41 protein-coding genes, 2 tRNA genes and 2 pseudogenes (1 of these 45 running past the window's edge) are annotated in these 57671 nt (G+C 61.3%); 27 read left to right on the top strand and 18 right to left on the bottom strand.

Annotated elements, in window-relative coordinates; all coding sequences use genetic code 11:
• The 6 genes in view from Q5H31_RS02860 to Q5H31_RS02835 are tightly spaced (at most 28 nt apart) and all read right to left on the bottom strand, a layout consistent with a single transcriptional unit that may run on beyond the window.
• Window positions 1-513, bottom strand: the 5' portion of a protein-coding gene (locus tag Q5H31_RS02860) for a serine/threonine-protein kinase (RefSeq protein ID WP_302457466.1). 432 nt of this gene lie to the left of the window's left edge; 513 of the gene's 945 nt are visible here — the first part of the coding sequence; the start codon lies at window positions 511-513; its stop codon lies off the left edge, out of view.
• Window positions 510-1976, bottom strand: coding sequence for a penicillin-binding protein 2 (locus tag Q5H31_RS02855; protein WP_011742592.1), 1467 nt, complete (start codon window positions 1974-1976; stop codon window positions 510-512). Before Q5H31_RS02855 ends, Q5H31_RS02860 begins: the two co-directional genes overlap by 4 nt.
• On the bottom strand, window positions 1969-3552 hold the full coding sequence (locus Q5H31_RS02850) for an FtsW/RodA/SpoVE family cell cycle protein (protein WP_042989663.1): 1584 nt from the start codon (window positions 3550-3552) through the stop codon (window positions 1969-1971). Before Q5H31_RS02850 ends, Q5H31_RS02855 begins: the two co-directional genes overlap by 8 nt.
• Window positions 3549-5162, bottom strand: coding sequence for a PP2C family serine/threonine-protein phosphatase (locus Q5H31_RS02845; protein WP_055054930.1), 1614 nt, complete (start codon window positions 5160-5162; stop codon window positions 3549-3551). The genes Q5H31_RS02850 and Q5H31_RS02845 overlap by 4 nt, the downstream gene beginning before the upstream one ends.
• A 5-nt stretch (window positions 5163-5167) precedes the next feature.
• On the bottom strand, window positions 5168-5683 hold the full coding sequence (locus Q5H31_RS02840; protein ID WP_003807267.1) for an FHA domain-containing protein: 516 nt from the start codon (window positions 5681-5683) through the stop codon (window positions 5168-5170).
• A gap of 28 nt (window positions 5684-5711) precedes the next feature.
• Entirely contained in the window at window positions 5712-6419 is a 708-nt protein-coding gene (locus tag Q5H31_RS02835; protein WP_003807269.1) for a DUF3662 and FHA domain-containing protein, read from the bottom strand.
• A 149-nt stretch (window positions 6420-6568) separates the two neighbouring features.
• On the opposite strand from Q5H31_RS02835, the gene Q5H31_RS02830 reads away from it, so the two are divergent.
• Window positions 6569-9085 carry a prolyl oligopeptidase family serine peptidase gene (locus Q5H31_RS02830; protein WP_302457465.1) on the top strand — a complete coding sequence of 839 codons (2517 nt, stop codon included), beginning with the start codon at window positions 6569-6571 and terminating at the stop codon, window positions 9083-9085.
• 211 nt (window positions 9086-9296) lie between these two features.
• Here the strand turns inward: Q5H31_RS02830 and Q5H31_RS02825 are convergent, their stop codons facing one another.
• The 3 genes from Q5H31_RS02825 to Q5H31_RS02815 are packed head-to-tail and all read right to left on the bottom strand — an operon-like array spanning window position 9297 to window position 11315.
• Entirely contained in the window at window positions 9297-10469 is a 1173-nt protein-coding gene (locus Q5H31_RS02825; RefSeq protein ID WP_302457464.1) for a sensor histidine kinase, read from the bottom strand.
• A 34-nt stretch (window positions 10470-10503) separates the two neighbouring features.
• On the bottom strand, window positions 10504-11169 hold the full coding sequence (locus Q5H31_RS02820; protein ID WP_271719604.1) for a response regulator transcription factor: 666 nt from the start codon (window positions 11167-11169) through the stop codon (window positions 10504-10506).
• A complete protein-coding gene (locus tag Q5H31_RS02815) occupies window positions 11169-11315 on the bottom strand; it encodes a hypothetical protein (RefSeq protein ID WP_155266543.1) in 147 nt (48 codons plus the stop codon). Before Q5H31_RS02815 ends, Q5H31_RS02820 begins: the two co-directional genes overlap by 1 nt.
• A 311-nt stretch (window positions 11316-11626) precedes the next feature.
• Here Q5H31_RS02815 and Q5H31_RS02810 point away from each other — a divergent pair, with 311 nt between their 5' ends.
• Both Q5H31_RS02810 and Q5H31_RS02805 read left to right on the top strand, forming a co-directional pair.
• Window positions 11627-12691 carry an alpha/beta fold hydrolase gene (locus Q5H31_RS02810; protein ID WP_302457463.1) on the top strand — a complete coding sequence of 355 codons (1065 nt, stop codon included), beginning with the start codon at window positions 11627-11629 and terminating at the stop codon, window positions 12689-12691.
• Window positions 12692-12808: 117 nt separating this feature from the next.
• The gene (locus Q5H31_RS02805; RefSeq protein ID WP_302457487.1) at window positions 12809-13657 is read left to right on the top strand and encodes a DMT family transporter; all 849 of its coding nucleotides are present in this window, start codon (window positions 12809-12811) and stop codon (window positions 13655-13657) included.
• Window positions 13658-13801: 144 nt separating this feature from the next.
• Here Q5H31_RS02805 and Q5H31_RS02800 read toward each other — a convergent pair whose 3' ends face one another.
• The 3 genes from Q5H31_RS02800 to tgt all read right to left on the bottom strand — a co-directional run bounded on the left by Q5H31_RS02800 (window position 13802) and on the right by tgt (window position 16542).
• A complete protein-coding gene (locus tag Q5H31_RS02800; RefSeq protein ID WP_021913490.1) occupies window positions 13802-14263 on the bottom strand; it encodes an Hsp20/alpha crystallin family protein in 462 nt (153 codons plus the stop codon).
• Between the two features lie 571 nt (window positions 14264-14834).
• Window positions 14835-14917: transfer RNA gene (locus Q5H31_RS02795), tRNA-Leu, on the bottom strand.
• A gap of 209 nt (window positions 14918-15126) precedes the next feature.
• Window positions 15127-16542, bottom strand: coding sequence for a tRNA guanosine(34) transglycosylase Tgt (tgt, locus tag Q5H31_RS02790; protein ID WP_021913488.1), 1416 nt, complete (start codon window positions 16540-16542; stop codon window positions 15127-15129).
• A gap of 213 nt (window positions 16543-16755) precedes the next feature.
• Between tgt and Q5H31_RS02785 the strand changes: the two genes are divergently transcribed.
• On the top strand, window positions 16756-18675 hold the full coding sequence (locus tag Q5H31_RS02785; RefSeq protein WP_302457462.1) for a S1C family serine protease: 1920 nt from the start codon (window positions 16756-16758) through the stop codon (window positions 18673-18675).
• Window positions 18676-19030: 355 nt separating this feature from the next.
• Window positions 19031-21340, top strand: a complete 2310-nt coding sequence (locus Q5H31_RS02780) for a heavy metal translocating P-type ATPase (protein ID WP_302457461.1) — start codon at window positions 19031-19033, stop codon at window positions 21338-21340.
• A 54-nt stretch (window positions 21341-21394) separates the two neighbouring features.
• On the opposite strand, the gene Q5H31_RS02775 is transcribed toward Q5H31_RS02780, so the two are convergent.
• Window positions 21395-22405 carry an asparaginase gene (locus tag Q5H31_RS02775; protein WP_118332031.1) on the bottom strand — a complete coding sequence of 337 codons (1011 nt, stop codon included), beginning with the start codon at window positions 22403-22405 and terminating at the stop codon, window positions 21395-21397.
• Window positions 22406-22588: 183 nt separating this feature from the next.
• Between Q5H31_RS02775 and Q5H31_RS02770 the strand changes: the two genes are divergently transcribed.
• From Q5H31_RS02770 to yddG, 6 genes are all read left to right on the top strand, one after another.
• Complete coding sequence (locus Q5H31_RS02770) at window positions 22589-24040, top strand: FAD-dependent oxidoreductase (RefSeq protein WP_042989677.1); 1452 nt, start codon at window positions 22589-22591, stop codon at window positions 24038-24040.
• Between the two features lie 343 nt (window positions 24041-24383).
• Entirely contained in the window at window positions 24384-25439 is a 1056-nt protein-coding gene (locus Q5H31_RS02765; RefSeq protein WP_302457460.1) for a serine hydrolase, read from the top strand.
• Window positions 25440-25591: 152 nt separating this feature from the next.
• Window positions 25592-26713, top strand: a complete 1122-nt coding sequence (gene htpX / locus Q5H31_RS02760; RefSeq protein WP_195525324.1) for a zinc metalloprotease HtpX — start codon at window positions 25592-25594, stop codon at window positions 26711-26713.
• 333 nt (window positions 26714-27046) lie between these two features.
• Window positions 27047-27120 (top strand) — tRNA-Gly (locus Q5H31_RS02755).
• Window positions 27121-27261: 141 nt separating this feature from the next.
• Window positions 27262-27573, top strand: coding sequence for a hypothetical protein (locus Q5H31_RS02750; protein ID WP_130082095.1), 312 nt, complete (start codon window positions 27262-27264; stop codon window positions 27571-27573).
• Entirely contained in the window at window positions 27552-28538 is a 987-nt protein-coding gene (yddG, locus tag Q5H31_RS02745; RefSeq protein WP_302457459.1) for an aromatic amino acid DMT transporter YddG, read from the top strand. The genes Q5H31_RS02750 and yddG overlap by 22 nt, the downstream gene beginning before the upstream one ends.
• 64 nt (window positions 28539-28602) lie before the next feature.
• On the opposite strand, the gene fbaA is transcribed toward yddG, so the two are convergent.
• The gene (fbaA, locus tag Q5H31_RS02740) at window positions 28603-29691 is read right to left on the bottom strand and encodes a class II fructose-bisphosphate aldolase (protein ID WP_302457458.1); all 1089 of its coding nucleotides are present in this window, start codon (window positions 29689-29691) and stop codon (window positions 28603-28605) included.
• Window positions 29692-29794: 103 nt separating this feature from the next.
• Between fbaA and Q5H31_RS02735 the strand changes: the two genes are divergently transcribed.
• The 6 genes from Q5H31_RS02735 to Q5H31_RS02710 all read left to right on the top strand — a co-directional run bounded on the left by Q5H31_RS02735 (window position 29795) and on the right by Q5H31_RS02710 (window position 36542).
• Window positions 29795-31081 (top strand): adenylosuccinate synthase, encoded by a 1287-nt coding sequence (locus tag Q5H31_RS02735; protein ID WP_021913528.1) that lies wholly within the window; start codon window positions 29795-29797, stop codon window positions 31079-31081.
• A gap of 263 nt (window positions 31082-31344) precedes the next feature.
• Window positions 31345-32856 carry a ClC family H(+)/Cl(-) exchange transporter gene (locus Q5H31_RS02730; RefSeq protein WP_302457486.1) on the top strand — a complete coding sequence of 504 codons (1512 nt, stop codon included), beginning with the start codon at window positions 31345-31347 and terminating at the stop codon, window positions 32854-32856.
• 215 nt (window positions 32857-33071) lie between these two features.
• Entirely contained in the window at window positions 33072-34139 is a 1068-nt protein-coding gene (locus Q5H31_RS02725; protein WP_041777197.1) for a CrcB family protein, read from the top strand.
• Window positions 34139-34525: a CrcB family protein gene (locus tag Q5H31_RS02720; protein ID WP_021913524.1), complete on the top strand. Its 387-nt coding sequence runs from the start codon at window positions 34139-34141 to the stop codon at window positions 34523-34525. Before Q5H31_RS02725 ends, Q5H31_RS02720 begins: the two co-directional genes overlap by 1 nt.
• A gap of 133 nt (window positions 34526-34658) precedes the next feature.
• A complete protein-coding gene (locus Q5H31_RS02715) occupies window positions 34659-35264 on the top strand; it encodes a carboxypeptidase regulatory-like domain-containing protein (RefSeq protein WP_229055281.1) in 606 nt (201 codons plus the stop codon).
• A 192-nt stretch (window positions 35265-35456) separates the two neighbouring features.
• Complete coding sequence (locus Q5H31_RS02710; RefSeq protein WP_003807340.1) at window positions 35457-36542, top strand: LacI family DNA-binding transcriptional regulator; 1086 nt, start codon at window positions 35457-35459, stop codon at window positions 36540-36542.
• Between the two features lie 60 nt (window positions 36543-36602).
• Here Q5H31_RS02710 and Q5H31_RS02705 read toward each other — a convergent pair whose 3' ends face one another.
• Window positions 36603-37556 carry an aminodeoxychorismate lyase gene (locus Q5H31_RS02705; protein WP_085382256.1) on the bottom strand — a complete coding sequence of 318 codons (954 nt, stop codon included), beginning with the start codon at window positions 37554-37556 and terminating at the stop codon, window positions 36603-36605.
• Window positions 37557-37860: 304 nt separating this feature from the next.
• On the opposite strand from Q5H31_RS02705, the pseudogene Q5H31_RS02700 reads away from it, so the two are divergent.
• The 6 genes and pseudogenes from Q5H31_RS02700 (at window position 37861) to ilvC (Q5H31_RS02675) (ending at window position 45735) form a co-directional block, all read left to right on the top strand.
• A pseudogene (locus Q5H31_RS02700) lies at window positions 37861-38490 on the top strand (DUF1445 domain-containing protein).
• Between the two features lie 22 nt (window positions 38491-38512).
• Window positions 38513-38935: pseudogene (locus Q5H31_RS02695) on the top strand (glutamate cyclase domain-containing protein); the annotation flags it as partial.
• A 253-nt stretch (window positions 38936-39188) separates the two neighbouring features.
• Entirely contained in the window at window positions 39189-40703 is a 1515-nt protein-coding gene (gene gtfA / locus Q5H31_RS02690; RefSeq protein ID WP_302457457.1) for a sucrose phosphorylase, read from the top strand.
• A gap of 273 nt (window positions 40704-40976) precedes the next feature.
• Complete coding sequence (locus tag Q5H31_RS02685) at window positions 40977-42569, top strand: MFS transporter (RefSeq protein WP_187781422.1); 1593 nt, start codon at window positions 40977-40979, stop codon at window positions 42567-42569.
• A 478-nt stretch (window positions 42570-43047) separates the two neighbouring features.
• Window positions 43048-44397, top strand: a complete 1350-nt coding sequence (locus Q5H31_RS02680; protein WP_011742628.1) for an MFS transporter — start codon at window positions 43048-43050, stop codon at window positions 44395-44397.
• A gap of 285 nt (window positions 44398-44682) precedes the next feature.
• Entirely contained in the window at window positions 44683-45735 is a 1053-nt protein-coding gene (gene ilvC / locus Q5H31_RS02675; RefSeq protein WP_302457456.1) for a ketol-acid reductoisomerase, read from the top strand.
• Window positions 45736-45931: 196 nt separating this feature from the next.
• Here the strand turns inward: ilvC (Q5H31_RS02675) and ilvC (Q5H31_RS02670) are convergent, their stop codons facing one another.
• The gene (gene ilvC / locus Q5H31_RS02670; protein ID WP_117759970.1) at window positions 45932-46972 is read right to left on the bottom strand and encodes a ketol-acid reductoisomerase; all 1041 of its coding nucleotides are present in this window, start codon (window positions 46970-46972) and stop codon (window positions 45932-45934) included.
• A gap of 426 nt (window positions 46973-47398) precedes the next feature.
• On the opposite strand from ilvC (Q5H31_RS02670), the gene Q5H31_RS02665 reads away from it, so the two are divergent.
• Window positions 47399-49246: a sialate O-acetylesterase gene (locus tag Q5H31_RS02665; RefSeq protein WP_151918822.1), complete on the top strand. Its 1848-nt coding sequence runs from the start codon at window positions 47399-47401 to the stop codon at window positions 49244-49246.
• Window positions 49247-49383: 137 nt separating this feature from the next.
• Here Q5H31_RS02665 and Q5H31_RS02660 read toward each other — a convergent pair whose 3' ends face one another.
• Window positions 49384-50913 (bottom strand): amino acid permease, encoded by a 1530-nt coding sequence (locus Q5H31_RS02660; RefSeq protein WP_302457455.1) that lies wholly within the window; start codon window positions 50911-50913, stop codon window positions 49384-49386.
• Between the two features lie 352 nt (window positions 50914-51265).
• Here Q5H31_RS02660 and Q5H31_RS02655 point away from each other — a divergent pair, with 352 nt between their 5' ends.
• Window positions 51266-54265, top strand: coding sequence for an ABC transporter permease (locus Q5H31_RS02655; RefSeq protein WP_302457454.1), 3000 nt, complete (start codon window positions 51266-51268; stop codon window positions 54263-54265).
• Window positions 54266-54283: 18 nt separating this feature from the next.
• Here Q5H31_RS02655 and Q5H31_RS02650 read toward each other — a convergent pair whose 3' ends face one another.
• Complete coding sequence (locus tag Q5H31_RS02650; RefSeq protein ID WP_117565188.1) at window positions 54284-55750, bottom strand: cation:proton antiporter; 1467 nt, start codon at window positions 55748-55750, stop codon at window positions 54284-54286.
• A gap of 236 nt (window positions 55751-55986) precedes the next feature.
• On the opposite strand from Q5H31_RS02650, the gene Q5H31_RS02645 reads away from it, so the two are divergent.
• Together Q5H31_RS02645 and Q5H31_RS02640 are read left to right on the top strand one after the other, a co-directional pair.
• Entirely contained in the window at window positions 55987-57078 is a 1092-nt protein-coding gene (locus Q5H31_RS02645) for a class C sortase (protein WP_270291266.1), read from the top strand.
• 327 nt (window positions 57079-57405) lie between these two features.
• On the top strand, window positions 57406-57671 hold a 266-nt coding region (locus Q5H31_RS02640; RefSeq protein ID WP_302457453.1), incomplete at its 3' end, for a hypothetical protein.

The following is a 57671-nucleotide window of genomic DNA, read 5'->3' as shown; positions in this document are numbered from 1 at the left end:
GTCCTGCGTGATCTGCTCCTGATTGGTGGAGTAGGAGACGCCGAAGTCGGTGATCTTCACCTCGCCGGAATCGGACACCATGATATTCGCCGGCTTCACGTCACGGTGGATCACGCCATGGGAATGCGCGACGAACAGGCCGCGTGCGGTCTGAATGAGGATCGGCAGCAGCTTGATCGGGTCCATCGGGCCGTTCTGCTCGTGGTACAGGTCTGCAAGCGACTTGCTCGGCACGTATTCCATGATGAGGAATCCGATGCCGTCATGCTCGTAATATTCGAACAGCGCAGCGATGTTCGGATGCGCAAGATTGGCGGAATTATGGGCTTCCGCGCGCAGACGAAGCAGTTTGGCCTCCTGGGTGACGCCCAAATCGCCACGTAGCGCCTTGATGGCCACCGGACGTCCAAGTTGGATGTCATAGCCTTTCCACACTTCACCCATACCACCTTGGGCCAGGCGGGAATCCAACCTGTAGCGTCGGTGGATGAGCTGTCCTTCAACCAGTTTCATTCTGCCAGCGCCTCCTGCATCATTGCTTTCATAATCGGTCCTGCCGCGAACGAGCCGTACAGGTCCACGTTATGCACCACGACCGCCACCGCGATCTTCGGATCGTCCGCCGGTGCGAATCCGATCACCCAGCCGTCGATGGACGTATTGCCGTTTCCAATCTGCGCGGTACCCGTCTTGACGGCCACCTGCACGCCGTTGATGGCCAGATTCGTGTTCTCCTTGGTGACCACGGCCTCCATCATCTGGGTGAGCTTGTTGGCCGTATCCGCACTGAACGCATGGGACATGACCGTGGGCTTGGTCTGCGAAATGACCGACAAGTCGGCGGAACGCACGCGGTCGACCAGCGTGGGCTGCATAAGCTTGCCATCATTGGCTATGGCGGCGGCCACCATAGCATTCTGCAACGGTGTCACCACGGTGTCTCCCTGGCCGATAGACGCCAATGCGAGCTTGTCGTCGTTGATGTCGGTGGGGAACTTCGACGTGACCGACACCCACGGGGTTCCGGTGTAATCGGAACCGTCCACGGTAATCGGGCTGTCAAAACCAAGTTTCTTGGCCATGGACGAGACGGCGTTGTCGCCCAACGACACGCCCAACTGGGCGAACGCGGTGTTCGACGAATATGCCAGCGCGTCCTCCATGGAGATCTTGCCGTCAGCGCCGTCGGCCTGCGGTACGGCGTTGGTCAGTTGCGTGACGGTGCCGGGGAGCGTGTAGCTTGCTCCTGCCGGAATCTGCGTATCCGGCTGGTATTGGCCGGTTTCCAAAGCCGCGGCGGCCACCACCGTTTTGAACGTGGACCCCGGAGGATACAGCTGCGAAGTGGCTCGGTTGAGCATCGGATTGGTGGCGTCCTGGGACAGCACGCCGTAGTTGCTGTTCGCCTGGCTCATGTCATGGCTGGCCAGCTGGTTCGGGTCGTAGCTGGGCGTACTGACCATGGCGAGGATACGGCCGGTTTTCGGCTCGATGGCCACTGCGGCGCCATCCGTGCTGCCGAGGCTGTTGTATGCGGCCTGCTGAATCTTCGGATCGATGGACGTTTCGATATTGGCGCCCTTGTTCTCCTGCCCGGTGAACAGTGACTTGAACCGCTGCCAGAGCAGCTGCTCCGACTGGCCCGACAGCAGCGAGCTGCGGGACGCTTCGACACCGCTCCAGCCACGCTGGCTGATGGAGAAGAATCCGGTGACCGGCGCATACAGTTCGCCGGCGGAATAGGAACGCTGGTACGAGAACGAATCGTTGGAAGGATCGGATTTTGCGATGACCGATCCGTCCGCGGCGAGAATGGACCCGCGCGGTGCGCCGTATTCGTGGTACAGCGCGCGGACGTTACGTGCGTCGTTGGTGAGCTGGTTGGCTCGGATGGCCATGATGATGGTGGTGGACATGCCCAGAATGACGAACAAGGCCACCACGATGGTGAACAGCTGGCGGAGCGACTTATTCATGCGATGCTCCTTGCTGGTCGATCGTCGGCAGGACTCCGGTTATCGGAATCGTCGGATTGGATTGATCGGTCTGGCCGGCTTGGCTGGTTCGATTGGCGGGCACGGCATGACCTGCTTGCCCGGCTGCGCCCGCATGGCTTGCCGGCACGGCCGGGATGGCCGAAGCCTTCGCCGCACCCGAACGCGTATTGCCGGCGATTTCGGTACGACGGTTCCGCTCGCGTTCGCGCAACACCCTGACGGCTTCCTGCTGGAATGTGTCGCTGTCGATCTCGGATTCCGGCCTGTTCGCGGAATTGGAGATGACGATCAGCAGCGCGGCCAGCATGTAGTTTGCGATCAGCGACGAACCGCCGGCCGCCATGTAGGGAAGCGTCAGACCGGTCAGCGGAATGACCAGCGTGATACCGCCGACCACGGTGAACACCTGGAAGGCCATGGTGAACACCAAGCCGGACGCAAGCAGCTTGCCGAAGCCGTCCTTGATTTTCATCGCGGTGATCATGCCGGCTGCGATGATCAGCAGATACAGCATGAGAATGGCCATCAGGCCGGTCAATCCCAGCTCCTCGCCCAATGCCGCGTAAATGTAGTCGGAATTTGCGATCGGGGTGATCGACGGGTGGCCCTGACCGAGGCCGGTGCCCATCAGACCGCCGGAAGCCAAGCCGAAAATGCCGGTGACGAGCTGGTATGAGCCGCCGTATTCCTTGTTGTATTGAGCCGCGGAGAACGGGTGGAGCCAGGCGTCCACACGCGAGCCGACGTGGCTGAAGATGCTTGCCGCCGCCACCGCGCCGGCGGCGAAGGCGATGAATCCGATGACGATCCAGCTTTTACGCCCGGTGGCCACGTACAGCATGGACACGAACATGGCGAAGAACATCAGTGACGTGCCCAGATCATGCTGCAGGACCAGAACGCCCATGGAGACGATCCACACCACGATGATCGGTCCCATATCCTTGATGCGTGGCAGTTGGATGCCGAGAATCTTCTTTCCGCCGACGGCAAGCTGGTCGCGATGGTCGAACAGATACGAAGCGAAGAAGAACGCCAGGAACAGTTTGGCGAATTCGCTCGGCTGGAACGATCCCAAGCCGGGAATCTTCACCCAGATGCGTGCGCCGTACTGTTCGGAACCGACCACCGGCAGCATTGGCGACAGCAACAGCACGATGCCGATCACCATGCTGACGTACGAGAATCGCCGCAATACGCGGTAATCCCTCATGAACACCACCAGCAGGTTGGCAAACACCAGTGCGATCGCCAACCAAAGCAACTGTCGGAACGCCACTGTGGTTTTGGTGTCTTGGTCGAGGCGTGCGATCATCGTGACGCCGATGCCCGTCAATACCAGCACGCAGCACATGACCGATTGGTCGGCGTGCGGCTGGAATCGCAGCAGCAGACCCCAGGCGGTCAGGAACAGCGCGCTTACGAACGCGAGCATCCACACATAGTTTTGCGGGAAGCCGTTCGTGGTGCGTTCAAACATCTGGAAGAACGCCACCGCGCACAGCAGCATGCTGAACAGCAGCATGCCAAGCTGTCTCAAGCGTGTTGCGATCATGACTTGTCACCGCCCGACTTGTTGGTCTGCGCGGCCTGATCGGCGGTCTTTTTCGCCGCTTCCTCCTGCTGCTTCTGCTTGGCGGCTGCTTCGTCCTTCGCCTTCTGCTCGGCTTCGGCCTTCTCCTGCTGCTTCGCCTCTTGCTTGCGCTTCGCATCGTTCAGCTGCTTTTTGATCAGACGGGTATGGCTTTTCGCTTCGCCGTATGTGTCGAAGGAGATGCCCTGGTCAAGCTGTTCGCGCCAGCTTGGCGGCAGATCGCTGGTCTTCATATTGGTGTCGGTGACGGCATGTGACAGTTTGACACCGAAGATGCTCGTCGGCACGCCTTGGAAAATCGCCACTTTGCCGTTGTTGTCGCCGATGTAGTACTTGGTTTGGCTCCAACGGTAGGTGCCCACGCCCACGCCGGCAACGCCAAGCAGCACCAGAATGATGATGAGTATGGTGATGATGCGGTTGCGGAATTTGCGCGACCGTTTCGTCTTACGTTCCTCGATATGTTCGTTGCGAATCGCCTTGGCGACTTCCGGATCGTTCGGATCGGCGGAAATACGCCCGTTGCGCTTCTGCACAATCGGAATTTCCCCGGTATCGGTATTGACACGGTCGCCATTGTCTTCGCGGACCGACGACGGCTGCGCGACGCGCTGTTCCGGCTGTTTCGGCTCCTCGTTGGGATCCTTGCCGCTGCGCAGGGCCGCGGCGCGCGCCGCCGGCGACTGTTTGCCTTCGCGCAGAGGCGGGGCGGAAGCGACCGGTTCGTTGACGATGTCCGCGATGGTTTCCAAGCTTGCGCTGGCCGCGCCGCCGATCAGCGGCGTCTGATGCGGCAGGTCGAACGCGTCCGCGTCGAGCGCGAGCGTCGCGTCGGCGATCACCGCGGTGACGTTGTCGGTGCTGCCCGCACGCAACGCCATCGATACGAGCCGCTGCGCGCACTCCTCTTGATCGGCGCAGGTGGACAGCACTTCTTCAAGCGTGGAATCCTCCAGCACGCCGCACAGGCCGTCGGAGCACAGCAGCCAACGGTCGCTCGGATGCGCTTTGCGGATGGCGATGTCAGGGCGCGAATCGATGTCGAAATCGCCCAGCACGCGCATCACCACATTGCGTTGCGGATGGTTGCGCGCCTCGGCCTCGCTGATACGGCCGGTGTCGATGAGATGCTGCACGTAGCTGTGGTCGCTGGTCATGCGGACCAGATGGCCGTCGTGCAGCAGATACGCGCGGGAATCGCCGATATGCGCCAATACCCAGCAGCCGGCGACCAGCGCCACGGACGTGACGGTGGTGCCCATGCCGGCAAGACGACGCTCACGCTTGGCTTTGCCGACGATCGCGTCGTGCGCGGCCATGACGGAAGTCGCCATCATATGGGAGACGACCTGCACGTCGCCGTCAACATTGTCCTGTTCGATATGCGCCAGCGACCGGATGGCGATGGTGGAGGCGGTGTCGCCGCCGGCATGCCCGCCCATGCCGTCGCAGATGGCGATGAGATGCTCGCCGGCGAACGCGGAATCCTGGTTGTTGGAACGCACGGTGCCCACGTCGGAGACGACGGTGGAATACATGAACAATTGTTGCGAAGCGGTGGAAGTCGGCAAAAACGTCACCTCAATTCGAAGGTGGTCGCACCGATGCGCACAGGCACGCGCGCGCCAAGAATCATCGGCGCGTTCAGACGCTGATGATTGACGACGGTGCCGTTGGTGGATCCCAGATCCTCGATGGCCCAACGGCCGGTGGCGGGATCGGTGTAGACGCGCGCATGGTGGGAGGAAACGAATTCATCATCCAGCACCACGGTGTTCGAAGCGGAACGGCCAAGTGTGATGGTGTTGCCGGCCAGAGGGACGGAACTGCCGGCAAGGGGGCCATCGATAATGACCAGCAGAGTTGGTTTGGCATTGGTTGCGGCGCTTGCCGAAGGGGCTGCGGCGGCTACGGGCGCAGGCGATTCGACGGCCTTGCGCGCGGCACGCTCCTTACGACGATGAGCCCGCGACTTGCGCGGGCTGAGCGTTTCGATATCCCTGTACAGCGAACGTACCGTACAGGCCACGAAGATCCAGAGCAGTACGAGAAACCCGTACTTGAGGATCGCAAACGTTAATTCAGTGAGCATAAAAGGCGGCTCTCCAGGTTGGGGCTGATTACTCCTGCTCCTGCGAGGAGGCCCAGTACAGGATGCGGGTTCGGCCGATGGTGATCGTGTTGCCGTCGAGCAGCGTTGCCGCCTCAACATGATGGCCTTCGACGTACATGCCGTTGGTGGAGTTCAGGTCGCGGGCGATGACGGTGTTGCCGTTGTCGGTGACGTCGATCTCCATGTGACGACGGGAGATGCCGGGGTCGTCGATGACGATGTCGCAATCAGAACCACGGCCGATGATGGTCTTTTCCTCGGTGAGCAGATACTGGTGCTCGCCGATCTCCAGCATCGGGCAATCCTCGGTCTGCGCGTCGGTCGTGACCGGCACGGTGTTGCCCTGCACGGATTCGCTGGAAAGCCGGTAATCGCCCTTGGAAAGTTCAAGATCCTCTTCGAAGATCACCACGACCGGGCCGACGAACGCGTAGTTCTGGCTCTTCGCATACTGGGTGAGGTTGTCGGCAAGTTCATTGGCGAGCGTTTCGGCGCCCCACTCGACGATGTTGTTGAAATCCGGAGTGCTGAGCTTGAAACGGTACTCGTTCGGGGCTACGGTGCGATCGCGCGTGACGGGCATGGCTTCTTTGTCGATCTCGCGTTCCAGAGCGCTGGAAAGGTCGACGGGCTTCAGGTCTTTAGACCCGAACTTCGCGAAAACCCCGTTGACGGCGCCTTCCACGCTCTTCTCAAATCGGTCGAGAACACTCATACTTGTCCCTTTCTGTCCTTGACTATCCTACGCTGTAGCCTGCCGAGCGCCAATTCGAAGGCTACTTGCTTGCAAAAATTTCATGTGAAGGGGGTTGCGTCCGGGGTATTGGCGGCGAGTGGTGCGTGATGGTCGGTAGATTGGAAGGTATGAATGATGCGATTGATGAGTTTCCTGGGCTGAAGGCCCGTACCTTGCGATTCACCTGCGGCGCGCCACGTTCCGCCCGCGCGATCGGCGACGGTTCGCGTGCGCTGTTCCTGCGTTCGGACGGTCCGGAGGACACCGTCACCTCCCTGTGGATGAGCGTGATCGGCAGCGATGGCGATACCGACGAGATTCTGCTTGCCGATCCGCGTACGCTGCTGGCTGACGCCGACGCCGAGGATGTGCCGGCTGAGGAAAAGGCGCGCCGCGAACGTGCGCGTGAAGGTGGTTCCGGTATCGTCGGCTATTCGGTCGATGCGGCCGGCAACCGCGTGGCGTTCGCCATCAACGGCCAGCTGTTCCTGACGGATATCGCGGCCGGCGTGACGCGCGGCATCGCCATCGACGAACCGGAATTCAAGCCGGTGCTGAACCCGCGCATCAGCCCCGACGGACGACATATCATGTATACGACCGGCACGTATTTGGTGGACGTCGATCTTGCGGACGTGTCGGACACGACGGACGCAGCCGAAGACGCGGGCGATGCGGTGTCCATCGTCGCGTCCGTTCCGCAAGACGACGCTGACGACGTTGCCGATACGCAGGACGGCACGCAAGATGACGCGCAAAGCGACGCGGCCGAATCGCAAGCAGGCGAATGGAAAATCGGTCTCGCCGAATTCGCCGCAGGTGAGGAAATGGACCGTTACGACGGCTTCTGGTGGTCGCCTGATTCCAAGTATGTGCTCTTCGAAACCTTCGACGCATCCCACGAGCAGACCTGGTACATCGCCGACCCGGCCGATCCGACGAAACCCGCGCAGGCCCGCCGCTATCCGCAGGCGATGACGGCCAACGCCGACGTGCATCTGACGCTGCTGGAACTCGGCTACGATACGGACGGCTGCTACTACGGCGGCATCGCACACAACGTGGAATGGGACCGCGAATCGTACGAATACCTGGCCGCCGTCAGCTGGACCGAAGGCCACGAGCCGCTGCTACTTGTGCAGGACCGGCTTCAGCAGCACGACCAGGTGCTCGCCGTCCACGTGGGCGAGCCTATCGTGACCATGAGCGCGCCGGAAAACGGCTTCACCGACGAGGACGGCAGCGAAGTGGAGACCTTCTCCATCGCCATCCCCGAATACGCGCCCGGCGAAGAACCCGGCACCACGCGCGTGCTTGAGGAACATAGCAACGACTGCTGGCTCGACCTGATCGCCGGCACCCCCGCATACACGCCTGACGGCCGTCTCGTGTGCGCGATGAACGACATGGACGCCGACACGAACCGTCTGACCGTGGACGGCACGCCATTCACACCCAAGGGCCTGCAGGTGCGCGAAGTGCTCGACGTGACCGACAACGACGTGCTGTGCGTGGTGCAGCGCACGCCGGAACTGCTGCCGGCCGCCGATCTGCCGTTCCTGTGGCAGTCCAACGCGGACGATCACGACGCCCGCAGCTTCGACGTGGTCTCGATCCGTTACGACGGCGACTGGGAGCCGCTCACCTGCACGCCCGGCCAATGGACGATGTCCCGTTCCGGCGACGGTTGCGTGGTGACCGGGCGCGGCATGGACGACGCGCGGTCGCAGATGCAGCATTGCATGAACGTGCGCACGACGGAAGGCGACGTTGCGGACGGTGTTGCGGACGGCGCGGAAATGATGTCGATGGTGGTCTCGCCAATCGAAAACCACTCTGAAATCCCCGGTTTCACACCGAACGTGCGATTCACCCGACTCGGCGAACGTGGCCTGTACGCGGCTGTCATCCTGCCGTCGGCCGACAGCGCATACGCGCATGCCGACCAGTTGCCGGTCCTTATGAAGCCTTACGGCGGCCCCGGTTTCCAGCAGGTCGTGGAAAGCCAGTCGTTCTACTGGGACGCGCAGTGGTGGGCCGACCAAGGCTACATCGTGGTCACCGCCGACGGTCGCGGCACCACCGGCCGCGGACCGAAGTGGGATCGCGCGATCTACGAAAACATGAAAGCCGTGACGCTTGAGGACCAAGTCGACGCCGTGCATGCGCTGCCGGACGCGATCGCCTCGCTCGCCGCCGAAACCGGTGTCTCCATGCCGAAACCCGACCTGGACAAGGTGGCGATGATCGGCTGGTCGTACGGCGGCTTCCTATCCGCGCTCGCCGTGCTGGACGCGCCCGACGCATTCGCCGCGGCCTGCGCCGGCGCCCCGCCGACCGACTGGACGCTGTACGACACGCATTACACCGAGCGCTACCTGGGACTCGACCCGGCCACGTACGAACGTAACAGCATCGTCGCGGACGCGCCGAAACTCAGTCGCCCGCTTATGCTCATCCACGGTTTCGCCGACGACAATGTGACGATCGCCAATAGCCTGCGATTGAGCCAGGCGCTGATGGCGGCCGGCAGGAAGCACACGTTCCTGCCGCTCAACGGCATCACGCACATGACCAACGACGAGACGGTGGCGCGCAACCTGTTGCTGCTGCAACGCGATTTCCTTGCCGACGCGTTGCGTTGAGCGAGCATGCGGTGCTGGCGGCCGCGTCGATTGCGGTCGCCAGCCTTTACAAAATAAAAACGCGTTTCCCTGCGAGACCGTGGATTGCCAAGTATCCGCGGGACCACAAGGAAACGCATGCCCTTCTCAGTAGGGAAGATAAAACGGTGCCAGACACCCTTGCAAGTCAGGGGGTACCACATTTGTGTAGTCCCCCCTATACGGGATGTCATCACGCTTGGAACCGTTCGGTGACTGCGGGAGCGGTGTCGGGCATCGGCATCGGCAGATAGGCGAATAGCGTCCAATCGCCATCATGAAGCGTTGTGGTGAGCGTGCCGCCATATGATTCAAGCTGCTTGCCGAAGTATGCGAGGCCATGGCCTCCCGAGAGCGAGCCGCCGTTCTGCTTGGTTTGCGTGAGATTGATTTGCGTGATTTCAATGGCGTTCGGCTTGAGCATCACCGACAGGTCGACTTTGCTGCCAGGTTGGGCATGCCGTGCGATGTTGGCGTAAATCTCCCGGAGCAGATCGTTGGCGAGTTTGGCCATGGTTGGTGAAGCGCTTGGTTTGCCGCCTGCCACATGGTTGACGGAGGTGATGTCGAATCCAAGCGTGCGCAGACGCCGATCGCCGTTATTCATGGTGGTGTCGAGCAGGTCGGCGAGGGCTCTGCCATCATCGTCCTCGTCGAGCGATGTGACATCCATATCCAATTCATCGATGACGCGGTGCACATTGGTCAAAGCGGAACGGACATAGTCATTGATTTGGTTCCAATCCTTGGCGTCCGATTCGTTTGTGTTGATATCCGCGCCGGCGTGCCGTTGCGCCACGAACACCGCCGCGGACAGGTCTCCGGTCACGGCGTCATGGATGGCTTTGGCAATGCGGTTGCGGCTTTCCATCTCCCGCAGTCTTGCCTTGGTCTGCTCGGCCTCCATACGGCTGTTCGTGGTTGTTTCATTCCAACGCAATGCGCAGCCGAACAGGGCCACCATGCCCAGCATGGCGATGATGGACACGGGGTTGGTGTTGGTCTGATTGCGCACAAGAGCATTGAACAGCTCATCCAGCGTGAAGAACGCGAACAGCAGCAACGCGACGAGATTGCTGGTTTCGAACGACAGCAGACCCAGCGCGTACAGGATGCCCGGCAACGAGTTGGCGTTGGTTCCGGGTATGCAGTATGAGCCGAATTCGGCAATCATCAGGAACAATGCCGACGCGGACTTCGGGAACAACGTGGAAAGCAGTAGCAGCACTATCGCCACGATGTCCCAAGCCAGCATGAGTGGGGTGCGCGGTGGAGTGTACGCCATGCACGCCAATATCCAGCATGTGGTGATGATCATAAGACCCGTGCGAATCGGATGCCACAGATTCGGGTGGTCAGTGCGCATGCGTATGCGCCAGGAACGGAATCTCGCGCCGAGTTCAGACAGCATGGGACCTCACCCACAATGCCACCGCTTGACGGGCCGTCTTGCAGTTGAGCTTTTTGAGGATGCTTTGCATATGCTTGCGGACAGTGCTTTCAGAAATGTCCAGTTGCTCGGCAATCTCCCTATCCAACAGACCGTCCGCGCACAGGGAGATGATTTGCTCCTCGCGCACAGTGAGCTGCGGTGAGGTCTCGTCCTCACGGCTGATGCGCAGATTGGCCAAGGCGGGGGATTCGAAGCCTTCCATCACACTGCCGCCGCAGAGTCGTTCGATGGCTTGGGCCAGCTGGTCTGAGTCCTCTTTGCTGATGAGCCCTTGCGCTCCGGCCTCCATCAGCTTGTCGCGGTAGCTTCTGATGGAGAAGCTGGTGACGCCGAGGATTGGCAGATGCCTGTCCACCAGACGGATACGACGGCATGTGGCTGGCCCCTGCAATCCTTCCATGGACATGTCGAGAATAAGCAAACTGAGATTGTTGCCAGTCTCCTGGCACCGTTCGATTGCTTCATTGCCGGATGTGGCCGTCCACACCACGTAGGCGGTGGGTACCTTGGCTTCGATGAGATAGCTCAATGATTCCAACGCGCGCGGATCATTGTCGACCAGCGCGATGCGATGGATTTTGGGCACCAGGCCAGACGTGTACTGAGCGCTCATTACTTCCCGCACAGCCACTGCAACAGTGGAGGGCAGTCGATGACGTACACGTCGGATGGCGTCGTGTCATCGGCGGCGTACGCGGTCGTTGCCGGAGCTCCGGCGATCAGCATGGTAAGTGTCATAAGCAGTGATGCGATTCTCATGCTGCCATTGTACGGGGATATGGTTCCAAGCTGTTCTGCGCGCGAATGTTCCGCGATTCCGGTAACTGAGGAGGTGCCGTGCACGTGGGTCGGATAGCCAGATACCCGGTCTGCAATCCCGATGCGGATGTTGCTGGAATTCTTCCCAATCCGCTATCCGTTCCTACCGTTCCCGCACGCCATTGACGCGATACACGCGGCCATGGCCGGGTTAACGGCAACGATTGTTGGATCGACCTCGACGCTTGCCGTGACATCCGACGCGGTATCCACGAGGGTGTCCGTCATATGGGAATCCTTATGATGGGAATATGACTTTCACGCTTATCGACGAGGCTCATTACGACGCCGAGATGGACGGCACGGTACTACCCGCGCTGCACGCCTGCATGACGGAAGGCTGGATGGATCCAGCCACCGTTGACTGGAACGGCGACGCGCTGCCCAAACTGGACGAACCCGGCCGGTTGCACTATTGCTGTTACGACGCGGCCAAATTCGACGTGCTGCGTGAGGACGGCGCTTCGGGCGTGTTCCGCGGTGCGATCGTCATTTCGCACGGATTCACCGAATTCGCGCGAAAATACAGCGAGATGGCATGGTATTTCCTGCTGGCCGGCTATTCCGTATGCATCCTCGAGCATCGCGGGCATGGTCATTCCGTGCATGACGTGGACAATCCCAGCCTGGTGTGGATCGACGATTGGCGCCGGTATGTGTCCGATTTCGCAGCCTTCGCCGACACTGTGGGCCGCGAATACGCGTGCGGCGAGCCACTGAACCTGTACTGCCATTCGATGGGCGGCGGCATCGGCGCGGCCGTGATGGAACACTATCCGAGCCTGTTCGACAAGGCCGTGTTGTCCGCACCCATGATCGCCCCCGTCGTCGGTATGCCGACATGGATCGCACGCATCGCTACAGGCGCGTTGTGCGGCTTGGGATTCGGCAAAGCGCGCGTATTCGGTCACACCGATTTTTCCCCCGAACTCGATCTCGACGAGCATAAGGGCGCGTCCGAGGCGCGCGTTCGCTGGTTCCACAAGCAGCGCGTCGACGACGTGGCATGCCAGACCAACGCGGCCACCTTCGAATGGGCGCATCAGGCGATGGCATTGTCTCGAGCCGTACTCAAACCGGACATGTGCGGTGCGATCGAAACTCCGACGCTGCTGTTCCAAGCGGGCCGTGACGTCTGGGTCCTGAACGGTCCGCAGGACGATTTCGTGGAACGCGTGCGCGAAGGCGGCGGATCAATCGAAAAAATACGGTACGGCAAGTCGTTGCACGAGATCTTCTCCATGCCGAACACGGTGGTCGGACCGTATGTGAACAAGATTCTCGACTTCCTCAGCGCGCCCGCGGACAGTCTGTGAGCGGCTGCCACTGCAGGCGTGTACGGTGTGCGATGAGCGAACAGTGAAGGGGAAGGAGCCGCAGTGGCGGAAAAAACGTTCGAACGCACGCCGAAAGACCTGATTATCGGCATTGCGATGACCCTGTGCGGCGGCGTGCTGTGGGGCGTCAACGCCACCGTCTCCAAAATCCTCATGGGCACGTATCATGCCTCGCCGCTGTGGATCGCATGCGTGCGCGAACTGGCAGCCGGCGTGCTTTTCCTCACCTGCTCGGCCATCATGACGCCGAAACTGCTTACCGGCGCGCTACGCGATCGCAAATCATATCCGCGGCTGCTGGCCACCGCCATCGTATGCGTGCTGCTGGTGCAGGTCGCCTACCTCGAATCGATCAACTGGACCAACTCCGGCACCGCGACCGTGCTGCAAAGCCTGAACCTGCTGTTCGTCTTGGGGGTCGTATGCCTGCGCGGGCGGCGACTGCCCGGCGTACGGGAAGGCATCGGCGTGGCGCTCGCCTTCGCGGGAACCGTGCTGATTGCGACCGGCGGCGACTTCACCACGCTGAAACTGCCGCCGGTCGGCCTGATTTGGGGCGCTATCAACGCGGCGTCCACGGCGGCCATGGTGTTTCTTCCGGTCAAGCTCATCGAACGTTGGGGCAACTTCACCGTCAACGGCATCGCGTTCCTGATTTCCGGGCTTGTGCTGCTGCCGTTCGTGCGGCCGTGGGCTACGGCGCCGCAGTTGGATTGGCTGGGTGTGGGGCTGATGGCGTTCACCGTGATCGGCGGCACATTCGGCGCGTTCTGGCTGTACATGGCCGGCGTGGTGCGCGTCGGTTCGATGCGTGCCACCATGCTCGGCACCAGCGAACCGGTGATGGCCACGATTTCCGCGGTGGCATGGACGGACGCGGTGTTCGAACCGACCGATTTGGTTGGATTCGTGATGATTCTCATCATGGTGTTTTTGGTGCGTTAAGTGCCGTGACGGGCGTTGCTTTTCGGGCGGCGGCGTGCGGACAAACAAAAAAGCCGGACATCCACTTACGGGCGTCCGGCTTCGCTTTGCTTAGCGATTACCGTGACTTACGACGTGCGAATATGACGTACGGCAGCTGGAAAATCAGCCTTCAATCGCAATCTGATGCTTGGTCTCAACCTGCTGCTGCGCTTCGGGCTTCGGCATTTCCAGGCACAGGGTGCCGTCCTTGTAGCTGGCGTGAATGTCGGAATCCTTCACGTCCTCGCCAACGTAGAAGCTACGAGAGCAAGAGCCGGCGTAGCGTTCGCGACGCAGCCAGCGGCCGTTGTCGTCCTTGTCCTCGTGCGAGCTGTTGCGATGCGCGGAAACGGTCAGATAGCCGTTCTGCAGGTCCAGCGAAATGTCGTCCTTCTTGAAGCCAGGCATGTCGATGTCGACCATGTAGCCCTTGTCGGTCTCACGCACATCGGTGCTCATCATGCCTGCGGACATGTTCGGATCGCATGCGGCTGCGCGGTCCATGTTGCGCCAACCCTCGAAGAACGGATCGTCGAACAGATCGGAGAACATCGTGTCATTCATCAAAGCCGGAAACATTGCCATAATCGGTACTCCTTAAGCAAATGCGCGTTCTGTGCGCGGAGTAATGCGGCTTGGCAGCCGGCCGTGCGATTATCGCTGCGGCGTCACCATCCAGCGAGATCGGCGACCGGGTTCGTTGCCGCATCCGGAACCCTCCCGGGCTCCTGACCTTGACCTTTCACTTCACCCAACTCTTCCGTGTCCTGCTCATTCCGCGGTTATGCTCACAGTGAAATACCGGGAAATGCTTGCGATTGCGTGCGCGGAAAAGTCGTACGGCGAATTTCGTTTTTCTTCAGAATCGGACGCATGGGATTGGTCTGCAATGCGTTACGTATCTGTTTTTCCAACCGGTCACGTGAAGTGTGGTTTTGGGTGGCTATGTGTTCGATTCTGCCGAATTGGTTATTCGGATTGTGTTTTCTGGAATCGGACATTTGTGGTGCTGGTTTTGGGTTTGGATGTCCGTTTGTCTGTTTCTGCTGAGATAGCTGGGCTTTCGGCGCATTTTTAGTACTTTTTTGTCACATTTCATACGTTTTGGATAAAGCAAAAGGGCTGGAATCGTTGGATTCCAGCCCTTTTCGGCCCGTGCGAGCGGGGGGAGTTGAACCCCCACGAGCATACACTCACTGCCACCTGAAGACAGCGCGTCTACCATTCCGCCACGCTCGCAGACAATCGACTAATTTACACCTTTACTATCTGTGGCACAAATCGGCGTGTCGCACCGCCGTATTCGCAAAGCGAATGCACAAAGCGGTGCGACGCGAGGAGGGAGGAGGCCCTGTGGACCTCCAGACGATGGAGCCATCCTTTGTTCAAAAAGCCGCGTTTGCGTAGCAAATGCTCAAGCCCCGCGACTTCCATCCAGCTCCTCTGGCTCAGCCCTTCGAACCGTTCTCGTAGAACTTGGCGAGTGTCTCGTCGCGGAATTCGTTGAAATAGCCGCCGTCGATCGATGCTCGGATATCGTCGAGCAGCTTCACGAAGAAGTGCTCGTTGTGGATCGTCGCCAGCGTGAAACCGTTGAATTCGCGGGCGCGCAGCGCGTGGTCCACGTATGCGCGCGAATAGTGCGTGCAGGTGTAGCAGTCGCAGTCCTCCTCAAGCGGACCGAAATCGTGCTTGAACTGTGCGCGCTTGATGTTGTAGCGGCCGTGGCGCGTGAAGATCGCACCATTGCGGCCGCAACGCGCGGGGGCCACGCAGTCGAAGGTGTCGCCGCCGTTCTCCACGCAGGCGAAGATGTCGTCCACCGCGGCGATGCCGAGCACATGGCGCGGACGGCTTTCCGGCATCGCGTCACAGATCCAGGCGCAGGTGTCGCCGATGATGCGCTTCTCGATCGCGCCGCCGATGCCGACGCCGTCGAAATCAAGCGAAGCGATCTGCTCGGCGGCATGTCTGCGCAGATCCTCATAATTCGCGCCCTGCACCACGCCATACAGCGCCTGGTACGGCTTGCCGAGACGCTCCTCGGTAAGCCTCTTATGCTCGGCAACGCAACGTTGCGCCCAACGGTAGGTGCGTTCCACGGAACGTTCCTGGTAGCCGCGCGTGTTCATCAGTGTGGTCAGCTCGTCGAACGCGAACATGATGTCGGCGCCGATCTTATGCTGGATTCCCATTGAAATTTCGGCGGAAAAACGGTGCAGTGAGCCGTTGAGCGGCGATTTGAACGTTACGCCGTCCTCGTCCACGAACGCGAGGCGCTCCTTGCCTTCGGCGATCACGTCGTCTGATTTCATGCCGGTCACATCCATGGCGAGCGTCTTCTTGAAGCCCGCGCCGAGCGAAAGCACTTGGAAACCGCCGGAATCGGTGAAGGTCGGACCGTTCCAATTCATGAATTTGGCAAGGCCGCCGGCTTCGTCGAGCACTTGTTCACCGGGACGTTCATACAGGTGAAACGCGTTGGACAGCAAGCATTGTGCGCCGAGATCCTTCATGGTTTCAGGCAGCACGGCTTTCATCGCGGCCTGCGTGGCCACCGGCACGAACGCCGGGGTGTGGATGTCGCCGTGGGGGGTGTGGATGATGCCGGTGCGGCCGTATCGTGCGCCGCCGCGTCCCTTACCGTCAGCCGCATCTGGCAGGCGGGTTTTCTGCTCAAAGTAAAATGCGTCGCGGCGGCCGGGCTTGCCGGGTTCCGCGCCGCGGGGATGTTCGATAAGGTTTTCGGTCGATGCCGCGCTGGTCGTGTTGCCTGCTGCGTCGTGCGTTGCGCCGGCTGCCGCGTTGGCCGCTGAGGTCTCGTGCGCCACCGCGCCGGTCTGTGGTTCGTTCAAGCTTGTCATGCTCTCAACTGTATGCGATAGCGCCGATTGCCGCGGTGGCGCCATCGGCGGTCGACGGTGGCATCGTATGGAGCAAACTGCCAAGCGATTCGATTGCTACTTTCAACAAACATTCAGGAAACTTCCAGAGCAGGTATCTTTACTCTTAGATAGCAGTTCGAGCGGCACGATTGCTGACCATGTTGAATGCCGCGAGACGAATAAGGAGCAACAATGGCTGAAGATAATAGCGATCAGAACATCGCCCAGCCGCAGGATGGCACGCAGCAGACCGCGCCGCAGACGCCGAGCGAGAACGTCGCCGACGAAGCACAGACTTCCGTTACCGAACCGATTGCAGCGCCGAACGCGGGCGAGCAGCCCACCACCGCCCTTCCTACCGTGGACGCGGCGGATGGCACGGCAGGCAATACCGCTGACGATACGCCGGATTATGCTTCCGCTGCCGGTGAACGCACGGTGATCAACAACGCGACGCAGGATGCGCCGACCGAACAGTACCGTCCGGCGCCCGAATACGGCGCGTACGGTCCGGTGCCGACGCCGCCGGCTGGCGATGCCAGCGGCCAGACCGCCCAGCAACCGCAGTACGGCGCGCAGCAGCAGGGTCAGCCGCAGGACAACCGTTCGTCGTTCTTCGGCGCTTTCGGCAACCCGTATACGACCGGCAATCAGCGGAACAATGGCAATCCGTTCGGCAATCCGTTTGGCGGCTCGTCCGCGCAGAACGGCGCGCAGCAGAACAATCAGCAGCAGCCGCAGTACGGCGCGAACATGCCCCCTGCGGGACCGGGCAACCGCAATCCGTTCGGCGCTCCGGGGCAGGGCTTCCCGAACCAGCCGAACCAGACGCCGGTCGTCACCAAGCAGAAGTCCGGCATGACCAGCCATGTGGTCACCGCCGTTGTGGCCGCACTGGTGTCCGGCGCGCTGTGCCTCGGCGTCGGCTTCACCGCGATCACCAACGGTTGGGTGCATGTGCCGACCTCCAGCTCGCTGTCCGACGTCAAGTCCAATACGTCCGGTTCCGGTTCCGCCAAGGCGAAGTCCGGTACGGCGGTCGATTGGAGCGCGGTGGCCAAGGAAGTGTCCGATTCCGTGGTGGCCATCGACGTGGCGACCAGCGACGGCGAAGCCAAGGGCTCCGGCGTGGTGATCAGCGACAAGGGCTATATCGCCACCAATAACCACGTGATTTCCGGCGCGCAGCAGATTCAGGTGACGCTCGCCAGCGGCGCCGTCTATTCCGCGAAGGTGGTCGGCACCGACACCACCACCGATTTGGCCGTGATCAAGCTCGACAATCCGCCGAGCGATCTGAAAGTCGCGGAATTCGCCGATTCCGACAATCTCGCCGTCGGCGAGGCCGTCATGGCGATCGGCAATCCGCTCGGCTACGACGACACCGCCACCACTGGCATCGTGTCCGCGCTCAACCGCCCGGTGACCGTGACCGATGACGACAACAACGCCATCGTCACCAACGCCGTGCAGATCGACGCGGCCATCAACCCGGGCAACTCCGGCGGCCCGACCTTTAATGCGGCCGGCCAGGTGATCGGCATCAACTCGTCCATCGCCTCCACCGCAAGCTCGTCCGGCACGGCAGGTTCCATCGGCATCGGCTTCGCCATTCCGTCGAACCTCGTCAAGCGCGTGACCAACGAGATCATCGACAACGGTTCCGTGAAGCATGTGGTGCTTGGCATCACCATCAAGAGCTCCTCGGTGGAAGCGGACGGTGTGACCCGCGGCTGCGCCCAGGTGCAGGCCGTGACCGACGGTGGCCCGGCGTCCAAGGCCGGCGTGAAGGCCGGCGACTCCATCGTGGCGTTCAACGGAAAGGCAGTGAACAACAACTACTCGCTGCTCGGTTACGTGCGCGCCTCCGCCATGGGAGACAAGGTGAAGCTGACCGTTGTGCGCGGCGGCAACACCATGGATCTTGAGGTGACGCTCGATCAGGAGGAAACCAAGACGAACTCCTCCAACAAGCAGGAACAGCGTCAGCAGAACAACGGCAACGACGATAACGGCAACGGCCAGAATGGCGGCAGCCAGAACGGCCAGAATGGCGGTAACGGCAACAACGGCGACGGCGGTGGCCTGTTCGATCCGTTCGGTCTGTGGTAAAGCCGGATGCGCGGCATCGTACGGCAACGTACGGTGTGCGGCGTTCATGCCGACAGCGATACGGGTGGCTGCCACCCGATAGGCTGACGGCGAAGCCGCAACCGCAATCCGCGTAATCGCGGAAAACGCTGAACAAGCCGAAAAACGGCGGAAAACAAGGGCTATGCGAGCAATCGCACGGCCCTTTTCGTATGCGCGGAACGCGCGCGACGAACGGAAGCACACGCAAACGGCCGCGGCAATCGCAATGCTCTGTTATGCTGGAAATATCTTTTTACGCCGTGTATCGATGGTCCGCGCAGGCGGGGCGCCGGTGGGTTAACAAGGCGTCCGAACCGAGCGTAAGGAGATTCTCATGCGTAGAATCATTTCCATTTGCAAAGAAGTTCCGCTGCTGCCGATCGCCATCATTGCCGCGATTCCGTTGGCATTGCTGGGTTCGTGGCGTCCGTGGGAGGCTGCGGGCGTCTCGCTGACTTTCGGACCGTTCAATCCGGGTGTCGGGCAGTGGATCGTGATCGCGCTGGTCGTGTACACGATTGTGGTGACTGTGATCGGCATGATTGACGATTTGCGGCACGGTCACGTCGGTGTGGATTTGCTTGCGGTTATTGCGATCGCGTCGACGGTGGCGGTGCAGGAATACTGGGCTGCGTGGGCCGTGGTGCTGATGATTTCCTCCGGCGAGGCGATTGAGGAATTCGCACAGTCGAAGGCGGAAGGCAACCTGACGGCGCTGGTTGATGCGGCGCCGCGGACCGCGCACGTGGTGACGTTGCCGGGCGTGGGTGCACGTGCGGCGGCTGCCGGGGCCGACGGTACTGCCGGTGATGCTGAGGGCGACATGACGGCGGACGGCTTTCGCAAGGTCGCCAGTGTGGATGTGCCTAACGCTGCGGAAACGAATAAGTCCACCATCCAAACCAAGCCTTACGACGCGGCCGGCGAGCATTTCGAAACCGTTCCGGTCGACCAGGTCAAGCTTGGCGACGTGATCCTCGTGCTGCCGGGCGAAACGGTGCCGGTCGACGGCGAACTGCTGTCGGGCGTCGCCACGTTGGATCTGAGCAATATCAACGGCGAGCCGGTGCCGCGCGAAGTGTATGCGGGCGCGCGCGTGCTGTCGGGTGCGGTCAACGGATCGACCGCGCTGACGATGCGTGCCACGCAATTGGCGCAGGATTCGCAGTATCAGAAGATCCTCGAACTGGTGTCGTCGGCGCAGGAATCGCGCCCGACCGTCGTCAAAACCGCCGATGTGCTGGCGGTGCCGTTCACCATTCTTTCGCTGGCGATCGCCGGCATCGCGTGGGCCGTCGCAGGCACGCCATTGCGATTCGCGCAGGTGCTGGTTTTGGCCACGCCCTGCCCGCTGCTGATCGCCGCTCCCGTCGCGTACGTGGCCGGCACCGGTCGCCTTGCCAAGGCGGGCATTCTTATCAAAGCGCAGGACGTGCTGGAAAACCTGGGCCGCGTATCGCATATCTTCTTCGACAAAACCGGCACGCTTACCGTCAAGCAGCCGCAGGTCGTGCGCGTCGAGAAGCCGTTCGAAAACAGCTCGCCGTACGACGAGAACCACATTCTGATGATGGCCGGCGTGGTGGAAGGCTACTCGGTGCACATTCTGTCGAAGGGCATCGCGGCGGCCGGGCAGAAGGCCATGCAGGAACTGTACGCGCGCTATGAGAACGGGCAGCGGCTGTGCGCCGAACGCGATCTGCCGGGGCATGGACGCGATTACCCCGTGGTGAAGAACATCGAGGAACAGTCGGGCAAGGGTGTGTCCGGCGAGGTGAACGGGCATGCCGTGCGCGTGGGTCGTTTCGCGTACGTGACGGCCGACGAGGCCGGCTTCACGCATGTGCTGGGCGCAGGGGTGGCGGCCGGTACTGCGGCTGGTGCTGTGGCCGATAGCGCGGTTGGCGATTCGGCGACCGGTACCGCTGCCGGCGCTTCCAAGAAGCCGGAGGTGAACTCGCTGTTCGCACCTCTCGAGCCGGACGAAATGGCCGCGTACGTGGCGATCGACGGCAAGCTCGCCGCGCGCATCGTGCTGCGTGACGTGCCTCGCGAAAATGCGAAATCGTCCCTTGAAAAACTGCACCGGCTCGGCGTGAAGAAACTGTCCATGCTCACCGGCGACAAGGAGGCTTCCGCACGCATCATCGCGGGCGAGGTCGGCATCGACGACGTGCAATCCGAACTCTTCCCCGAAGGCAAGGTCGCGGCCGTCAAGAACGCCACGGAAGACGCGCACCAAAACCAGCCGGCGTGGGACAAGGTCGTACAGCGCGTGGTCGGCGAATCCATGACCCGACAGGTGACGATGATGGTTGGCGACGGCGTGAACGACGCCCCCGTGCTGGCGGTTGCGGACATCGGCATGGCCATGACCGACGGCACGTCCACCGCCGCGTCCGAATCGGCGCAGGTGGTCATCATGAACGACGACATCGCCTCCGTGCCGCGCGCCATCGCCATCGCCCGCCGCACGAAGAAAGTGATGCTGCAGGCGGTGCTGGTCGGCCTTGGATTGGCGATTATCGGCATGGTCGCGGCCGCGTTCAACCTCATTCCGGTGGTCGTCGGCGCGTTCATGCAGGAAGCGATCGACGTGGTCAGCATCCTGTGGGCGCTCACCGCCCTGCTCGACCGCGAGTAGCGCCGGTTGCGGCGACGAGCCGTGCGGAACTAGGCTGAACCGCGTTGCGCCGTGCTACATCGAGCTGGGCGAGATTTCGCCGGTGATGTTCCGGCGCATCCACGTGCCGAAATCGGCCGAATCCACGCCCTGCGACAGCAGGAACATGATCTTCGCGTATGTGGCTTCCAGCGTCATGTCGCCCGATCCGATCGCGCCGGCGCGGGCGATCGCGTCGCCCGTCTCGTAATGGCCGAGCAGCACTTCCGCCTGCTGGCATTGCGATGCGATGACGACAGGCACGCCGTCATGCAGCACGTCGGCGATCACGTCGGTCAGTCCTGGCTCGTCGCTCGGCACATTGCCAACGCCGTACGCGCGCAACAGCACCGCTTCCGGACGAGGGTCGAGCATCGCGGCCAATCGCGCGGCGGAAATGCCGGGAGCCATGTCGATCACGGCCACATCGTGACGGGAGTAGGGCAGCGGCGACGCCCAACCGCAACCGGAGCCGGCCGAATCGCCCGCATACCAATGCCACGGCGTGCCGGTACGTGCCAGCGGGCCGGTGGACGGCGCCGAAAACCCTTCGAACGCCCAGCTTGACGATTTGCTCACACGGTTGCCGGCGAACAGATGATGGCCGAAGAACAGGCCGACGCCATGAAAACGTCCGCTCATCGCGGCGTTCAGCGCACCCGTGACGTTCGCGGTGGCGTCCGATTCGATTTTGCCGAGCGGATGCTGCGACCCCGTGAAAATCACAGGCTTGCCGAAACCGGTCAGCGCGTAAGACAGCGCGGCACTCGAATAGCTCATCGTATCGGTGCCGTGCAACACCACAAATGCATCGGCGTCATCGCGGTGCGCGCGCAGGTCGTCCGCCATCGTCTGCCAATTGTCGGGCGTCGCGTTCGACGAATCGATCAGCGGGTCCAGCTCGGTGAACGAGAACAAGCTCGAGTCCAGATGCGCGTCCTCAATCAGCCGGCGCAGCCAGCCGCGCATATCGGCGCCCGGAACCAGACCGTTCGGTGACTCGACCATACCGATGGTGCCGCCGGTATACGTGATGTGAATGCGCATATGCCCACCCTCTTACGATAAGGACCTTCTTTAGTGAGGGACCGATTGTGATCTTCTGCGATTGTACGTTCTCCTGCGCCGGCACATGGGCCGGGCTGCGCGTTGCGAGGCAAGTAAGGGAATCGCAAGAAAGTGCCGTATGCCCCCTGTTGGAAATGCAGGGAATATATTAGGCTGGAACATATGAGCGAAACCAACGAACTTCGTATTGCTGTAATCGGCGCCGGCCCCGCAGGCGTCTACTCTTCCGATATTTTCCTGCGCCAGCTGGGCAAGCTCGGCGAAGAGCTGGGACTGGGCACCAAGGCCCGCATCGACCTGTTCGAAAAGCTGCCGGTGCCGTTCGGCCTGGTGCGCTACGGCGTGGCCCCCGACCACCCTTCCATCAAATTCATCGCATCCGCTCTCGAGAAGACGCTCGACAACCCGGACATCCACCTGTACTGCGACGTGGAATTCGGCAAGGACGTGACGCTCGACGAGCTGCTCGAACGCTACGACGCGGTGCTGTTCGCCACTGGTGCCGTCGAAGACAAGCCGCTCGGCCTGCCGGGCGCCGACTTGGACGGTGTGTACGGTGCCGCCAAGTTCGTGGAATGGTACGACGGTTACCCGACCGGCGCCCGCGAATGGCCGCTCGATGCCGAGGAAGTCGCTGTGATCGGCGGCGGCAACGTGGCCATGGACGTGGCGCGCGAGCTGATGCGCAACGCCGACGACCTGAAGGAACGCACCGACATTCCGGACAACGTGTACGAAGGCATCAAGGCCAACAAGGCCAAGACTCTGCATCTGTTCATCCGCCGTGGCGTGGCTCAGGCCAAGTTCTCCGTGCAGGAGCTGCGCGAAATGGAGAAGCTGCCGGGCGTGCAGCTGATCATCAACGAAGACGACTTCGATCTGGACGACGACACTATCGAGGAGGCCGGCAAGGACAAGCTGACCCGTCAGATGGTCGAGGAGCTGTTCACCATCCGCGAGATGGCCGAGGACATGGAAGACGACGGCGACACCGATTTCGAAGGCAACCCGGCGGATCGCAAGTACTACATCCACTTCAATTCCGCTCCGGTCGAAGTGCTGGGCGAGGACGGCAAGGTCAAGGCGATTCGCGTGGAGAAGACGACGACTTCCGCGGACGGCAAGATGACTCGCACCGGCGAATTCGAAGAGTACCCGGTGCAGGCCGTGTATCACGCAATCGGCTACAAGCCGGCCACCGCGCCGGGCATCGCGTACGACGAGCGTCGCGCGCACCTGGCCAACGCGAACGGCGACGGCCGCATCACCACGGAGGCCTCCGGCGAGGGCGCGCAGGTGCGTGAGCGTCTGTACGCCACCGGTTGGGCCAAGCGTGGTCCGGTCGGCCTGATCGGCTCCACCAAGTCCGACGCGCTGCTCATCGTCACCAACATGCTGGAGGACCTGTCCAAGGCCGCCGAAGGCGGTCGCGTGGCCGCTGACCGCGATCCGGAATCCATCGACCGTCTGCTGGCTTCCCGCGGTGTCAAGCCGATCGACTTCGCCGGCTGGAAGAAGGTCGATGCGTTCGAACGTGCCGAAGGCGCGAAGGAAGGCCGCGAGCACAAGAAGGTCATCGACCCGGAGCAGATGCGCGCGCTGGCGCATGCCTGAATCGGGCCGGCTGGAATTAGGGTGGGAGTGCTGACTTCCTGACACCCTAACTCCAAGCCTTTTAACGCGATCTAGTAACGCCCTGCACGTCCGATTCCTCTGAATCGGACGTGCAGGGCGTTAGTTTTTGCCGCTTTAGTGGTCGATTTTCGGCGGACTGGTCGCGTAGCGTGCGTTTTCGATCGCACAACCGCCCGTTTCTCCAGAATCGGACATACGCGGTCGTTTTGACCTATTACCCCCGAAGTTCGGGTCCATGCGCTAGGCTGACCCCAGTGAAACGCGGTGCGCAATATCATCGCAAACGGATGCGGGCATTGAAATCTAAGGTTGTGAAGTCGGCATGAACTTTGGAAAACACGTCAAGCGCAAGGCACTGTACTGCTGTTCCGTGTCCGTCGTGGGCCTGCTGATCGCCTGCCTGATCGGCTTCGCCATGGGCGTGGGTCTTGTCGATGTGCATCTCGAAGAGGAAGCCCACGCAGCGGCGTCCTCGGGAACGTCTTCGGAAACGTCCTCCACGTCGGGCGCGCTTAAGAAAAACAGCGCGCCGCAATCGCAGACACAAGCCGTCTCGTCGCCGACGCAGGTCGCGCTGGACGGCATTTCCGCAGTCGAGGGCAGCGCCACGATCACAACGCAGGGCTTCACGCTAAGCGCCGATTCGCAGGCCGCCGTGCAGTCTCAAATCGCCACTTTCGAAGCCGACGGATATACCGCATCATTCGTGCTCGCCGACATCACGACCGGCCGCACGATCGCATACAACGCCGATGCACAGATCTATTCGGCCTCGTCGGCGAAGGCGCCATACCTGATATCGCTGTTCTCAACGGGCACCGTCGACCTGAACAGCGTGGCCCAATCCGCTGACGCGCAGTCCGCCACCGTCCACCAGAAGGTCGACGCCGTCCTGCGCAATTCCGACAACGCGTCTTACGACTGGCTGTACAAAACGTATGGCCTCGACTGCTTCAACACGTGGGCCGAACAGGCGGGCGCGGCTTCCAGAATAGGTGATCGCGGCGGGTACCTGTTCACCTCCGCGCGCGACATGGCCAAACTGTGGACCGCCGGATACGGTTTCCTGTTCGCCAGGCAAACGGCGGGGGTGCAGAACATCACGCCCGAATCGCTGCAATGGCTGTCCGGAGACATGACGAATTCGCTGAACTCCTGCATCCACGCGGCCCTTGGCGATGCGGACACCGTGTACACGAAGGCCGGATGGATCAACGGCGAAGGCGATTTGTACGTGCTGAACGATGCCGGACTGGTGATGTCGCAGTCGGGCGCGTACGTGCTGGCGGTGCTGACGAACGCGTGCGGCCGCAACGATTTGCTGACCAGCCTGATCGGCACGCTCGACGCAGTGCATTCGGGGGATATGCGGGGGTAATACGTTTCAAGTTGGGGTGACTCTCGCCGTGCCGCAGATAGGTCTATGGCCGATGCTGTAGCGTCGTTGCGTGGCATGTTTCTAGATGTTGCAAATCCACCCTTCAGCTTGTATACAGCAAAATCCCAGCCTGAATTCCTAGGCTGGTGGCCATGAACGGCAAATTGCAGGTGCACGGCCATTGCAATGGCTTGAAAACAACGCTTTTGTTCGCGTTGATGTGGGGCGTCATCATGCTCATCTGGTGGGCGACCGGCGCCAGTCAAAGCACGCTCGGCTACTACATTCTCATCGGCCTGGGCTCCACGTTCGTCTCCTACTGGTTTTCCGACAAACTGGCGATTGCCAGCATGCACGCTCGACAGGTGAGCGAGCAGGAAGCCCCCGTACTATACAAGATCGTCCGCGAGCTATCGGCGAAGGCAGGTAAGCCGATGCCGCGCATCTACATCGCCCCCACCATGAGCCCCAACGCGTTCGCGACGGGGCGCAACGAACGACACGCGGCGGTCTGCTGCACGCAAGGCATCCTACAGACGCTTAACGAACGTGAGATTCGCGGCGTGCTCGGACACGAACTCATGCACGTCTACAACCACGACATTCTGACGTCCGCAATCGCCTCCGCCATGGCCACCGTCATCTCGTACCTCGGCTACTCGCTCATGTATTTCGGCGGCGGCCGTTCGCGTGACGACCGCGACGATTCGGCGTCCGGCGGCTTGGGATTGCTGGGTGTGCTGCTGAGCACGATTCTGGCGCCGATCGCAGCGTCGCTGATACAGATGGCAATCTCCCGCACACGCGAATACGACGCCGACGAAGACGGTTCCAAGTTGACGGAGGATCCGGAAGCGCTCGCTTCCGCGTTGAGCAAGATTTCCGGCGGCGCGGCCGCGATGCCGATGGAGAAGACCGCCGGCACGCAGTCGGTGGCTGCGATGATGATCGCCAGTCCGTTCTCCGCGGAGGGCTTCTCGCGCCTGTTTTCCACGCATCCGCCGATTCAGGACCGCATTGCGCGGCTCATGCAGATGGGCCAGGAGATGCGGCAGCAGGGCGTGCAGTCGGGCTACCTGGCCGGCGGATACGCAACGACCGGCGTTGCCGCAAGCGACATTCGACAGGGCGGTTACGACGGGCCGCAGTTCGGCTCGCAGTATGGTTCCGCTTACGATTCGTACGGTTCGGGTCCGGCGGGTTCGGCGGGTTCGACCGGTGGATATTCGCGCGACTATTCGCAACGCCCCATGCGCAGAAGAGGATCGCGCTGACGCCCGCACAGCCTCCCGCGCCGGTGGTTCCTGCCCCGACTTTCAGCCTTTTCCGGTACTGATGTTGCTGCGGACGCATACTTGCTGTGCTGACGACTCCCAAAATCGCTATATGTGGCAGATAAGAGACTGCCGAGAAAGTGATTTCCGCTATATGTGGCACTTTCCTTCGCGAAGATGCCCCCATACCTTCGATTTCGTACCCTCTAACAGCTCTTGCCCGCGGAGAACTGCCACATATAGCGCAAATCGATTTTGCGGAACCGGACAATCTGCCACATATAGCGGGAATGGCGTGCTAGACTAATGGCTCGTGCCCAAAAGGCACACCTTGCGGATGTAGTTCATCGGTAGAACGAAAGCTTCCCAAGCTTTAAAGGCGGGTTCGACTCCCGTCATCCGCTCCATTCGAAACCCTTGGAATCGTTGGAATTTCAAGGGTTTTTCTATTGTCGTAAAAGACCCGTGAAGCCAACTTCGCGTCGCGCAACTGTCGGTTGCGTCGCAAAATTTGGTTGCGAATCGCAATGCAACCGCAAGATGGTGGCGTGGAACGCGACGTTTGTGACAAGCTGCTGATGCTTTGCGACATGTTCGGTGTGACGTTGGATGATTTGGTCATGGGCGACGTGTGCGCGTCGGCGGGCCGTGGAGGTGCGGGACGCGTGGGCTGTGTGGATGCGGGACGCATGGACTTGGCTGCCGATACGGCTGGTGTGGCAGCGTCGGATGGGGTGGTTGACTCTGCTGTTGGTGCGGTTCCGGGGGTAATCGGGTTCGCGGCATCGCAGGTTGCAGGAGTGTCCGATTCTGCAGAATCGGACACTCGTGGAGGGCGATGGGTAGGCTGGAGCCCGTGAACACGAACCAGAAGTCCCCCTCCGATTCCGGCGCAAACCACCCCACCGGCAACTCCTGCAATCCGCTACTCGGCCATGCCACATCACACGCGGCGACACTCATCGGCCTGTTCGCAATCGTCCTGTGGGGCTTCATGGCCGGCCTCGTGCGACTGGTCTCCGAATCGTTCGGCGCCACGCTCGGGTCGGCGCTCATCTACACCGTCGGCGGCGTGCTGCTGTTCATCGTGCGCCGGCCGAAGCCGATCAGCCAAGCGCCACGCAAGTATCTCATCGCAGGCGGCGTCATGTTCATCGCGTACGAAGCGTCGATTTCGCTGTCGATCGGCCTGGCCACCACGAACGCGCAATCCGTGGAAGTCAGCCTCGTCAATTACCTGTGGCCGACGTTGCTGGTGCTGATGACGGCCGCCGTATCGCGCAAACATGGTGCCGTCGTCAAAGCGATTCCGGGCGCGATCGTAGCCACTATCGGCGTGGCGATGGCGGTCGGCGGCGAAAGCCTTAGCGTGCAGGAGGCGGTAAGCAACATCGCCAGCAACCCCCTACCGTTCGCGCTTGCGCTCGCCGGCGCCTTTATTTGGGCGATTTACGCGACTTTCACACCGTCGCTGTCCGAAGGCTACGACGGTACGACGATTTTCTTCTGCTGCGTCGCCGTCGTGCTGTGGACCATCCACTTCGCTTCGGGCGACGGCCTGCCCGCCACGGCTCCCGGCATCGGCGGTTATGCCGCGCTGCTTGCGTGCGCTATTTCGATTTCCGGCGGCTACGCATGCTGGGGGTACGGCATGCTGCACGGCAATATGGAAACGTTGGCGATCGGCTCGTACGCGACCCCGTTGTTCTCCACGGCTTCCAGCACGCTGCTGTTGGGCGTGGCGTTGGGCATGCCGTTCTGGATTGGCGTCGCACTGGTGGTGGCCGGCTCGCTTATCAACCTCTGGTTCGCCCGGCGGTCGTAGCCCGGCGATTACAGCTTCGCCCGGCACCCGTAGGCGCCGGGCGAACACGAACATAAGAGAAAACTTACTTCAGCGCGCGACCGGCGGAGCCGAGCTGCTGGCACGCCTCGACCACGCGCGCGGCCATCGCCGTTTCGGCTTCGCGGCCCCAGGAACGCGGGTCGTACAGCTTCTTGTTGCCGACTTCGCCGTCGATCTTCAAAACCGAATCGTAATTGCGGAACATGTGTCCGGCGATCGCACGGGAGAACGCGTACTGCGTATCGGTATCGATGTTCATCTTGACCACGCCGTAGCTGACCGCTTCCGCGATTTCCGCGGCCGTCGATCCGGAACCGCCGTGGAACACCAGCGGGAACGGCTTGCCTTCCGGCATATCCGGCAGGGCACAGGAGGCGACATGCGCCGATTCGGCACTGCCCAATCGCCCGTCATGCGCCGCATTCCACACTTCCGTCTGGATGTCGTGCAGCAGTCGCGGACGCAGCTTGACGATGCCCGGCTTGTACGCGCCATGCACGTTGCCGAACGTGAACGCGGCCATGTATCGGCCGTGCTCGCCCAAGCCGAGCCGTTCCGCCACGCGCACGCCGTCGGCCGGGGTGGAATACAGTTTTTCGTTGATTTCCGCGGAATGGCCGTCCTCTTCGCCGCCGACCGCGCCGATTTCGATTTCCAGCACGGTGTGCGCCTTCACGGACTTCTCGAGCAGTTCCGAGGCGATGTCGAGATTTTCCTCAAGCGGCACCGTCGAACCGTCCCACATGTGCGATTGGAACGTCGGCTCCTCGCCGCGCTTGACCTGTTCCGCCTCGTGCGCGAGCAGCGGCCGCACCCACTCGTCCAAATACTGCTTGGCGCAGTGGTCGGTGTGCAGGGCCACGGTGATGTTCGGATAACGTGCTGCCACTTCGTGCGCAAACGCGGCGAAGGCGAGCGATCCGACCACACGGTCGTTCACGCTTTGGCCGGAGAAATAGGCGGAACCGCCCACGGACACCTGGATGATGCCGTCGGATTCAGCTTCGGCGAAGCCCTGCAACGCCGCGTTCAGCGTCTGCGTGCTCGTCACATTGATCGCGGGATACGCGTATCCGCCGCGGCGGGCGGTATCCAGCATCTCGGCATAACGTTCAGGTGTTGCGATAGTCATGCTTCCATTATGCCGCTGTTGCGTGACGAGAAACCGCCACGCAGTAGAGGGCTCACGGTACGCTATTTTCGGCGGAAACAAGGCAACATCGTGGAGGTGCGTTATGCCGGGAATCGTGTTGATTGGCGCTCAGTGGGGCGACGAAGGTAAGGGCAAGGCGACCGATCTTATCGGCACCAAGGTCGACTATGTTGCGCGCTTCAACGGCGGCAACAACGCAGGCCACACCGTGGTCGTCGGCGACGAATCGTACGCACTGCACCTGCTGCCGTCCGGCATCATCAGCCCCAACACCACCCCCGTCATCGGCAACGGCGTCGTCGTCGATCCGGAAGTGCTGTTCCAGGAGATCGACGGCCTTGAAAGCCGTGGCGTGGACTGCTCCCGACTGCTGGTGAGCGAAAGCGCGCACATCATCGCCCCGTACCACCGCGTGCTCGACAAGGTGACCGAACGCTTCCTCGGCAAGCACAAGATCGGCACCACCGGCCGTGGCATCGGCCCGGCATACGCCGACAAGATCAACCGCGTGGGCATCCGCGTGCACGACCTGTTCAACGCGGAGCATCTGCATGACAAGGTCGAGGCCAGCCTGCATCAGAAGAACCAGATGCTCGTCAAGCTGTACAACCGTCGCCCGATCGACGTGGACGAGACCACCGACGAGCTGCTCAAGCTCGGCGAACGCCTGAAGCCGTACGTTGCCAACACCTCCCTGGTGCTCAACAAGGCGCTCGACGAGGGCAAGACCGTGCTGTTCGAAGGCGGCCAGGCCACCATGCTCGACGTGGACCACGGCACCTACCCGTTCGTGACTTCCTCCAACCCGACCGCCGGCGGCGCCTGCACCGGCACCGGCGTTGGCCCGACCAAGATCACCCGCGTGATCGGCGTCTCCAAGGCGTATGTGACCCGCGTGGGCGAAGGCCCGTTCCCGACCGAACTGTTCGGCGAGGACGGCGAATGGCTGCGCGCCCAAGGCCACGAGTACGGCGTGACCACCGGTCGCCCGCGTCGCTGCGGTTGGTTCGACGCGGTCGTCAACCGTTACGCGGCCCAGGTCAACGGTCTGACCGACATCGTGCTCACCAAGCTCGACGTGCTCACCGGCCTCAAGGAAATCCCGCTGTGCGTGGCGTACGACGTCAACGGCGAGCGTCGCGACGATATGCCGACCGACCAGGCCGAGTTCGCCGCCGCGAAGCCGATTTACGAGTCCATGCCGGGTTGGGACGAGGACATTTCCCAGGTCCATGACTTCAACGATCTGCCGAAGACCTGCCAGGATTACGTCAAGCGTCTTGAGGAACTGTCCGGCTGCCGCATTTCCGTGATCGGCACCGGCCCGCAGCGCGACCACATCATCCAGATCAACTCGCTGATCGACTGAAGCTGATTCGGCTGATTCGTCGATATGAACGTCGGTAACGAACGTCAATGACAAGTGCCGGTGGGCCTGTGCCTGCCGGCACTTTGCGTATGGTGCGTGCGATGGCGTGCGCGTATGACGCACACCGCATACACACCGACGGGGTGCGCGGCGGAGGAACGGAAAAGGGGAGTGCGATGACTGCAATGCCGCCTAACGACAGGTTCGACAGGTTTGACAGGTTCAGCAAACTGGTCCCGCGATTCGACCACCTGAAATGGAAGATGGCCGCTGCCGGCATTCTCGTCGGCCTGATTTCCGGCTTCCTCGTCGTCCTCTACCGTCTCGGCATCGAATACGGCACCGACACCGCGCGCTGGATCTACGCGCGCATCCGCGAAACCCCGTGGCTGGTCGCACCGTGGGCGGTCGCCGCAATCGCAGCCGCGCTCGCCATCGCATGGATGGTCAAAAAAGAGCCGATGGCCGGCGGCAGCGGCATTCCGCAAACCAACGGCGTGGTGATCTGCGGCCTGAAAATGCGATGGCAGACGATTCTGCCGGTTCGCTTCATCGGAGGCCTGCTCGGATCGCTCTTCGGCCTCTCGCTCGGCCGCGAAGGACCGTCCATCCAAATCGGCGCATCGGGCGCGCAGTTCCTATCGCACCGGCTGCGCGGCAAGAAACGTGAGGACGTGCAGGAGCATTATCTGGTCACCGCCGGTGCCGCGGCCGGCCTGTCCGCCGCGTTCAGCGCACCGCTGTCCGGCATGATGTTCGCTTTGGAAGGGGTGCATCGCAGTTTTTCGCCCGCGATTCTGATGGGCGCCACCGCCGCGTCCCTGACCGCCGATTTCGTATCGAAATACTGTTTCGGCCTGCGTCCGGTGCTTGACTTCGGCGCCATCGGCCAACTGCCGCTCGGCGAATACGGGTGGCTGATTCCGCTGGGATTGGTGGCCGGTTTGGTTGGTTCGCTGATGAACCGTTCGCTGCTCGGCTTCCAAACGCTGTACGGCAAGCTTCCCGCATGGAGCCGCCCTTTGATCGCGATCGCACTCGCGCTGCCAATCGGCATTTGGCTGCCTGACGTGCTCGGCGGCGGCTCGAACCTGATCGCCATGGCCGAGCATGCGCGCGTCGGCTTGGGCATGCTGTGCGTGCTGTTCGTGGCGAAAGTGCTGTTCACCTCCACCAGCTTCGGTTCAGGCACTCCCGGCGGCATTTTCATGCCGATTCTCGCGGTTGGCTCACTCGCCGGCGGTATCTGCGGCGAGACGTTGCACCAGTTCGGCAACCTGCCGTCCGATTCCGTGGCGATTTTCTCGGTATGCGTGATGACGGGCACGCTGGCCGCGTCCGTGAAAACACCGATCACGTCGATTCTGCTGGCCGTGGAAATGTCCGGCACATTGACGCACATGCTGCCGGTCGCCGCCGTCGCGTTCATCGCATTGCTCGTCTCCGACCTGCTGCGTACGAAACCGATCTACGGCGAGCTGCTGGAACGGTACATGCGCGCGCAAGGCGGCACGACGGCAATCGCCAATCGCATCGACAACGGCATCATGGAACTGCCTGTGGAAATGGGCGCGACCGCGGACGGCAAGCTGATGCGTGACGTGCGCTGGCCGTACGGCTGTCTGGTGATTGGCCTGCGTCGCGGCGAACGGCAGATCGTGCCGCATGGCGATACGCGGCTGCGTGCCGGCGACTATCTGGTCGTGCTGTTCAGCGGCGAGGACGAAAGCGACGCACGGCATGCGATGCGGCGGCTGTGCGACGTGTCCGTCTGACGCGGCCTTACTGTCTTCCATAACCATTCGTAGACGTCTAGGGCCACCCGAAGTTATCCACAGTTATCCACCGAATCGGACATGTTCGATGTTTGGTTGCAATGCACGTGTAGACTCGTACAAGGTTAGGAAGACGGCACCTGCGGCCAGCTCGTTGCCGTATGGCTGGGGCGGAACGACGCTGTCCGCGGAAAGCCAAGTACAAGGGGAACGTGATGGAATCGCAAGAACAACGGGCGGCAGACTCGCCAAACGCGGGTGATGAGCCGAATCCCGCCACACAGTCGATCGACGTCGCCGAAGTGGCGCGCGCGGATGTGCGCCCGTCCGGTGCCGCCGCATCCAAGCATCCGCCGCAGATTCCGCTCGCGCCGATGAAACGCATGCAGGCGCGATTCAACCCTCTTGCCGATGGTCTGATGTATCTCGTGGTGTTCGTCGGCGGCTTCGTCGGCGTCGGGTTCCGTCGTGCCACGGACCTGCTGCTGCCGTCGGTGAACGGTTCGCCGTTCGTGGTGGGCACGTTCGTGTCGAATATGCTCGCCTGCTTCCTGTTTGCGATGCTGACCGAATACATGGCGACCGCGTCGTGGCTGCGCCGCAGGGTGCGGCAGGTCGTCAGCCGTGGCGTCGGGCTTGGTTTGCTTGGCGGACTGTCGACGATGTCCGGCGTGATGTTGGAAACCATGGAAGGCATGCGCGAGCAGCGTTTCGGCAGCGCGCTCGGCTATCTTGCGGGAAGTTTCGCTGGCGGTCTGATCGCGGCCGCGGTTGGCGTGGCGCTGATGCAGGCGTTGCTGGCGCGCGGCACACGCAAGCGGGTCCGTAACGCGATCGCCGATGCCTCCACGGCTTCCGTATCCTCAATGTCCGATTCGGGCGATTCGGACGCGTACGGCATCGTGCAGGACGTCCAGATGACCGACACTGCAGTATCGGCTACGCAGAGTGTTACGCAGACGGTCCCCATGGCCGATTCGGGCGAATCGGACGTGCCGGCCGCGCAAAATGTGCAGAACAACGTGCCGGACGCGCAGGGCGTGCGCCACGTGAAGGTGGCGGATGCGGCGCATTCGGCCGCGCAGGCCGCGTTGGAGGCCGCGCAGGCGGCACAGCAGGCGGCCCAGGTCGCCCAGCAGGTCGCGCAGACCGGGCAGGTGCCGAAAATCGAATCGCAGCCGCAGTCATCGCAACCCGTCGCACCTCTGCCCAGCTTCGAACCCAAGCCGGTCACCGCGGAAATCCCGCTCGTCGCCGACCCGACCACAGGAGAGGTGCGCTGATGACCTGGATGATCTGCCTGTTCGGCGGCATCGGCGCCATGGCCCGTTATGTGCTTGACGTGTCGATCCAACGCAGCTGGAACCGTGACGGCAACCACAGCTTCCCCCTGGCCACGCTCGTCATCAACGGCGTCGCCTCCCTGTGCGCCGGCATCGCCATGATGTCGTACTATGCGCAGTCGGTGGATATGGGCACGGTAATGACGTTCGTTGTGGGGTTCCTCGGCGGATTCTCAACATTCTCGTCGGCGATCAACGAGGTGCTGTCGCTGATTCGCAAACGCCGTTTCGCCATGGCCCTGGGCTATGGCGCTGCCACGGTCGCGGTGCCGCTCGCCTGCGTGGCGCTCGGATTCGGCATCGCCATGCTGGGCGGCCACGCATAGCTGTCACCGGCTCAGCCTCGCGTAATTTTCACGTTACACGGGCGGTCATCGGGTAACGTTCAGGAAATCTGAGCGCAACCGCGCGAGCTGTTTCCTCTCCTACGTTGTGAAAACAACAAGAGAGGAAAAACCTATGACAGCCGTAACGTATCTCACACGGCATCGTCGACCGGGAATCGTCATACTCTGTTCGATTGTCGCCGTTCTCTCGATGCTTTTCGTACTCCCTCCCGCCATCGCGTCCGCAGCCGATTCCGGCGCGCAGGCCGTCGATGAATGCAATCCGACCGCCAGCAACGGCTGCGTCAACGGCATCCTGCAGGACGCCGACAAGAAGCCGATCGCCGACGTCACCATCACGCTGTCCGGCAAGGCAACCGCGGAAACCAAAACCGCGGCGGACGGCAAGTGGGCGTTTTCCGTTGCCGATGATGGCGATTACACCGTCACCATCGACGCATCCGTTGCGAAAGAGCACGGTCTGAAGGCAAGCAGCGCAACGGTGACGATCAGGAAAGCCAGCTTCGACAAGCAGCGCGGAGTCGTCCGTTTCGACCAAGCTGGCGATTCCACCGGCAGCGGCACGTCCGGCACATCTGGATCGACGGCGGCCACGCAACGCAAGGGGCGGTGCGACGCAAGCGAGATGATCGCAAGTGTCGCACCGCCCCTTTTGCGGGCGGAACGCGTGTGGAGTACATGCGGAGCGTGCGTGGAAGATGCGTGGAACGCGTCGTGAAACATACGTCGTTCACGGGTGAAAAAGTGGATTTTTCGGGGGAATTGAAGAGGGGGAGGGCGTCTTTCGTCAATTGATAGTTCATATTGTGCGGACGATTGCAAAGAAACGTTACAGATGCATGTAAAATAACACATAATATCGCGATTTGTAAGGAAACATCCCGACGATGCGGGGGAGAGGTGTTGGGCAATGGTCGGCATGCGTGACGTGGCGAAAGAGGCCGGGGTCTCGCTGAGCACGGTTTCGCTAGTGGTCAACAAGACGGGCTACGTGTCCGACGACATGCGCGCGCGCGTCAAAGCCGCCATGAAAGAGCTCAATTACGTGCCCAACGAGCTGGCACGCAACCTGTACAAGAACCGCACGAACCTGGTCGGCGTGATCGTGCCGACCATCCGCCACCCCTTCTTTGCCACCCTTACCGCGCATCTGCAACGCGAGCTGGCCGCGCAAGGACTGCGCACCATGCTGTGCTCCACCGCCGACGCGGAAAACGGCGAGGTCGAATACGTGGACATGCTGCGCCGTCACATGATGGACGGCATCATCGTCTGCTCGCACACCACCCATCCGAACGATTACTGGACGTCCATCCACCGCCCCATCGTCGCCTTCGACCGTGTGCTGGGCGGCGGCATCGCGTCGATCGGCTCCGACCATGAGCAGGGCGGCCGGCTCATGGCGCACATGCTGGTCAACACCGGCGCGCACCACGTGGTGATGATCGGCGGCCCGCGCGACCAGTTCTTCGATTTGGCGGCGCGCAATGGAGACAGCCCGGACGATTTCGACCTGCACAAGACAACGTTCCCGGCCGTCCGCTACTACCTTACGTTGGAGCAGGAGCTGAAAGCGGCCGGCGTGCGGTACGAGTACGTCGAAGCCGGCAATGTGGAGGATTTCCAAGGGTATAAGAACGCGGTGAATGCTGTGCTCAACAGTATGCCGGTGGACGGCGTCGATGCCGTGGTCAGCTCCGATATCGGTGCCGCGCTTTGCGTGCGCGAAGCGATGCGGAGGCATATTTCGATTCCGCGCGACCTGCAGATCATCGCCTACGACGGCACGTATCTGACCGACCTGGCCGGTATGAAAATGACCGCGGTGGCGCAGAATTTCGACAAAATCGCGCAGGTCGCGGTCGGCAATATCGTTCGTGCGATCGCCAAGGAAGGGGATGCCAAGGCAGATACGACAAGCGCCACGGGACGCAAGCCGTACGAGCCGGACGTGCTGATTCCCGTGACGCGCAAACTGGGCGATACCACGCGCTAAGCGGGCCGTATCGCCCATCATTGGACGGGCCGTTTTACCTGCTAAGCGGGTCGTTTCGCCTTATTCGTAATCGCCGGTCGGACCGATCTTCAACGCGTCCTCGTGCGTGCGGCCCGAATGGATCGCATCGTTGATCGCCTGGATCTCCGTCGCATCCACGGCAAGTGCGCGCCCGTCGATCGCGCTGATCGGAATCGACCATCCGCCGTGCGTCATGTACAGGCTGTCCGCTTCGCGCAGCTCGGCGATCGGCAGCTTCCTGTACTCCGCCTTCTTGCCCTCTTCGAGCGCCCAGGCGAACATTTCGCGCTGTGATGTGCCGTTCAGAATACCGATGCGCGGGTCGGGCGTGACGAACGTATCGCCATAGCGTGCCACAATCGACGAATTCGGGCATTCCATCGTGTAGCCGTCCTCCGTGAACAGAATCGCGTCGCCGACGCCACGGCGGGCGCATTCGCGGTGCACGGCGCAGTTGAACGCGTAGCTCAGCGTCTTCGCGCCGTTGAGCAGCCACGGGGCGCGTGCGGTGATGTCCGACGGGTAGCCGCGCGTCATCGAAGCCATGGTGATCGGCTCCAGCGAATGCAGCGTGCCCTTCGCGTCAAGGAAGATGTAGACGGTCGGCGTGCGGTCGGCCGCCTTGCCCACGCCGGTGTCCGGATCGAGACCACGGGAGACGATGATGCGCAGCATCGGACCGGGTTCCGGATCGTCATACTGGTCGATGACCAGCTGGACCGCGCGGGTGAGCGCGGGAATGTTCGGCTCGGGCATGTCCACCAGGCGGGCGGAATTGGCGAGACGCTTCAGATGGTTCTCCAACGAAACCGGGAAACCCTTCCATACCGTGGTCGCTTCGAAAATGCCGTCGCCACGCAGTGCGCACAAATCGAACGCGTTGATGATGGGGCTTTCCGGATCGACGAAACGAACCAGATCCGCGTCGGGCGCCACGCCTGCGCCTCCGAATAGCGTCTTGCCGTTACCGACTGCCAGAACGATCGAACTCATGGGAACCTCTCTTCCGCGCTCCGCGTCTTTTGATTGCCGCTTTATTGCTGTTGCGCTGTTGTGTTGCGTCAGCGTTCGCGTGCGTCTTCGGCGTCCAACCTAACCATGGTTTGTTTCCACTTGGCACCGCCAATTTGCAATGCGGAAACATACGCGTCATGAATCGCGCGGCTTCCGTAACGTTCGGCGACCAAGGTGAGGGAAAGCGACTCTGAACGTCCGTTTCTGCGGAATCTGATTTCGGGGTTCGTCGGCAGTTCGTTCGGAAAAGGCCGGACGGCGGCCGACGGGAAAGGTGAGCGCAATGGTGGATGGGATGTCCGATATGGGAACAACCGAACTTGGCGCGGCGAGCACGCCCGAACAGGCGCGCGCCGCGTTCCGTGACGGCCTGGTCCGCCCGACCTGCGGCATCGCGCAAGGCTACGCGCAGGCGAATCTGATGATTCTGCCCAAGGAGCAGGCATTCGATTTTCTGCTGTTCGCGCAGCGCAATCCCAAACCCTGCCCGCTGCTGGAAGTGATGGAGGCGGGCGTGCCGGTGCGGCACATCACGGCAGGCCGCAACGTGCCGATGTACGACACGTCGATCGAGTGCCGTTCGGCCGGCGCGTTCCATTCGACGATGGTCGTGTCGATGCGTGGCATTCCGTCTACGCAGGTGGCCGACGCATGCCGGATTTCCGGCTATTAACCGTCCGTGCACGGTGCCCCCGTATGTGTGGGCGACCCGTACGCGATCGGCATCGACGACATCATGCATCCCGACTATGGCGATGCCCCCGTGTTGGAGCCGGGCGATGTGCCGGTGTTCTGGGCGTGCGGCGTGACCCCGCAGGCCGCGGTGATGGCGTCCAAACCGGAATTCGCGATCACGCACGCGCCGGGGCACATGTTCATCACCAGCAAACGCGATTTGGAATACATGGTGTGAGGCCGAGCGGCAGGTTGCGGGGCGCGGCATCGACATCACCGAATGGACCGCGCCGCTGAGCCAGCTCACGCTGCTCGGCCTGCACACGATCGGCGTGGGCGACGGCGGCAACGAGATCGGCATGGGCCGTGTGGAGGACTACGCCATCGAAGGGGTGGTCGACCACGGAGAGAACATCGCCTGCACGGTGCCGACCGACCAGCTGGTGGTGGCCGGCACGTCGAATTGGGGCGCGCACGCGCTTGTCTGTGCGATGCGCGCGTTGGGCAGCAACGCCGTCGACCCGTATCTTGAACCGACGTGGCAGGAGCGCGTGCTGGACGTGATCGTCGAATACGGCGGCCTCGACGGCGTGCATATGACGAACGTGGCGACCGTCGACGGCCTCGAACCCGACCGTTACTTTAAGCAGGTCGGCCAGCTTACGGACTGCGCCCGCAGCTGAAGTCCTGTGCCCAAGGCTGAGGGCCCTGCGCTCGCGGCTGCCCCCGCATGTCCGTCGCTTTCGAATCGGGCGCCGGAGACATGCGCCGCGATTCGGCCGAAAGCCGGTTCGACACGCCCGAACACCGGTTGCGGTTTTGGTGTCGAGCCCCATTTTGCGGTAATATCGAACCGGTTCGACACAACCGTGGGAATGGCCGTAAGGACTCCCGCAAAGAATCTCGCAACGACTTTTTGGAACCGAAGGAGGCTCCATGAAAAACAAGGTGCAGCTCATCACTTACGCCGACCGCCTTGGCGACGGCACCATCAAGTCGATGACCGACATTCTGCGCACCCGCTTCGACGGCGTGTACGACGGCGTTCACATCTTGCCGTTCTTCACCCCGTTCGACGGCGCCGACGCAGGCTTCGACCCGATCGACCACACCAAGGTCGACGAACGTCTCGGCAGCTGGGACGACGTCGCCGAACTCTCCAAGACCCACAACATCATGGTCGACGCCATCGTCAACCACATGAGTTGGGAATCCAAGCAGTTCCAAGATGTGCTTGAAAAAGGTGAGGAATCCGAGTATTACCCGATGTTTCTGACCATGAGCTCCGTGTTCCCGAACGGCGCCACCGAAGAGGACCTGGCCGGCATCTACCGTCCGCGTCCGGGCCTGCCGTTCACCCACTACAAGTTCGCCGGCAAGACGCGCTTGGTCTGGGTGAGCTTCACCCCGCAGCAGGTGGACATCGACACCGATTCCGACAAGGGTTGGGAATACCTCATGTCGATTTTCGACCAGATGGCCGCCTCTCACGTCAGCTACATCCGCCTCGACGCCGTCGGCTATGGCGCCAAGGAAGCCGGCACCAGCTGCTTCATGACCCCGAAGACCTTCAAGCTGATCTCCCGTCTGCGTGAGGAAGGCGTCAAGCGCGGTCTGGAAATCCTCATCGAAGTGCACTCCTACTACAAGAAGCAGGTCGAAATCGCATCCAAGGTGGACCGCGTCTACGACTTCGCCCTGCCTCCGCTGCTGCTGCACGCGCTGAGCACCGGCCACGTCGAGCCCGTCGCCCACTGGACCGACATACGCCCGAACAACGCCGTCACCGTGCTCGACACGCACGACGGCATCGGCGTGATCGACATCGGCTCCGACCAGCTCGACCGCTCGCTCAAGGGCCTGGTGCCGGATGAGGACGTGGACAACCTCGTCAACACCATCCACGCCAACACCCACGGCGAATCCCAGGCAGCCACTGGCGCCGCCGCATCCAATCTCGACCTCTACCAGGTCAATAGCACCTACTATTCGGCGCTCGGGTGCAACGACCAGCACTACATCGCCGCCCGCGCGGTGCAGTTCTTCCTGCCGGGCGTGCCGCAGGTCTACTACGTCGGCGCGCTCGCCGGGCGTAACGACATGAAGCTGCTGCACGAAACCAACAACGGCCGTGACATCAACCGCCACTACTATTCCACCGCGGAAATCGACGAGAACCTTAAGCGTCCGGTGGTCAAGGCGCTGAACGCGCTCGCGAAGTTCCGCAACGAGCTCGACGCGTTCGACGGCACGTTCTCGTACACCACCGATGACGACACGTCCATCAGCTTCACCTGGCGCGGCGAAACCAGCCAGGCCACGCTGACGTTCGAGCCGAAGCGCGGTCTCGGTGTGGACAACACTACGCCGGTCGCCATGTTGGAATGGGAGGATTCCGCGGGAGACCACCGTTCGGATGATCTGATCGCCAATCCGCCTGTCGTCGCCTGACGGAAAATTTCTTGCGATTACGTACGGCCTTGCGATTGCGTTCCACCTTGCGGTCGCGCACCCGGTCCGTCGCACCCGGTCCGTCGGGCGGACGGCAGTGGCCGCACGTGTTGGTATCGTAAGTTGCGTTGAAGAATCGCCCGAATGCGCTGAAGCAATGCGTCCGGGCGATTTTCGTATGTGTCGCTCGTAGCGGGCGGGCGCATGCGTGGAGTATCGAAGCACATGAAACGCGACAAGCAGAAAACGCGATAAGCCAAGAAAACAGCAGATATGACCGAAGACAATCAGAATAACGAATTCAAACCGCAGCCGCTGCCCGGCCAGGTGTTCATCCGCCCGGGCATCGACGATCGCCCCGATTATGAGAAGACCCTGACTCCCGAAGCGAAGGCGGCCATGCGCCGGCTGTCGGTGCAGCAGCATCCGCGTATTCCGGAAGCGTCCAACGAGCGTCCGGAAACCCAGGCCGCGCGCATCGCATCGGAAGGTGGAGCGCCCCTAACCGCGGCCGCGCATCTTGACGTGGCTGTGCCGAACCTCGAATCGTCCTTCCTCGACCTGCGCGACCCGATGACCGCTCCGGACGGCACCAGGCCGACCGCAATGCAGGCCAACCGGCTCGTTGCGGGTTTTGCGCTTGGCTCAATGCTGCTGTCCGCTCCGATGGCGGCGTTCAACACGGTGCTCATTCCGCAAACCGTCAGCCGTTTGTCGGGAATCAACCGCGTCACGGATTTGGCGATGCTCGTCATCGCAGGTGCCATCATGACGTTCCTGCTGAACGCATGCATCGCCGTCGGTTCTGACCATTCCTACTGCCGGTTCGGGCGCCGTACGCCATGGATCGTCAGCGGCAGCGTATTGGCGGCTATCTGCATGGCGATTCTTTCCGTATGTGATTTTCTCCCGTGGGCCGTGTTCTTCTGGCTGGCCACGCAGGCCGCGTATGCGATGGCGGCCATACCGTTCGCCGCCGCGTTCGGCGAACGTGTGCCTGACAAGTTCCGCGACCGCGCCGATTCGTGGCACGGCAAGGGGCTGGCGCTTGGCCAGCTGGTCGGCGTCGCCGTGGCTGTTGCGCTGACGCCGCATGCCGGTGGCGAAGGTTGGGATGGCACTACGGGTTTCGCGATGCTGGTATTCGCGGGTTGGCTTGTCGTCGCGGCCGTCGTTACGCTGTTGATATTGCCGTTCGAAGGGGCCAGCAGCTACCTGCCGCGTAGGGATGTTGAGAAAGGCGATTTCTTCTCGCAATACCGTCCGCCGCAGAACGCGCCGAAGTTTTCTGTGGCATTCGCGGCCCGCATGTTCGCCGTTGCGGCCACAGCCGGAATCGCCGTATATCAGTGGTATCTGGCGCCGAATATCGTCGGCAATACCGATGAGGCCGGTTTGTTCGGCATTGCCGGTGCCGGATCGGTGGTTGTGGTCATGGCCATCTGCACGTTTGTCGGTGCTTTGATTGCGGCGTTGCTGCTTGGCCGCATCGTCAGCCTGTTTGGCGATCTGCGTATTCCGGCCGTCGCGTCCGCCGTGTTGTTCATGGTCGCTGCGCTGCTGCCGTTGCTGATGGACGACGGTTTCCTGGCGGTTGCGCTGTACGCCCTGCTTGCCGGCTTCGCATACGTGGTGTTCGATGGCGCCAGCCAAAGCTTGGATCTTGCGATGCTGCCGGATGTGCGTTCCGTGGGCCGATCGCTTGCCGCTTATAGTCTGGCCAATACGTTCGGCACGATACTGGGCGTCGCTGCCTGCGCCGCGGTGATTGTGGCGACCGGTGCCACCGTGCTGATCTTCGCTGTCGCCACTGTTTCGATGCTGTTGGCGGGTCTGCTGACATTGCGGTTGAAATCGCAACAATGACGGCGACTATGACAGTGCTAGATCGCCAATGATTGGAAAATAAAGCGAAACGGCGCGTCCACATAGTGAACCTTTAGTGGATAGGGGAGATGGACGCGCCTATGTTTACGGCTTAGTTCGAGCGGAAATCCCGCCCGGGGAAATGACTTTGCGAAAGGAGGTTCGCCACGATGAACGGAATGGTCGCACACGTACTGCTGTCCGCACGAATTATTATTCCGCTTTCGTTGGCGGACTGATTCGAGCATTGCGGCTTCAATCCCTCGCCAACGAAGGCAGGGTTTGAGGCGCGCATGGAATACACGTTGATGGCCCTGCATAATGCGGGGCCATTTTTGTTGCAGCCCACAAGGCAGACGCAGCGAAAACCTTTTGAAGCCGGCCGGCATAGCGCACAACAGAAAACAGAAAAACTACAAACAACATCGTTATCGGCGGAAGTTGGGAACCGGTAGCAGGACGTACAGGGAGTACATCAATGAGTACAGTCGAAGCGGCCGCTGGCAAAGCGCAGGCGATGGTCCGCGATTCGGTCAAAACCGTGATCGCAGCATCCATGGTCGGCACCGCCATCGAGTTCTACGACTTTTACGCATACGGCACCGCCGCTGCGAATTATTTCCCGAAGGTGTTCTTCGGAGACACCACCAATCCGACCGTCGCGCTGCTGGCCAGCCTGCTGACCTTCGCCATCGCGTTCATCGCCCGTCCGCTGGGCTCGTTGGTGTTCGGCCACTTCGGCGACCGTATGGGCCGCAAGACCACGCTGGTGGTCTCCCTGCTCACCATGGGCATTGCCACCTTCCTGATCGGCTGCCTGCCGACCTACAACCAATGGGGTGTCGCGGCCGTCGCCGTGCTGTGCCTGTGCCGCTTCGTGCAGGGCATCGGCCTGGGCGGCGAATGGTCCGGCGCCGCGTTGGTGGCCACCGAGAACGCTCCGGAAGACAAGCGCGCGCTGTACGGCTCCTTCCCGGAGCTGGGCGCCCCGATCGGCTTCTTCCTCTCGAACGGCACCTACTTCCTGCTGGAGACCTTCAACGACAATGACGCGATGCTTGCCTGGGGCTGGCGCGTGCCGTTCCTGCTGTCCTCCATCCTCGTGATCGTCGGCCTCGTCGTCCGCGTCCAGATGGAGGAGACCCCGATCTTCCGTATGGCCCAAGAGCAGAAGAAGGTCGTCAAGTCCCCGCTTACCGAAGTGTTCAAGAAGAGCTGGAAGGAAGTCATCCAGGCCACGTTCCTGGTGGCCGTCACCTATACGCTGTTCTACACGCTGGCAACCTGGTCCCTCGCTTGGGGCACCAAGACCGTCGAGCAGGGTGGTGGCAACCTGGGCTTCACCAACCAGGAGTATCTGCTGATGCTGATGATCGCTGTCTGCGTGTTCGCCGCGTTCATCGTGATCTCCTGCGTGAACGCCGACAAGTTCGGCCGCAAGCGCGTGATCATCATCTCCTCCTGCTGCCTCATCGCGTTCGCCCTGCTGTTCCCGTTCCTGCTTGATCCGGCGGTCGTCGGTCAGCGCAACTTCGCCACCAACCTGCTGTTCCTGTGCATCGGCTTCGCTCTGATGGGTACCGCGTTCGGTCCGATCGGCGCCTTCCTGCCGGAACTGTTCGACGCGAACGTGCGTTACTCCGGCTCCGGCATCGGCTACAACCTGGCTGCCATCGTCGGCGCGGCCTTCGTGCCGACCATCGCCACTTGGCTGTCCCATCATTGGGGCGTGCATTCCGTGGGCCTGTACCTCGGTGTGATGGCCCTGTGCTGCCTCATCGCGGTGTTGAGCTGCAAGGAAACGAAGAACGTCGACTTCACCAAGTGACGCCGACCGGCTTGCCGGGCTGCTTCGCTTGGGGTGGCTCGGAGCCTTAGAAAAAACGTTTGACGTGAATATAGCCACTATGTGAACGTCAACAGACATCATAAAGAAAGCGGTACTAGAACAGTTCCGCAGGAGAGGCGGAGTGGTTCCTCGGACACAATCCGGGGGGAGCAACATCCTAGGAATCACTCGCCGTGATAACAACCGAAAAAAGAATAGAAAATAGCGAGTTTGTTCGGAAAAAGCAAGTTCCGAATCGCAAAAAACAATAAAGGAGCGCCAATTATGGCAGCAACTATCTGGTACGAAAAGGACGCCGATCTGTCCGTGTTCGATGGCAAGAAGGTGGCCATCCTCGGTTACGGTTCCCAGGGCCACGCCCATGCGCTGAACCTGCGCGATTCCGGTGTCGACGTCGTCGTCGGCCTGCGTCCTACCTCCAAGTCCGTGGAGTATGCCAAGGAGCAGGGCCTTGAGGTCAAGCCTGTTGCCGAGGCCGTTGCCGAAGCCGACGTGGTGATGATCCTGCTGCCTGACCAGTACCAGGCCGCCGTGTACAAGAAGGACGTCGAGCCGAACCTGAAGCCGGGCGCTGCTCTGGCCTTCGCTCATGGCTTCAACATCCACTACGGCTACATCAAGCCGTCCGAGGACCATCCGGTCTTCATGGTCGCCCCGAAGGGCCCGGGCCACATCGTGCGTCGTGAGTACGCCGCTGGCCGTGGCGTCCCGGTCGTCGTGGCCGTCGAGCAGGATCCGGATGGCAAGACCTGGCCGCTGTGCCTGGCTTACGCCAAGGCTCTGGGCGCGCTGCGTGCAGGCGCCATCAAGACCACCTTCACCGAGGAGACCGAGACCGATCTGTTCGGCGAGCAGGACGTCCTCATGGGCGGCATCAACCACCTGTGCGACCTCGGCTTCGACGTGCTGACCGAGGCTGGCTACCAGCCGGAGATTGCCTACTTCGAGGTGTTCCACGAGCTGAAGATGCTGGTCGACCTGGCCAACGAGGGTGGCCTGAACAAGGCCCGTTGGTCCTGCTCCGACACCGCCCAGTACGGCGACTACACCTCCACCGTCATCACCGACGAGACCAAGAAGCGCATGCAGTACCAGCTCAAGCGCATCCAGGACGGCTCCTTCGCCAAGGAGTTCATGGATGACCAGGCCGCTGGCGCTCCGAAGTTCAAGAAGCTGCAGGAAGAGTACAGCCACCCGCACCTGGAGACCGTTGGCCCGAAGCTGCGCGCCATGTTCTCTTGGAACAACCAGACGGACGCCGATGCCGATATGGCCGAGTCCTTCAACGGCAAGATCGCTCGTACCCAGGTTCAGTGAGATTGCTTCGCTAGCTGCATAAGCTATTTAGCGAATTAGAAAGCGTCGCCCGCTTCGTGCGGACGGCGCTTTTTGCATATTGTCGTGCGTGCGACGGTTGCGTACGTTCCGGCATAACGAAAGGCCGCCACCCAACTTGGGCGGCGGCCTTCAATCGCAGTTAATGCGATTAATCGCAATGAATGCGAGACGTTACTCAGCCACGGGCGATCTTGCCGGTGAAAGTGGCCATGTCAGCGTCGTCATCCTTGCCGTTGTTCCAAGAGAACATGGCGCGCAGCTTCGGACCGACGGTCTCGATACGCACGTTGCCATATTCTTCCTGCAGCTGCTTGAACTTCGGAGCGCCAGCGTCCTGATCGTCGATGAACTCCTTGGCGAAGGAGCCGTCCTGGATGCGGCTCAGATGGTACTGCATGCGCTTGCGGCAGTCTTCGTTGATGACGGTGTTGGTGTAGTCGCCGTACTGGGCGGTGTCGGAGCAGGACCAACGGGCCTTGTTCAGGCCACCCTCGTTCATGAGGTCGACGAGCATCTTCAGCTCGTGGCAGACCTCGAAGTAAGCGATCTCCGGCTGGTAGCCAGCGTCAGTGAGGACCTCGAAGCCCATTTCAACGAGCTTGTTCACGCCGCCCATGAGCACGTTCTGCTCGCCGAACAGATCGGTCTCGGTCTCCTCGGTGAAAGTGGTCTTGATGGCGCCTGCGCGCAGGGCGCCCAGAGCCTTGGCGTAAGCCAGGGTGATGTCCCAAGCGTCGCCGCGCGGATCCTGTTCGACAGCCACGACGACCGGGACGCCACGGCCGTTGGCGTACTCACGACGCACGATGTGGCCCGGGCCCTTCGGGGCGACCATGAAGACCGGGTGGTCCTCGGTCGGCTTGATGTAGCCGTAGTGGATGTTGAAGCCATGAGCGAAGGCGACGGCGGCGCCCGGCTTGATGTTCGGTTCGATATCGTTGGCCCAGATGGTGCGCTGGTACTGATCGGGAGCCAGAATCATGATGATGTCGGCCTCGGCGGCGGCTTCCGGAACGGACTTGACTTCCAGACCCTGCTCCTTGGCGTGCTCGACAGACTTGGAGGTCGGGCGCAGGCCGACGACGACGTCGACGCCGGAATCGCGCAGGTTCAGCGCATGGGCGTGGCCCTGGGAACCGTAACCGATGATGGCAACCTTCTTGCCTTCGAGGACCGAGAGATCACCGTCGTTCTCATACCAGATTTGTGCAGCCATTGTACTTGGCACTCCTTTTGTGTAGTGGGGTGAACGCTTGGAAAGCGTTCGGGTTTCTACCATTCGCAGATGAAATTCGTGGTTTCGTGCATGGATTTTGTCCTGCAAACTGGGGTCCATCCTACCGGAGCGGCCGTTTTGGTACGTATCCAGTCCACAAAGTGAGCCGCGAAATCGTAAAAAATTCGTCGCGGCGCAATCGTGATACCTTTCCTGCGAAACCCCTACGGAAGCGACGTTTCGGGCCGTTGGAATGTTGTTTCCGTTGGGAATTGCGATTAAGCCCCTACCGAAGCGACGTTTCGATCGCTGAAAATGACGTTTGTGTGGGCAAGCATGTGCTTATTTAGGTGACGCTTCATGCATTTTGGTAGGAAAGTGGCTTAGGATAGGCACGTAGGATTGTTTGATGAGGAAGCTGAAGCAATGGTCACTGCGACGGGGATTGCGCCTGGTTCCGAAATGACGGCGCAGATGGAGCAGGTGGAGGAGCGTAATGTCTCGGGCGTGCTGCATGTCGCCGCGATTTTCGGCTCGCACATGGTATTGCAACGCAACAAGCCCATCGCGGTGTTCGGCGCATTGGCTGCCGATTGCGCCGGTATGGAGGTTGTGGCGGAAATACACGACTTTGACGGCTCCCTGATCGCGCAGGAACATGCTTATTCTTCGCAGAACGTGGTCAACGGCTTTTCGCAGTGGCGCGTGATGCTGCCCGCGCAACCGGAAGGCGGTCCGTACACGCTTCGTATCGTCGCGGGCAATGATGCCATCGAATTCGACGACGTGCTTATCGGCGAAGTGTGGCTCGCCGGCGGCCAAAGCAATATGGAACTTGAGTTGCGTAACAGCGAGCATGCCGACGAAGCACTTGAGGATTGCGCCGATCCGCTGCTGCGTTTCTACAATGTGCCCAAAACCGGTGTAATCAATCGCAATGCGGAAAATACGTCGAGCTGGCAGGAATCGTCGCCGGAAAACAGTGGCGTGATGAGCGCCGTCGCCTACTATTTCGCACGCAAGCTGCGCTCCGAACTCGACCCCGATCTGCCGGTCGGCATTGTCGACTGCTATATCGGCGGCACGTCGATCAGCTGCTGGATGAGCGAGGACGCACTCAATTCCAGCGATGCCGGCCGCGACTATCTGACGCGTTACCAGCGGGCGATCGCCGGCAAGACGCAACAGCAGTTCGAACTGGAAACCAGCGAATGGCAGTCGCAGATGGACGCATGGAACGCGGCTGTGGAAACGGTGCGTCAGACCAATCCGAACGCAACGAGCAGCGAGTTGAGCGAACAGTGCGGCACCTGCCCGTGGCCGCCGCCGCTCACCCCTACATCGCAATGGCGTCCGTGTGGCCCCTTCCACGCCATGCTGGAACGTATCATGCCCTACTCGCTGGCCGGTTTCCTGTGGTATCAGGGTGAGGAAGACGAGCAATACAGCGGTTCCTACCGCGAGCTGCTCGGCATGATGATCGGCGAATGGCGTGCGCTGTGGAGCGAAAATCTGCCGTTCCTCATCGTGCAGTTGCCGCAATGGATCAACGGCAAGACGGCTGCGGACGGCAACGATCCGATGCGCTGGCCGGTGCTGCGTGAGGCCCAATGGGACGCCGCGCAGTCCATAGACAACGTGTACGCCATCTGCACGATCGACTGCGGCGAATACGACAACATCCACCCGCTGGACAAGCGCACGCCCGGCGAACGCCTTGCCAATTGCGCGCTGCGGCAAATCTACGGCATGGATCGCGTTCCGGTGCACGGCCCGACGGTGCTGGGCTTCCGATGCGACCCGAACGGCCGCGTACGCCTGTTCTTCCGCTATGCGCACGGCCTGCATTTCGAAGGCACCACGCCCGGCGGCGGCGACGATGATTTCGATGGCCAGCTGCCGACTTTGGTGCGCGTGCCGGAACGTTCCGGCTTCGAACTGGCCGGTTCCGACGGTATGTTCCACCCGGCGACCGCCGCGATTTTCGTGGATTGCGACATCGATGATCTCGTCAATTCCAGAGTGAACGTGGTCGATTACAACGCCACGGAATTCGGCATTCCGATTAACAGCCGCAGCATCGGCACGATCACGCTGGCGACTCCGGATGTGCCGGAGCCGATGGCGATGCGATACGCCTGGCGCAGCTGGGGTCCGGCTCCGCTGTTCAACGACGACGGCCTGCCCGCGCAGCCGTTCCGTTTGGATTTGACCGACCATACCGCCCCCGTCGAGTCCGCCGAGCCCGTCACCCCCGACGGCACCGCTGACTGAGGCCGTCGGTCTGGTCGCGCCGGTCTAATCGCCCCGTCTAATCGCAAAAACGGCATTCCCATCCGGCTTTTGTTACCGTAACCAGCCGATTCGGGTAACAAAAGCCGGAAGAGGGGGCCGTTTTGTGTTTCTTGCGATTACTCAGCGGTTGCAGCAGTCGCGTCGACAATCACCGCCGCGTCCTCGCCACGCTCGCTGCCGGACTTGCCAAGCGCAAGCTGGGCGGCGGCGAACAGCACCGCCAGCCAGATGACGCCGGCGATCACGGCGATGCGATAGCTTGCGGAGAAGCACATGAGCACCACGACCAGCAGCATGAACGCGATCACCACGTACGGCGTCACGTTGGCGAACGGCAGCTTGAACGCGATCTTGTCGAGCGCTTCCTTGCCCTTCAGCCCCTTAAGTTCGGCCGGGCCATCGCCAGCCGCAACCATGCGACGGAACTTGATCTCCGTGATCATGATCATGATCCAGTTGATCGCAGCCGCGATCGTGGCGATCGACATCAGGTAATTGAACGCGAATTCCGGCCATACGAACACGACGACAACGGCAATCGCAATAATTATCGCGGAAGTGATAACACCCCCAACCGGCACGCCTTTCTTGCTGAGCTTACCCAGGTAAGCCGGCGCGTTGCCCTGCTTTGCCAGCGAATACAGCATGCGGGAGTTGGCGTACAGGCCGGAATTGTAGACGCTCATCACAGCGGTCAGGCACACGAAATTGAGGATGCCGGCGGCCGCGTGCACGCCGACGGAATCGAAGATCTGCACGAACGGGCTGGAATCGCCGTCGATCTTGCTCCACGGAATCACCGCCATGATCACGCCGAGCGCGCAGATGTAGAAGACGAGAATACGCCAGATGATGCCGTTCGTGGCCTTCGGAATGGTGGTGCGCGGATTCTCGGTTTCGCCGGCGGTGATGCCGATGAGTTCGGTGCCGCCGAAGCTGAACATCACCACGACGAGCGCCATCAAGAGGCCCGTCCACGTGCCGTCGGCGTTGCGGGTCATCAGGCCGTGCGGCAGGAATCCGCCGTCCACGGTGAACCAGTTGGCGAAGCTCGCGCGAATGCCCGACGCGGTCGGCACGTTGGCGATCACGACATACAGGCCGCCGAGAATCATGGCCAGCACGGCCACGATCTTGATGATGGCGAACCAGAATTCGAATTCGCCGAACTTGTTCACGCCCATGAGATTCAGCGCCGCGATGGCCACGAGGAACACCGCCGCCGACACCCACTTCGGAATGTTCGGGAACCAGTAGTTCACGAACGAGCCGACCACGGCAAGCTCCACCATGGCCACCAGCACGTAGTTGAACCAGTAGTTCCAGCCGGAAATGAAGCCCGCTCGCCGTGACCAGTAGCGCGTCGCGTAGTAGCTGAACGCGCCAGCCTTCGGATCCTCGACCGCCATCTCGCTCAGAGCGCGCACGATCATGAAGATCGCGAGACCGCCGACGAGGTAGGCGAGCAGAATGGACGGGCCGGCCAGCTGAATGGATTCGCTGGAGCCGTAGAACAGGCCGGTGCCGATGGCGCCACCCAGCGCGATGAGCTGGATATGGCGGTTTTTCAACGATTTACGGAGCGTCGGCGGAACCGGCACGTCGTCGGTTCCACGCGGCTTCTTTGCGGCGGTGACGTCGCTCATGGAGATTTCCTCTTCTCTGTTTCCTTGCGATTGCGCGTTGTGCGTTGCGCTCGCTGCTTGCGTTGCGTGCTGTTGCACGCTTGCATGTGCTTGTTTTGCTTGCTTTTTTGCGATTCGCCCTTTGTGAGGGAACGTTTCCGATTGTAGCGGGAAGCGGCGGGCAAAGTGTTGGTTTGTTCGTTCCGGAATGTCTGGTTTGCTTAACGGGTTGTTTGGTTTAGAAGTTCGATTCGCGCGATTGCTGTGCGATTCGAACGCGCGATTTGGACACGTGTTGCGGATGTGCGGTTTGGCGCGTCTTTCCAAGCTTCATGGTGTTCAATGGAATGAGGGGCTACGAACGGAGGTCGACATGGCATTCGTCAAGGACATGCTGCGAATGTGGGCGCATTCGTGGAAAAGATTCATTTCCATCGCCATGATCACGTTGCTCGGTGTGGCCGTGCTCACCGGCATTTACGCGGGCTGCCGTGACGCGTTCCGCAGCACCGACCGCTTTTTCGACGCGCAGGGCCTGCACGACGTCCAGGTGCTGTCCACCGCGGGCCTGTCGAACGGCGATATCGCCGCGTTGCGCAAGGTGAACGGTGTTGCGAAAGTGCAGGCGGAACGGTCGCAGGAAGTGACGTTCGATTTGGACGGCCGCAAGTCGGCGACCATGCAGGAAATCGGCACGAACGGCATCGACCAGCCATACTTGCAGGAAGGGCGCATGCCGAAAAAAGCCGGCGAAATCGCGGTAACCCGAAAATTTATTCGCGATTCGGGCAAGCATATCGGCAGCCGCCTCACCGTAACCCCCGAATCGGCTTCCTCCGATACTTCCGATGCTGATAATTCCGGCACTGATAATTCCGGCACGAATGAAACGAACGGCACGGACGAGGCGCCGAGCTTCCCGACCAAGCTCACCATTGTGGGCGTGGTGCTCGATCCGCAGAACCTGAGCAACCCGGACGGCTACTCCGCCATGACCTCGTTCCGTTCCACCGCCACCACCGACTACACGTTCTTCGCGCCGTCCGATGGCGTGACCGGCACCCTCTACACGTCCGCCACGCTGCTCGTCAAGGGCACGGCCGCCGAAAGCACGTTCGACGAATCGTACGAAAACACCGTCAAGCAGGTGACCGACCGCATCGACGGCACCGTGAAAACCGACCGCCAGAAGGCCCGTCGGCAGGAACTGCTCGGTGCGGGCAACAAGAAGATCGTCGACGCGCGTGCGGAAGCCGACAAGAAGTTCGCGGACGCGCAGTCGCAAATCGACGCGAATCGGCAGCAATTCAACCAGCAGGTCGACCAGATTGTCGACATGCAGGCAAGCGCGGCTGCTGCGGGAGCTGCGACAAACGGCGCGAACGCAGGTGCGGCGGCGGCCGCAGGTGCAACTACCCCCCAACTTGACGAAACCACGCGTGAAACAATGCGTGAAACCATCATCGCCGCTAGTCCCGAACTGACGCAAGCCAAGCAGCAGCTCGACCAGGCGCAATCGCAATTGAACGAGCAGAAGGCAAGTACCGAACAAACGCTGAAAACCAAGGAAAACGAGCTGAAAACCAGCATTCCGCAAGTGCGCTGGTATGTGCAGGACCGGCAGTCGCTCGGCGGGTTCAGCGCGCTCAAATCCGACCTCGACTCCATCCAATCGCTTGGCAACGCGTTCCCGATTGTGTTCCTGCTGGTGGCCGTGATGATGAGCCTGACCGCCATGGCGCGCATGGTCGAAGAGGACCGCTCGCTCATCGGCACGTACGTGGGGCTCGGCTACGGGCGGCTGGCGGTCGCGTCGCGCTACCTGCTGTTCGCGTTGCTCGCCTGCCTCATCGGCGGCGGCCTCGGCCTGATCGCCGGCTTCCTTGGCATTCCTGCGTTCCTGCTGGTCGTATTGCAAGGCATGTATGTGATGCCCGGCCTGCGACTGGAATACGACTGGCTGTACGGCTCGCTCGGCATCGCGCTGTTCGTGGTCGGCGTGCTCGCCGCCACCATCTACGCGTGTGTGCAGGAGATGCGCATGACGCCCGCCGCGCTGATGCGTCCGAAAGCGCCGCGCGCCGGCTCGCGCATTCTGTTGGAACGGATTCGGCCGGTCTGGAATCGCATCGGCTTCCTCGGCAAAGTGACCGCGCGCAACATTTTCCGCTTCAAGTCGCGCCTCATCATGACGGTCGGCGGCGTCGCCGGCTGCACCGCGCTGATCGTCTGCGGCCTGGCCATCAACGACACCGTCGCCGACCTCGGCATCAAGCAATACCGCGACATCTACCAGTACGACCTGATGGTGGTTTCCGACGATTCGGACGCGTCGGCGATGCGCACGAAAGTCGCGTCAGACGGGCGCGTCACGTCATCGCTTGACGTGCGCATAGAGTCGGGCGATTTGACGGTTGCGGGCAGTGGCGACGGTGACAGCGGCAAGGCCGGCAGCAGCGGCAGCGAAAGCATCCAGCTGGTCGCGGTGCCGGAAAAGCATCTGTCCGATTTGGGCGAAATGGTCACGTTGCAGCCGGTCTCGTCCGGCATACTGGGCACGTCCGGCGTCGGCAAAACCGGTTCGCTGAAACTCGATGACGATGGCGTGATCGTCGCGCAGTCGGCGGCAAGCGCGCTGGGCGTCAAGGCCGGTTCCAAGGTGCGACTGACCAACGGCGACGGCGTGCAGGCGACGGCGAAGGTGAGCGCGGTGAATCGCAACCTCATCGGCTCGGATGTGTATGTAAGCGAAACCTACTACGCCAAGCTTTTCGACTCGAAAGACGCGAAGAACACCAAGAATTCCAAGAGTTCCGAGGATTCCGAGGCTCTGACGTGGAACGCCATGCTCGCCAAGCTTTCCGGCTCCGACACTTCGCAAACCGACTATGCGGAATCGCTCGAAGAGGACAGTTCGGTGATGAAGGCCGTAAGCTGCGCGCACATGGCCGACAGCTTCAAATTCGACCTCATGGGCGCGGTGGTGGCGCTGATCGTGGCGCTTGCCGGCGGTCTGGCACTGGTGGTGCTGTTCACGCTCGCCAATACGAACGTGTCGGAACGCGTGCGCGAGATGGCCACGCTCAAGGTGCTTGGCTTCTTCGACCGCGAAGTGCACCATTACGTGAACCGCGAGATGATGATCCTCACCGTCATGGGTGTGATACTGGGCCTGCCGCTCGGCCGGCTCGTCGGCGGCATGCTGACGATGGCGCTCAACATGCCCTCGTTGTATTTCGAGGTGGAGGTCAAGCCGCTGAGCTACGTGATCGCGGCCGTGGCGACCATGGCCTTCGCGCTGCTCGTGCAGCTGTTCGTCAACCCCGTCCTCGACCGCATCGACCCCATCAGCTCCCTCAAGTCCGTGGAGTAGCGCCCCTCCGAAGCCCTCTCAGTTCTTCGGGTAGCGGTAGTTGTGGGGGAGTTGGGTGGTGAGCTGCGGGTCCAGGCCGAGTTCCTTGAGTTGGCGGTCGATTTCGAGGCGCGCACGTTCCACAAGTTCGGCGCGACGGCTGTCCAAACCGTTCAGCCCCTCCTGCTTTTCCAGCGATTCCAACATCTCCGCCATACGCTTGAGCCGGTCCTGATGGTGCAGCAGCGCACGCACCTGTGCATGTTCGCGTACGATCGTCCGCCAATCGGATGGCGTGTGCGCAATCTCCCGAACCGCGGTGACCGGATGCACGTCGGCCACCTGATATGTAATCGAGCCGAGCAGCGGCATTAGGAACACTGTAATCGCGCCGGCTGCGACCAGTGTCGACGCGGTGTCGCTTTGCATGGTGCCGACCTTCACCGCCAGCGACGTGACGGCGACGATGATCGGCAGCGCGGTCGTGCAATACAGGGCTACGGTGACGCGATGATGCGATGACAGCGGATTCTCGCGTTTGTCGAGCGACAACGCAACATATACGGGCACCGCGCGAATCAGCATGAGCATGACGATGAACGCGACGAGCAGTGCGGGCCGGCCTGCCACGGCGCGCACGTTGATCGCGGCGCCTGACACCACGAAGAACACAGGAATAAGGAAGCCGTAGCCGACGCCTTCCAGTTTCATTTCCAGCGACTTGCTGCCGTCGGGGATGATGTAACGCAGGATGAAGCCTGCGGCGAACGCGCCGAGCACCGCGTCAAGTTCGAACAGTGCGGAAATGGTGACAAGGAAGATGAGCAGGAATGTGGTCAGTCGCATGAGCGTTTGCGATGACGTGTTCGCGTTTTCCGTAAGGAAACGGTACAGGCGATGGCCGGTTTTCAGTGCTTTCGTAGGTAGCATCGCGCACAGTAGGCAGATGGCGAGGAACGCGCCGAGCACGAGCATGGTCTGCCAGCCGGTTCGGGTGGATAGCAGGATGGCCATGGCGAGGATTGGGCCGAGTTCGCCCCACGTTCCGTACGAGATGATGGCGTCGCCGATGGGGGTGCCTTCGAGGCTGCGTTCCTTGAGAATCGGCATGAGCGTGCCGAGAGCGGTGGTGGTAAGTGCGATTACCGTGGCGATGCCGTTGATGCCTTGCTTGGTGAAGAACGGAAGGAATGTCACGACCAGCCAGGCGAGGCCTAGCGTGATTCCCCATGTAAGCAGTCCGACTTTGCCTTGATGTCCGGCGAGTCGTTTGGGGTCGATTTCGTAGCCGGCGAGCAGGAACAGGAACGCCATGCCGAGCTCGTTCAAGAGTTTCACGGCGTCGTTCACTTCGATCACGCCCAGTCCGTACGGGCCGAGTGCGGCTCCGGCGGCGAGCAGCAGTACGGTTTGTGGAATGAACCTTCCCGGAATCAGCTGCGCCACAATCGGGCTGACGGCCGCCACCGCCATGATGATGGTCAGGGAAACAAGCTCTTGCGTCATGTTTCCAGCCTAGTGAGTCTGCGTGACGGTGCTCGGATACGCGGTGACCCCCATGACGCGCTGGGGGTGAGGTTAAGTTTTTGTTAATTTTATGGGGGAGGGGGTTCTATAAGCTTTTATTATCCGTGGAAAATGGCGGAACTGTTTTGTTTGTAAGCGCACTAGGTAGGGTGCAAAGTCCGTCCGGAACGCCATATAATGTCCCTGTACTAGGTGGTTCAAGGGGGCTTAAACTGATGGCAGGCATTTTGCGAGGGGGCACGTGCGGCGGGTCGAGAAGCAGCGGGTCGCAAGATACACGCACCTACGTTCCGCCGACGTTCGCCGAGGCGACCGATGTGTCCGAAGAGATTCGCGAGCGTCGCGCCGACGTGGGTAGATCCATTGCCCTGCGTGTGCTTGCGGCGGTGCTGATTTTCTCCGCAATCGGCATTGGTTTTTTCCCGAAAGTGCTGCAATACCAGTCCGCGCAAAAGCTGGCGAGCACGTCCGCCCGTTCCGAGCAGAGCGTCGCGGGCTGGCCGTATCCGCAGGCCGACGAGGCATTCGCCGCAGCTGGGGCGTACAACAAGCGTCTCGCCGAATCGGGGCAGCCGGTGATTGGCGAGGCTGAGGATCCGCTCGCCGAGTTGTACAACAACAATCAGTCCGACTCCAGCGACGGTTCCGGTTCCAGCTCGACGGGCGCAGGCGCCACTGGCGATGGTAACAAGGATTCCGCTAGCTCCAAAGACGCGGAATACCAGCGTTTGCTGGATACTGGCGATGGCGTGATGGGTTCCATCCGCATTCCAAAGATTTCTGTAGATTTGCCGATCTACCATGGCACGTCGGAGCAGACGCTTGCGTCCGGTGCGGGGCATTTGTATGGCAGTAGTCTGCCGGTGGGTGGCAAGGATACGCATGCGGTGATTACCGGACATCGGGGTTTGGTTGAAGCCTCAATGTTTACGCGTTTGGATGAGATGCGGGTTGGTGATTACTTCTATATCGATGTGATGGGCCATACGCTTGGCTATATGGTGGATCGTATTACCGAAATCGAACCTAACGACACATCGCAATTGAAGATTACCTCTGGCGAGGATCGGGTCACGTTGATGACATGCACTCCGTACGGTGTGAATACGCATCGTCTGTTGGTTTCGGCATTACGTTCCGCCATTCCCGAAGAGATTCCCGCGGAGGATGATGCGGCAAAAGATGTGCGTGTGATTGCGGGCGTGGTGTCAGCTGCCACGTTGCTGGTCGGTTTGTTGTTGGTTTGGCTGCTCCGCTGTCCGTGGCATGTCCGTAGGCATGCCGCTTGGTGGCCAAAGCGCAACTAGGGGTTGATGGCGTTAATGTTGCACTTGACAGATGCTTTTTTGTCGGGGAAAATTCTGAAAGAGACATGACAACGTTTGCTTATAGTTTTTGCATCGCGATTTACGGGGGCAAGAATACTCTAGAATCGCGATGATATGTGCGATTTCAAGGAAAGTATATCCCCTTGATTACCTCGTTGGGAGGGTATGTATCCCTCTGTTTTTCTCCTTAAGGTTTAGGCAACGAAGCGATTGTCGGACGGTATGTGAAGCGAAGACGCATCAAATATACCGGTCGAAGGAGGAAGGTATTTCCCCGATCGCTTAACGGTACAAGGGGGTAGGCGTATGAGACACGTCTTTGAGCGAAACAGGGCGAGGGGCACAGGTCTGTTCACGCGTCGTGTCATTGCGGCCGTCGCGACGGTCGCAATGCTCGCCGGCGTGGGGTGCGTCACTGCTTCGTCAGCGGCGGCGGAAGATGCCACGGGAGCCTTGGAACAACAAATCGAGCAGCCGGTATTGCAAGAATCTGGGCAAGAGGATTCACAGCCGGTGGAACAAAATTTGATGGTGGGAGAAGAGCAGCCGTCAGAGCAAGAGCAGCCGTCAGA

This window comes from uncultured Bifidobacterium sp., assembly GCF_959020155.1.
In the GTDB taxonomy this organism is placed as follows: Bacteria; Actinomycetota; Actinomycetes; order Actinomycetales; family Bifidobacteriaceae; genus Bifidobacterium.
The sequence above is the reverse complement of the archived record's forward strand: the minus strand, read 5'-3'. Positions and strand labels throughout refer to the sequence as shown.

What these genes read in the sequence shown, in the direction of transcription:
- Q5H31_RS02855 (WP_011742592.1), bottom strand. Translation starts at nt 1,976, where the DNA reads ATGAATAAGTCGCTCCGCCAGCTGTTCACCATCGTGGTGGCCTTGTTC.
- Q5H31_RS02850 (WP_042989663.1), bottom strand. Translation starts at nt 3,552, where the DNA reads ATGATCGCAACACGCTTGAGACAGCTTGGCATGCTGCTGTTCAGCATG.
- Q5H31_RS02840 (WP_003807267.1), bottom strand. Translation starts at nt 5,683, where the DNA reads ATGCTCACTGAATTAACGTTTGCGATCCTCAAGTACGGGTTTCTCGTA.
- Q5H31_RS02835 (WP_003807269.1), bottom strand. Translation starts at nt 6,419, where the DNA reads ATGAGTGTTCTCGACCGATTTGAGAAGAGCGTGGAAGGCGCCGTCAAC.
- Q5H31_RS02830 (WP_302457465.1), top strand. Translation starts at nt 6,569, where the DNA reads ATGAATGATGCGATTGATGAGTTTCCTGGGCTGAAGGCCCGTACCTTG.
- Q5H31_RS02825 (WP_302457464.1), bottom strand. Translation starts at nt 10,469, where the DNA reads ATGCGCACTGACCACCCGAATCTGTGGCATCCGATTCGCACGGGTCTT.
- Q5H31_RS02820 (WP_271719604.1), bottom strand. Translation starts at nt 11,169, where the DNA reads ATGAGCGCTCAGTACACGTCTGGCCTGGTGCCCAAAATCCATCGCATC.
- Q5H31_RS02815 (WP_155266543.1), bottom strand. Translation starts at nt 11,315, where the DNA reads ATGAGAATCGCATCACTGCTTATGACACTTACCATGCTGATCGCCGGA.
- Q5H31_RS02810 (WP_302457463.1), top strand. Translation starts at nt 11,627, where the DNA reads ATGACTTTCACGCTTATCGACGAGGCTCATTACGACGCCGAGATGGAC.
- Q5H31_RS02805 (WP_302457487.1), top strand. Translation starts at nt 12,809, where the DNA reads ATGACCCTGTGCGGCGGCGTGCTGTGGGGCGTCAACGCCACCGTCTCC.
- Q5H31_RS02800 (WP_021913490.1), bottom strand. Translation starts at nt 14,263, where the DNA reads ATGGCAATGTTTCCGGCTTTGATGAATGACACGATGTTCTCCGATCTG.
- tgt (WP_021913488.1), bottom strand. Translation starts at nt 16,542, where the DNA reads ATGACAAGCTTGAACGAACCACAGACCGGCGCGGTGGCGCACGAGACC.
- Q5H31_RS02785 (WP_302457462.1), top strand. Translation starts at nt 16,756, where the DNA reads ATGGCTGAAGATAATAGCGATCAGAACATCGCCCAGCCGCAGGATGGC.
- Q5H31_RS02780 (WP_302457461.1), top strand. Translation starts at nt 19,031, where the DNA reads ATGCGTAGAATCATTTCCATTTGCAAAGAAGTTCCGCTGCTGCCGATC.
- Q5H31_RS02775 (WP_118332031.1), bottom strand. Translation starts at nt 22,405, where the DNA reads ATGCGCATTCACATCACGTATACCGGCGGCACCATCGGTATGGTCGAG.
- Q5H31_RS02770 (WP_042989677.1), top strand. Translation starts at nt 22,589, where the DNA reads ATGAGCGAAACCAACGAACTTCGTATTGCTGTAATCGGCGCCGGCCCC.
- Q5H31_RS02765 (WP_302457460.1), top strand. Translation starts at nt 24,384, where the DNA reads ATGAACTTTGGAAAACACGTCAAGCGCAAGGCACTGTACTGCTGTTCC.
- htpX (WP_195525324.1), top strand. Translation starts at nt 25,592, where the DNA reads ATGAACGGCAAATTGCAGGTGCACGGCCATTGCAATGGCTTGAAAACA.
- yddG (WP_302457459.1), top strand. Translation starts at nt 27,552, where the DNA reads ATGGGTAGGCTGGAGCCCGTGAACACGAACCAGAAGTCCCCCTCCGAT.
- fbaA (WP_302457458.1), bottom strand. Translation starts at nt 29,691, where the DNA reads ATGACTATCGCAACACCTGAACGTTATGCCGAGATGCTGGATACCGCC.
- Q5H31_RS02735 (WP_021913528.1), top strand. Translation starts at nt 29,795, where the DNA reads ATGCCGGGAATCGTGTTGATTGGCGCTCAGTGGGGCGACGAAGGTAAG.
- Q5H31_RS02730 (WP_302457486.1), top strand. Translation starts at nt 31,345, where the DNA reads ATGGCCGCTGCCGGCATTCTCGTCGGCCTGATTTCCGGCTTCCTCGTC.
- Q5H31_RS02725 (WP_041777197.1), top strand. Translation starts at nt 33,072, where the DNA reads ATGGAATCGCAAGAACAACGGGCGGCAGACTCGCCAAACGCGGGTGAT.
- Q5H31_RS02720 (WP_021913524.1), top strand. Translation starts at nt 34,139, where the DNA reads ATGACCTGGATGATCTGCCTGTTCGGCGGCATCGGCGCCATGGCCCGT.
- Q5H31_RS02715 (WP_229055281.1), top strand. Translation starts at nt 34,659, where the DNA reads ATGACAGCCGTAACGTATCTCACACGGCATCGTCGACCGGGAATCGTC.
- Q5H31_RS02710 (WP_003807340.1), top strand. Translation starts at nt 35,457, where the DNA reads ATGGTCGGCATGCGTGACGTGGCGAAAGAGGCCGGGGTCTCGCTGAGC.
- Q5H31_RS02705 (WP_085382256.1), bottom strand. Translation starts at nt 37,556, where the DNA reads ATGAGTTCGATCGTTCTGGCAGTCGGTAACGGCAAGACGCTATTCGGA.
- gtfA (WP_302457457.1), top strand. Translation starts at nt 39,189, where the DNA reads ATGAAAAACAAGGTGCAGCTCATCACTTACGCCGACCGCCTTGGCGAC.
- Q5H31_RS02685 (WP_187781422.1), top strand. Translation starts at nt 40,977, where the DNA reads ATGACCGAAGACAATCAGAATAACGAATTCAAACCGCAGCCGCTGCCC.
- Q5H31_RS02680 (WP_011742628.1), top strand. Translation starts at nt 43,048, where the DNA reads ATGAGTACAGTCGAAGCGGCCGCTGGCAAAGCGCAGGCGATGGTCCGC.
- ilvC (WP_302457456.1), top strand. Translation starts at nt 44,683, where the DNA reads ATGGCAGCAACTATCTGGTACGAAAAGGACGCCGATCTGTCCGTGTTC.
- ilvC (WP_117759970.1), bottom strand. Translation starts at nt 46,972, where the DNA reads ATGGCTGCACAAATCTGGTATGAGAACGACGGTGATCTCTCGGTCCTC.
- Q5H31_RS02665 (WP_151918822.1), top strand. Translation starts at nt 47,399, where the DNA reads ATGGTCACTGCGACGGGGATTGCGCCTGGTTCCGAAATGACGGCGCAG.
- Q5H31_RS02660 (WP_302457455.1), bottom strand. Translation starts at nt 50,913, where the DNA reads ATGAGCGACGTCACCGCCGCAAAGAAGCCGCGTGGAACCGACGACGTG.
- Q5H31_RS02655 (WP_302457454.1), top strand. Translation starts at nt 51,266, where the DNA reads ATGGCATTCGTCAAGGACATGCTGCGAATGTGGGCGCATTCGTGGAAA.
- Q5H31_RS02650 (WP_117565188.1), bottom strand. Translation starts at nt 55,750, where the DNA reads ATGACGCAAGAGCTTGTTTCCCTGACCATCATCATGGCGGTGGCGGCC.
- Q5H31_RS02645 (WP_270291266.1), top strand. Translation starts at nt 55,987, where the DNA reads ATGGCAGGCATTTTGCGAGGGGGCACGTGCGGCGGGTCGAGAAGCAGC.